The organism is Streptococcus sp. CF8_Ac1-9, from assembly GCF_024295565.1.
Classification (GTDB): Bacteria; Bacillota; Bacilli; order Lactobacillales; family Streptococcaceae; genus Streptococcus; species Streptococcus parasanguinis_X.
On sequence record NZ_JANCOY010000004.1, the window covers coordinates 1 to 57671 of the forward strand.

General features: G+C 43.3%; 40 protein-coding genes and 1 other RNA gene (1 of these 41 running past the window's edge). 5 read left to right on the forward strand and 36 right to left on the reverse strand.

Annotated features, from left to right (window positions below; translation table 11 throughout):
• From NML76_RS07240 to NML76_RS07265, 6 genes are all read right to left on the reverse strand, one after another.
• On the reverse strand, positions 1–7808 hold a 7808-nt coding region (locus tag NML76_RS07240; RefSeq protein WP_254733180.1), incomplete at its 3' end, for an FctA domain-containing protein.
• A gap of 250 nt (positions 7809–8058) precedes the next feature.
• Complete coding sequence (locus NML76_RS07245; RefSeq protein WP_070664844.1) at positions 8059–8553, reverse strand: carbonic anhydrase; 495 nt, start codon at positions 8551–8553, stop codon at positions 8059–8061.
• A gap of 288 nt (positions 8554–8841) precedes the next feature.
• Positions 8842–10203: a DNA repair protein RadA gene (radA, locus tag NML76_RS07250; protein ID WP_324252727.1), complete on the reverse strand. Its 1362-nt coding sequence runs from the start codon at positions 10201–10203 to the stop codon at positions 8842–8844.
• Positions 10204–10213: 10 nt separating this feature from the next.
• A complete protein-coding gene (locus NML76_RS07255; protein WP_195623598.1) occupies positions 10214–10753 on the reverse strand; it encodes a histidine phosphatase family protein in 540 nt (179 codons plus the stop codon).
• Between the two features lie 18 nt (positions 10754–10771).
• Positions 10772–11227, reverse strand: a complete 456-nt coding sequence (locus NML76_RS07260) for an isochorismatase family protein (protein ID WP_049491772.1) — start codon at positions 11225–11227, stop codon at positions 10772–10774.
• A 9-nt stretch (positions 11228–11236) separates the two neighbouring features.
• Positions 11237–11683: a dUTP diphosphatase gene (locus NML76_RS07265; RefSeq protein WP_023919767.1), complete on the reverse strand. Its 447-nt coding sequence runs from the start codon at positions 11681–11683 to the stop codon at positions 11237–11239.
• A gap of 427 nt (positions 11684–12110) precedes the next feature.
• On the opposite strand from NML76_RS07265, the gene NML76_RS07270 reads away from it, so the two are divergent.
• Positions 12111–13931 carry an LPXTG cell wall anchor domain-containing protein gene (locus NML76_RS07270; protein ID WP_023919769.1) on the forward strand — a complete coding sequence of 607 codons (1821 nt, stop codon included), beginning with the start codon at positions 12111–12113 and terminating at the stop codon, positions 13929–13931.
• 92 nt (positions 13932–14023) lie between these two features.
• Here NML76_RS07270 and NML76_RS07275 read toward each other — a convergent pair whose 3' ends face one another.
• From NML76_RS07275 to NML76_RS07295, 5 genes are all read right to left on the reverse strand, one after another.
• Positions 14024–16951, reverse strand: a complete 2928-nt coding sequence (locus NML76_RS07275) for a YfhO family protein (protein WP_254733182.1) — start codon at positions 16949–16951, stop codon at positions 14024–14026.
• A 17-nt stretch (positions 16952–16968) separates the two neighbouring features.
• On the reverse strand, positions 16969–17928 hold the full coding sequence (locus tag NML76_RS07280; RefSeq protein ID WP_023919773.1) for a glycosyltransferase family 2 protein: 960 nt from the start codon (positions 17926–17928) through the stop codon (positions 16969–16971).
• Positions 17929–17998: 70 nt separating this feature from the next.
• Entirely contained in the window at positions 17999–20068 is a 2070-nt protein-coding gene (locus tag NML76_RS07285; protein ID WP_254733184.1) for an Ig-like domain-containing protein, read from the reverse strand.
• Positions 20069–20229: 161 nt separating this feature from the next.
• On the reverse strand, positions 20230–22233 hold the full coding sequence (locus NML76_RS07290; protein WP_254733186.1) for a DUF2079 domain-containing protein: 2004 nt from the start codon (positions 22231–22233) through the stop codon (positions 20230–20232).
• Positions 22234–22347: 114 nt separating this feature from the next.
• Entirely contained in the window at positions 22348–23037 is a 690-nt protein-coding gene (locus tag NML76_RS07295; RefSeq protein WP_003012927.1) for a gamma-glutamyl-gamma-aminobutyrate hydrolase family protein, read from the reverse strand.
• Between the two features lie 274 nt (positions 23038–23311).
• Between NML76_RS07295 and NML76_RS07300 the strand changes: the two genes are divergently transcribed.
• Both NML76_RS07300 and galU read left to right on the forward strand, forming a co-directional pair.
• A complete protein-coding gene (locus NML76_RS07300; protein ID WP_254733188.1) occupies positions 23312–24328 on the forward strand; it encodes an NAD(P)H-dependent glycerol-3-phosphate dehydrogenase in 1017 nt (338 codons plus the stop codon).
• A 45-nt stretch (positions 24329–24373) separates the two neighbouring features.
• On the forward strand, positions 24374–25282 hold the full coding sequence (gene galU, locus NML76_RS07305) for a UTP--glucose-1-phosphate uridylyltransferase GalU (RefSeq protein WP_049491186.1): 909 nt from the start codon (positions 24374–24376) through the stop codon (positions 25280–25282).
• A gap of 161 nt (positions 25283–25443) precedes the next feature.
• Here the strand turns inward: galU and NML76_RS07310 are convergent, their stop codons facing one another.
• The 14 genes from NML76_RS07310 to NML76_RS07375 all read right to left on the reverse strand — a co-directional run bounded on the left by NML76_RS07310 (position 25444) and on the right by NML76_RS07375 (position 40209).
• A complete protein-coding gene (locus tag NML76_RS07310) occupies positions 25444–27444 on the reverse strand; it encodes a C69 family dipeptidase (RefSeq protein ID WP_254733190.1) in 2001 nt (666 codons plus the stop codon).
• A 449-nt stretch (positions 27445–27893) separates the two neighbouring features.
• Entirely contained in the window at positions 27894–28571 is a 678-nt protein-coding gene (locus NML76_RS07315; RefSeq protein WP_049514399.1) for a rhomboid family intramembrane serine protease, read from the reverse strand.
• Entirely contained in the window at positions 28555–29094 is a 540-nt protein-coding gene (locus tag NML76_RS07320) for a 5-formyltetrahydrofolate cyclo-ligase (RefSeq protein ID WP_118396338.1), read from the reverse strand. Before NML76_RS07320 ends, NML76_RS07315 begins: the two co-directional genes overlap by 17 nt.
• A 110-nt stretch (positions 29095–29204) precedes the next feature.
• A complete protein-coding gene (locus NML76_RS07325; protein ID WP_254733192.1) occupies positions 29205–30338 on the reverse strand; it encodes an N-acetyldiaminopimelate deacetylase in 1134 nt (377 codons plus the stop codon).
• A gap of 53 nt (positions 30339–30391) precedes the next feature.
• Complete coding sequence (gene dapD, locus NML76_RS07330) at positions 30392–31090, reverse strand: 2,3,4,5-tetrahydropyridine-2,6-dicarboxylate N-acetyltransferase (RefSeq protein ID WP_003016885.1); 699 nt, start codon at positions 31088–31090, stop codon at positions 30392–30394.
• A gap of 65 nt (positions 31091–31155) precedes the next feature.
• Positions 31156–32385, reverse strand: coding sequence for a hypothetical protein (locus tag NML76_RS07335; RefSeq protein WP_254733194.1), 1230 nt, complete (start codon positions 32383–32385; stop codon positions 31156–31158).
• 39 nt (positions 32386–32424) lie between these two features.
• On the reverse strand, positions 32425–33330 hold the full coding sequence (locus NML76_RS07340; protein ID WP_254733196.1) for a hypothetical protein: 906 nt from the start codon (positions 33328–33330) through the stop codon (positions 32425–32427).
• 14 nt (positions 33331–33344) lie between these two features.
• The gene (locus NML76_RS07345; RefSeq protein ID WP_254733198.1) at positions 33345–34034 is read right to left on the reverse strand and encodes a hypothetical protein; all 690 of its coding nucleotides are present in this window, start codon (positions 34032–34034) and stop codon (positions 33345–33347) included.
• Between the two features lie 5 nt (positions 34035–34039).
• A complete protein-coding gene (locus tag NML76_RS07350) occupies positions 34040–34747 on the reverse strand; it encodes a hypothetical protein (RefSeq protein WP_134974783.1) in 708 nt (235 codons plus the stop codon).
• 108 nt (positions 34748–34855) lie between these two features.
• Entirely contained in the window at positions 34856–35944 is a 1089-nt protein-coding gene (locus tag NML76_RS07355; RefSeq protein WP_254733201.1) for a hypothetical protein, read from the reverse strand.
• A 265-nt stretch (positions 35945–36209) separates the two neighbouring features.
• Entirely contained in the window at positions 36210–37559 is a 1350-nt protein-coding gene (locus NML76_RS07360) for a glucose-6-phosphate isomerase (protein WP_049491423.1), read from the reverse strand.
• Between the two features lie 491 nt (positions 37560–38050).
• Positions 38051–38145, reverse strand: an RNA gene (gene ffs, locus NML76_RS07365) — signal recognition particle sRNA small type.
• A gap of 39 nt (positions 38146–38184) precedes the next feature.
• Positions 38185–38697 (reverse strand): tRNA adenosine(34) deaminase TadA, encoded by a 513-nt coding sequence (gene tadA, locus NML76_RS07370; RefSeq protein ID WP_247923711.1) that lies wholly within the window; start codon positions 38695–38697, stop codon positions 38185–38187.
• A gap of 219 nt (positions 38698–38916) precedes the next feature.
• On the reverse strand, positions 38917–40209 hold the full coding sequence (locus tag NML76_RS07375) for an adenylosuccinate synthase (protein WP_247923661.1): 1293 nt from the start codon (positions 40207–40209) through the stop codon (positions 38917–38919).
• A gap of 319 nt (positions 40210–40528) precedes the next feature.
• Here NML76_RS07375 and hslO point away from each other — a divergent pair, with 319 nt between their 5' ends.
• Together hslO and dusB are read left to right on the forward strand one after the other, a co-directional pair.
• Positions 40529–41401, forward strand: a complete 873-nt coding sequence (gene hslO, locus NML76_RS07380; RefSeq protein ID WP_014714025.1) for an Hsp33 family molecular chaperone HslO — start codon at positions 40529–40531, stop codon at positions 41399–41401.
• The gene (gene dusB, locus NML76_RS07385) at positions 41388–42365 is read left to right on the forward strand and encodes a tRNA dihydrouridine synthase DusB (RefSeq protein ID WP_182280156.1); all 978 of its coding nucleotides are present in this window, start codon (positions 41388–41390) and stop codon (positions 42363–42365) included. Before hslO ends, dusB begins: the two co-directional genes overlap by 14 nt.
• A gap of 304 nt (positions 42366–42669) precedes the next feature.
• On the opposite strand, the gene NML76_RS07390 is transcribed toward dusB, so the two are convergent.
• The 11 genes from NML76_RS07390 to NML76_RS07440 form a co-directional block, all read right to left on the reverse strand.
• Positions 42670–43356 (reverse strand): YoaK family protein, encoded by a 687-nt coding sequence (locus NML76_RS07390; RefSeq protein WP_118227765.1) that lies wholly within the window; start codon positions 43354–43356, stop codon positions 42670–42672.
• A gap of 125 nt (positions 43357–43481) precedes the next feature.
• A complete protein-coding gene (locus NML76_RS07395; protein ID WP_254733203.1) occupies positions 43482–44258 on the reverse strand; it encodes an NUDIX hydrolase in 777 nt (258 codons plus the stop codon).
• A complete protein-coding gene (locus tag NML76_RS07400) occupies positions 44259–44474 on the reverse strand; it encodes a hypothetical protein (RefSeq protein WP_254733205.1) in 216 nt (71 codons plus the stop codon).
• 10 nt (positions 44475–44484) lie between these two features.
• Complete coding sequence (locus NML76_RS07405; protein ID WP_023919820.1) at positions 44485–45546, reverse strand: AAA family ATPase; 1062 nt, start codon at positions 45544–45546, stop codon at positions 44485–44487.
• A gap of 164 nt (positions 45547–45710) precedes the next feature.
• On the reverse strand, positions 45711–46436 hold the full coding sequence (locus tag NML76_RS07410) for a hypothetical protein (RefSeq protein WP_023919822.1): 726 nt from the start codon (positions 46434–46436) through the stop codon (positions 45711–45713).
• 162 nt (positions 46437–46598) lie between these two features.
• The gene (locus tag NML76_RS07415) at positions 46599–47006 is read right to left on the reverse strand and encodes a DUF4430 domain-containing protein (protein ID WP_254733207.1); all 408 of its coding nucleotides are present in this window, start codon (positions 47004–47006) and stop codon (positions 46599–46601) included.
• Positions 46984–47472, reverse strand: coding sequence for a hypothetical protein (locus NML76_RS07420; RefSeq protein WP_003009025.1), 489 nt, complete (start codon positions 47470–47472; stop codon positions 46984–46986). The genes NML76_RS07415 and NML76_RS07420 overlap by 23 nt, the downstream gene beginning before the upstream one ends.
• A 9-nt stretch (positions 47473–47481) precedes the next feature.
• The gene (locus NML76_RS07425; RefSeq protein WP_254733209.1) at positions 47482–49911 is read right to left on the reverse strand and encodes an ATP-dependent Clp protease ATP-binding subunit; all 2430 of its coding nucleotides are present in this window, start codon (positions 49909–49911) and stop codon (positions 47482–47484) included.
• The gene (locus NML76_RS07430) at positions 49912–50376 is read right to left on the reverse strand and encodes a CtsR family transcriptional regulator (RefSeq protein ID WP_247919766.1); all 465 of its coding nucleotides are present in this window, start codon (positions 50374–50376) and stop codon (positions 49912–49914) included.
• Positions 50377–50593: 217 nt separating this feature from the next.
• On the reverse strand, positions 50594–54304 hold the full coding sequence (locus tag NML76_RS07435) for an alpha-L-fucosidase (RefSeq protein ID WP_254733211.1): 3711 nt from the start codon (positions 54302–54304) through the stop codon (positions 50594–50596).
• Between the two features lie 104 nt (positions 54305–54408).
• Positions 54409–57671, reverse strand: partial view of an Ig-like domain-containing protein gene (locus tag NML76_RS07440; RefSeq protein ID WP_254733213.1) — the 3' end only. Its footprint extends 3607 nt past the window's final position; 3263 of the gene's 6870 nt are visible here — the last part of the coding sequence; its start codon lies beyond the right edge, outside the window; it ends in the stop codon at positions 54409–54411.

Consider the following 57671-nt stretch of genomic DNA (forward strand, 5'->3'; position numbering starts at 1 on the left):
TTCTTAGTTGTTGGGTTGTAGTAGTTTACAACTTGAGCCGCAGTATTTTCAATATCCACACCACCAGGTACATCAGTTTTCACTGTTGTTGGGATGTCAAACTTGTAGTAACGGCCGAATTCGAATTTAGTTGTGTCGATCACTTGTGTGTTTTCTGCGTCGCCAAGTGACTTAGTGAAGCCATCTTTAAGGGTTGCAGTAATCACACCGTTGTTCACAGCGATATCGAATTTATCTGTTACTTCTGCGCCTGTTACTGAATCGTAAGCTTTGATCTTAGTAGAATCAAGATCCAACTTAGTTTCATCGTAGTCATCTGAGATTCCTACTGATTGGATGTTGTCCTTGTTAGATGCGTCGAATTTAGTTGTATCCAACCATACTTGGTAAACCAACTTGTCGCCACGTTTCACAGTCTTGGTATTCAAGTTTTGTTTTTCGTTGTTTGATGCATCGTCCGCATATGGGTTCGCATTTGTATCTGCGTACTTGTCTGCCAACTCTTTATCGTCATCAACGAGCTTGTCACCTGTGATATCGAATTTCTCTTCAGAAACAACGTATTTCTCTGGTTGGAACTTAGGTTCTTCTGGAGGACGAACAGTATTGTTGAACTCTTTATCAGCAGGATCTGTCACGTTTGTGATCAAGGCTTTCGCTGTACCATCATGACGAACTTCAACTGTAACGACAGCTTTCATTGTATCGTATGTAACGGTTGCGTCTGAGCCTTTAACTTCTTCTACTGTGTACTTGTAGGTACCTTCTTGACCCTTCTGGTATTTAAGGGCAGTGACAGTTTTACCAGCTTTATTGGTGTACTCTACTGGAGCAAACTTGATCTTACCAGCTTTGTCGTTGGTTGCAGTTGCGATCACAACATTGTCGCTGTCTTTCAACTCGAATGTAAATTCGCCAGCTTTAAGGTCGCGACCTTCCAATTTCTTAGTGAAGTTGAATTCAACTGAGATTGGAACACTGTTTACACGTTTTTCAGTTGGTTTGTTTGGTTTTTCAACAGTCTTACTTACTGGATTGTAGTAGTTAACAACTTGAGCTGCTTTGTTTTCAATATCGGCACCAGCTACAACATCGTCTTTCACTGTTGCTGGGATATCAAATTTATAGTAGCGTCCAAATTCAAACTTAGTAGTGTCAATGATTTGAGTGTTTTCAGCGTCGCCAAGTGACTTAGTGAAGCCTGCTTTCAGGTTCGCTGTCAGAACACCGTTGTTATCAGAGATATCGAACTTAGTTGTTACGTCTGCGCCAGTAACTGAATCGTAAACCTTGATGTCTGATGCAGTAACCGTCAATTTATCCTTGTCATAGTTATCTGTGATACCTACTGTTTGGATGTTATCTTTGTTATTTGCGTCAAACTTAGTTGTATCCAACCATACTTGGTAGTAAAGTTTTTGACCACGTTCAACTGTCTTAGTATTCAAGTTTTCATCTTCGTTGTTGGCAGTTGTATCAACATATGGGTTTGTATTTGTTTCACCATATTTATCTGTCAATTCAGAATCGTCATCAACGAGCTTCGTACCTGTGATATCAAATTTTGCTTTAGAAACAACGTATTTCTCTGGTTGGAACTTAGGTTCTGTTGGTGGAGTGACACGGTTGTTGAATTCTTTATCCGCAGGTTCTGTCACGTTTGTGATCAAAGCTTTCGCAGTACCATCATGACTTACTTTAACAGTTACCACTGCAGCCATTGTATCGTAAGTGACAGTTGAATCTGTACCCTTAACCTCTGTTACAGTGTACGTGTACGTACCTTCTTGACCCTTCTGGTATTTAAGGGCAGTGACAGTTTTACCAGCTTTGTTTGTGTAATCCACTGGAGTAAACTTGAAGTTACCGCTTGCGTCGTTGGTTGCAGTCGCAATCACAACATTGTCGCTGTCTTTCAACTCGAATGTGAATTCGTTAGCTTTAAGCTCACGACCTTCCAATTTCTTAGTGAAGTTAAATTCAACTGAGATTGGAACATTGTTGACACGTTTTTCAGTTGGTTTTTCAGGTTTTTCAACTTTCTTAGTCGTTGGGTTGTAGTAGTTTACAACTTGAGCCGCAGTATTTTCGATATCCGCACCAGCTACCACATCGTCTTTCACTGTTGTTGGGATGTCGAACTTGTAGTAACGTCCAAATGCGAATTTAGTTGTATCGATCACTTGTGTGTTTTCTGCATCGCCAAGTGACTTCGTGAAGCCAGCTTTCAAGTTAGCAGTGATCACACCGTTGTTGACAGCGATATCGAATTTATCTGTTACTTCTGCGCCTGTTACAGAGTCATAGGCTTTGATGTCAGCTTTATTAAGATTTAATTTAGCTTCATCATAGTTATCTGAGATACCAACTGTTTGGATGTTGTCCTTGTTAGCTGCATCAAATTTAGTTGTATCCAACCATACTTGGTAAACCAATTTAGAACCACGTTCAACAGTCTTGGTATTCAAGTTTTCTGCTTCGTTGTTTGATGCATCGTCCGCATATGGGTTCGCATTGGTATCTGCGTACTTGTCTGCCAACTCTCTATCATCGTCAACGAGCTTGTCACCAGTGATATCGTATTTTTCTTTAGAAACAACGTATTTCTCTGGTTGGAACTTAGGTTCTTCTGGAGGTGTTACACGGTTGTTGAATTCTTTATCAGCAGCATCTGTTACGTTGGCAACGATCGCTTTAGCAGTACCATCATGTGATACCACAACTTTAACAGTCGCAACCATTGTGTCGTATTTGACAGTTGCATCTGTACCAGGAGTTTCTTCAACTGTGTAGTTGTATGTCTTACCAAGATCATCACGACCGAATTCAAGAGTCTTGAAGACGATCTTACCAGCAGCGTCATTCTTCACGCGTTCAACTTCAACGCCGTCTTTCTTCAATACGAATTCGAATTCGTTCTTTTGAAGTTCACGACCTTCCAAACGTTTCGTGAAGTTCATTTCCACTGGAACTGGAACACTGTTGACACGTTTTTGTGTTGGCTTTTCAGGTTTTTCAACTGTCTTGCTTACTGGGTTGTAAACGTGAACTGTTTGGTTGGCTGTATTTTCAATATCAGCACCAGCTTTAACAGATTCTTTCACAGTTGCTGGAATATCAAATTTATAGTAACGTCCAAATTCGAACTTAGTTGTATCGATAACAGGAGCGTTTACTTTATCTTTGATAAATTCATCTTTAGAAGTTGCAGTGATGGTGCCGTTTTCAACTTTGATGTCGAATTTATTGGTTACTTCTGCACCAGTTACTGAATCGTATGCTTTGATGTCAGCTGCATTGACGTCCAATTTATCAGCGTCGTATGTATCAGATACACCAACGTATTGGATGTTGTTCGCTTCAGTAAATTTCGTAGTATCAAGCCATACTTGGTAAACCAATTTAGAACCACGTTTAACTGTCTTAGTATTCAAGTTTTCTGGTTCGTTGTTGGTTGTCTTGTCTACATATGGATCTGCATTTGTTTCAGTGTATTCATTTGTCAACTCATCGTCGTCATCCATCAACTTGTTACCAGTGATGTCATATTTCTCTTTAGAAACGACAAATTTTTCTGGTTGGAATTTTGGAGTTTCTGGAGGAGTAACTTTGTTGTTGAATTCTTTATCTGGAGTACCATCAGTAGCGTTACCATTGGCATCTTTACCACCTGTTGATGTCACGTTTGTAACAGTTGTCAATGAATGACCGTTCTTGGCAACTTCAACAGTCACTGTAGCCTTCATTTGGTCGTAAGTCATTCCAAATTCTTTGTTTGCCGGAATCACTTCTTCTACAGTATATGTGTGGGTACCAACTTTCGTATTGTCGAATGACAATTCTGAGAAGGTTACGTTACCGTCAGCATCATTTTTCACTGTTTCAACTTTGTTACCAGCAGCATCTTTCAATACGAAGCTGAATTCGCCTGCAGCCAATTTACGGCCAGCCAATTTCTTAGTGAAGTCAAACTTGGTCACAACTGGTGAAACCACATAGTTGTTGAATTCCGTGTCTTCAGGCATTGTAACAGCTGCGCTCAAGAGACCTGTAGCTGCATTTTTGGTTACATTAACGGTTACGACTGCATTCATTGAATCGTAGTCGATGTTTGTATCTGTTCCAGCTTTTTCACGTACAGTGTAAGTGTGTTTACCTACAGCGTTGTATTCAATCGCATCAAATGTGATAGATCCATCTGCTGCATTTTTCTTGGTTTGGATCACATTGCCATTTTCAAGCAATTCGAATGTGAAGGCATCCTTTGTAAGCTCTTTCCCTTCAAGACGTTTAGTGAACTTGAATTGAGCTTGAGCTGCAGCAGGTGTGAAGGTATTGTTGAACTCTGTATCTGTTGGAAGTGTGTTTGTTGCTTTAAGAACATGACCTTCCTTAGTAACAGTGATTGTTACTTCAGCTTTCATTGGGTCGTAAGTCATGCCAGTTTCTTTATTTTCTGGGATAACTTCTTCTACAGTGTACTTGTGAGTACCAACTTGAGTATTATCAAAGGTCAAATCATCAAAGGCTACAACACCTTGTTTAGTATTGGTCTTGGTTTGAAGAGTCTTACCATTTGAATCTTTCAATACAAAGCTGAATTCGCCTTCTTTCAACTCACGGCCTGCAAGGGCTTTGCTGAAGTCGAAACGAGTCTTAACTGGAGCTACTGCAAAGTTGTTAAACTCTGTATCTTCAGGCATTGTCACCTTAGCAGTCAAGACACCAGATGCAGCATCTTTCGTAACGTTAACTTTTACGACTGCATTCATATCATCGTAGTCGATGTTTGTATCTGTTCCAGCTACTTCACGTACAGTATAAGTGTGAGAACCTTCTTTATCGTAAGAAATCGCGTCGAATTGGATGGTTCCATCAGCCGCATTTTTCTTCGTTTGGATGACATTACCATTTTCAACCAATTCAAATGTGAAGGCATCCTTCGTGAGCTCTTTCCCTTCCAATTTCTTAGTGAACTTGAATTGAGCTTGTGTAGCAACAGGTGTGAAGGTATTGTTGAACTCAGTATCTGATGGAAGAGTGTTCGTTGCTTTAAGAACATGACCTTGCTTCGTAACAGTGATGGTTACTTCAGCTTTCATTGTATCGTAAGTCATACCAGTTTCTTTATTTTCTGGGATAACTTCTTCTACAGTATATTTGTGTGTACCAACTTGTGTGTTATCAAAAGTCAAATCATCAAAGGCTACAACACCTGCCTTAGTATTTGTCTTGGTTTGAATGACCTTACCATCTGAATCTTTCAATACAAAGCTAAATTCACCGGCTTTCAACTCACGACCTGCGAGAGCCTTGCTAAAGTCAAACTTAGTCTTAACTGGAGCTACAACGTAGTTGTTGAAGACTTTATCATCTGCACTTGAAGCAAATCCACCAGTACCACTGTATTTAACAGAAGCTTGCAAATCACCTTTAGAATTTTCAGTTACAGTAACAGTCATCTTAACTGTCATACCATCGTAATCGACGTTTGTATCTGCCCCTTTAACCTCAGTGATTGTGTAAGTGTAAGTACCAACTTTATTGAAGCTTAATTTACTAAATGTAGCTTTACCGTTTTTGTTAGTAACAGTTTCTTCATGTGAAGGAAGTGATTTGTTTTCATTGACTTCTTTAATCTTGAAGCTGAATTCACCATCAACAAGTACACGTCCTTCCAATTGTTTTTCAACTTCTGGAGTAACTGTTACAGGTTCTTGCTTCACGTAGTAATAAACAGGTTGTTTATACGGTGTCAAAGAGTTAAGCAAGTCAACGTTTGTACCGATACCATTTACTCCACGAACCAATTGTTCATTTGGAGAAAGGTGACCAATATTGTCTCCTAAGAATGGTACGAATACAGTTTTATATGGTGTATATCCAGCAGCTTTTTGGAAGTCAAATGGAACTTCTTTACCATTTGCATAGGTTACACCCTTGCTATCTGTGAAAGCTATGGTATGAAGTGGTGATTTCTTAACAGCTAATTCTTGTTTGTTGTAATCACCTGGTTTAATTGGTTTGGTTTCTGCTAGCAACATGTAGCCATCGGTGCTCAAGGTACCGTCAGAACGTTTGCTTTGTTGTTTTGGATCTAGAAGATAAACGCGAACAACTACAGTTCCATCTTCACCTACGATTTCTTTAATCCGTTTAATCCCTGCACGCTCAGCGTCCATAAATTTCGTACCAACAGTGTAAGGACGGCTTACATAACCTGATTGATCATTTGCATCAGCTGCTTGATACAATTTATAGCCATCAAATTGACGCTCTCCAGATGCTGTGAAGTTTTGCCCTTCCATAGCTTTAAGAGTGTACGAAGCTAAGTCTACTTCATTACCATTTGCTACGTAGTCTTGAACAGTTTTATCTGTTTTATTTGCGTTAAATGTTGGATTATTTTTATCAACTACTTTATAGTAAGTTGTTTTATTAACTGATGCTGGAATTTTGGCATTAGTATCCGTAATCGTACGACCGTTATAAGCTGGTTCTACAACGTTGATAATATCTGTTGATGTACGAGCAGCATAAACATCATCGTATAATTTTTTCTCATCCGGAGTAAGTTTATGTCCTGGAGCTACTAAAGCTTGGATACTTGCCCCAACTTCATACCCTAATTGGATGAATGGTTGGTCCGTTTTACCAGGGCCAGCTCCTGTACCTGGATCGTAATCAACTTGCCAAGTTAATTCTCCTCTAGATGCAGTAGCAGTAGTAGTGAATTTTTGAATACCACTAGAGGCCGTAATCTTTCTGGTTTCTACTACATTGCCAGTGTTTTTATCGATCAATTCAACAGTCGTATCTGTTGAGGCATCAAATCTCTTATAGGCACGTGTGTAGTAGTTTGTATGATAACGTTCATTGAAACGAGTAAGATCTACAATGCTATAAGTGTAGACATCGCCTTCTTTAGCAGCATATCCTGATGGTACTGTTTGTGAACGAACACTTGCACCGTTAGGATCCGTCATATCAGGTGTAGCAACTTCACCGTCTTTTAGGAAAGTTGCTACAGCAACCGGCTCACTATTATGGTCTGCAGTAGCACGACGGTTACGACGACGGTTACTTACTGCTAAAGCCCCTGCATTTGTACGCTCTGCATTAGCATTTGCTACAGCCGCAGCAGCATCTGTACTTGCTGCTGTTTCTGCTTGCGCAGATGCTTCTGTACCAGTGATCGGACCTGCTGGGCTTACAGTAGCTGAAAAAGTAGTCGTTCCTGCTGGTGTAGCTACTTCTTCTCTTGCAGCTGCTCTTTCTGAGCTTTCACCTGCTGCAGCACGAGTTGCAGTAGGTTGTGCTGTAGTAGGAACTGTGGTAGAAGCTGGTTTAGAGCTGGTTTCTGCCATTTTCGCTGTTGGTAGAACGATTTCTGGCAATGAACCAACGTTTAGTGGTTTTGAAGCTTCTTCAGTTTTTTTAGTTTCAGCTGGTGCTACTTTGTTTTCTGTAGCAGCTAGTGTTGCAGTTGCCTCAGCTTTTTCAATCGCTGAAGCTGGTGTTTCTGAAGTTGCAGCAGCAGTCCCAGAAAGGTCAATTTTTGGAACTGATCCCCCTTCCCCGTATGCCTTAGAAGCAACTGGTGCTTCTGCTTGACTTGACTCTGTTGTAGCAGGTTGTGCTGCTTCTGAAGCTGCTGTTCCCGCAGATTCAGAGGCTGCTGTTGCTTCATCCGCTGACGCAGATTGAGCTCCTGCAGCAAAGAGCGCTGTTCCTAAGAGAACAGAACAAACCCCAATGCTATATTTTCGTAAAGAAAAGCGTTGGCGTCTATTGAAAATATCCTTCATTTATAGGATCTCCTTTTTCATATTTCATGATTCCATGATACAAATAAAATTGTAACATCCTTGACATCAAGAGTCAATCTGTCGAAATAAAAATGTAACATTCTTGTTAAAATGTCATATTATACCACATATTTTTTAATATTTTGTGCCAAATTGTCACATTTTTTCCTATCCGGTTCACTTTTTTTACACTAAAAAAAGAATACGGGAAAACAGTGATTATTCTGTCTTCCTATACTCTTCTCTATGTTTATTTCACTTCTGAAATCAAACCAGTATCCACATCATACACAGCTCCTGAAATCACCACATCCTCTGGAATCAAAGGGGAAGCTTTCAAAATCTCCATATCTTCACGGACACTCTCTTCAATGTCTTGAAAGGGGAGGAAGTCGCGTTCTCCCACATCTACTCCCAGTTCTTTCTTTAGATGCTGCCGGAAAGCTTCGTTTTCAAAGGTCTGTGCGCCACAGTCTGTATGGTGCAAGACCACAATTTCACGGGTTCCCATTTGCTGCTGCGAAATGACCAAGGAGCGAATCATATCATCGGTCACGCGCCCTCCAGCATTCCGCAAAATATGGGCATCTCCAAGAGCCAGACCTAGTGCAGGCGCCACGTGAAGACGGGAATCCATACAGGTCACAATGGCGACTTGTGTTTTGGGCTTAATCGGAAGACGGAGGTCTCCATGTAGCGCCACATAAGCTTGGTTAGCTGTTAAAAAATTATCAAAATAAGACATGGTCTCTCCTTTATTCCTTTGAAATTCAAATCATCTATTATTTTACCACATCTCACTATTTCTGTCAGAAAGGATCTCCCGTCATCTGTCACATCTGAAAAAAGAGAGTGGGACAGAAATCGGTAATTCGTTAGAATTCGATTTCGTCGTCCCACCTCCGCACAGTTGAGCAGGGCTGTAAAAGCTGATGAAATCAGCGTAGTAGAGCCCACTCAACCACTGCGTCTTGCTCGATAATCCAAAAACAATTGAGAGGCTAGGACTTTTGTCCCAGCCTCTTTTCTTCTATTAAAATACTTTCTTCAAGACTTCAGCTAGTGTACTCACACCGACCACTTGGATACCTGATGGTGTCGTGATCCCCGTCAGAGAATTTTTAGGCACATAAATCTTGGTGAAACCGAGCTTAGCAGCTTCATTGATCCGTTGTTCGATCCGATTGACTCTGCGGACTTCTCCGGTCAAGCCCAACTCTCCAACGAAACACTCTTGCGGGTTGGTTGGCTTGTCCTTGTAGCTGGAAGCAATGGCTACGGCTACGGCTAAGTCGATAGCTGGCTCATCCAACTTGACACCACCTGCAGACTTGAGGTAGGCATCCTGATTTTGAAGGAGCAAACCCGCTCGTTTTTCTAGCACTGCCATGATGAGACTAGCTCGATTAAAATCAAGCCCCGTTGTCGTCCGCTTGGCATTTCCAAACATAGTTGGCGTCACCAAGGCCTGCACTTCAGCTAGAATTGGACGCGTCCCTTCCATGGTGACCACGATGGACGAGCCAGTCGCGCCATCCAGGCGCTCTTCCAGAAAGACCTGACTAGGATTGAGAACCTCGACCAAGCCACCTGATTGCATTTCGAAGATACCGATCTCATTGGTCGAGCCAAAGCGGTTCTTGACCGCTCTCAGAATCCGGAAGGTATGGTGGCGCTCGCCCTCAAAGTAGAGCACCGTATCCACCATGTGTTCCAGCATCCGAGGTCCTGCCAAGGTTCCTTCCTTGGTCACATGGCCAACAATAAAGATGGCGATGTTATTGGTCTTGGCCAGCTGCATGAGCTCAGCCGTTACCTCACGTACCTGAGAGACCGACCCCTGCACCCCTGAAATCTCAGGAGACATAATGGTCTGGATGGAGTCAATGATCAGAAAATTAGGTTGGATGCGTTCCACCTCTGCTCGCACGCTCTGCATATTGGTCTCGGCATAGAGATAAAACTCACTGTCGATATCTCCCAAGCGCTCTGCACGGAGTTTGATCTGCTGGGCCGACTCCTCCCCACTGACATAGAGAACCGTTCCCACTTGAGACAACTGGGTTGATACTTGTAAGAGAAGGGTCGATTTCCCAATCCCTGGATCCCCACCGATGAGGACGAGACTCCCTGGGACCACTCCTCCACCGAGTACACGGTTGAATTCCTCCATCTCGGTCTTGGTCCGATGGACATTGATAGAGGTCACATCCGCCAGTTTCATGGGTTTGGTCTTTTCACCCGTCAAGGACACCCGTGCATTCTTGACCTCTGCAACCTCAACCTCCTCGACAAAAGAAGACCAAGACCCACAGTTTGGACAGCGCCCTAAATACTTGGGGGAATTGTAGGCACAATTTTGACAAATAAATGTCGTTTTTTTCTTAGCGATGATAAACCTCTTTCTAAATCTCTATGTCACACTCAATCACTTGGCAAAAATCAATCTTCTCATTTGGCACAAACTGGCGCATGAGCATTCCGTGAGTTACAATGATAATATTTTTATAATTTTTATATTTTTCCAAAGCTCTTAAAAAACGATGACGCATCTCTAGATCAGTTTCATAGCGATAAGGAGAATCTTCAGATAAAGCTCCTTGATATTTTAGATAATATTCATGAGCTACCAATACACTAGTTAAATCAGAGTTAGTGCCATCTAAGTCTGGACGCCACTCATGAAAAAACGGCTCCACAAACAAGTCCAATCCTGTTTCAACTGCTATATAATGTGCTGTTTCTAAGGCCCTCGTCACAGACGATGAAATAATAATCTCTGCCTTTCCAAAACATGCAGTTTTAGCAACTTCTTTTGCCAGACTGCGACCTTTTCCTGTCAATGGTGCTAAATCACGACCAAAACCACTATAGAGTTGCGGATTTTCAATTTTATCAAGCATACTATAATCTGGCTCCCCGTGACGGACAAAGATAATCTTCATATTAAGATCCCCATAAAACTATCCAATCTTGATTCCGCAATCTTGCCACTGCTTCAGTGTTTTAGAGAATTTCTTCTGGTTGGCAACTCCGACAGCAGACAAATCGACAGAAACCTGATAATTCTCCTTGACAGCTGCCAAAACGGAAGCCTTGACACAGCCATTGCCATCCACCCCTATAAACTCTATGCTTTTAGCACCGTTTCCCTCTAAAAAATCTTTTAAATCTGGATTAGTAAAGCAAGAAGCCCGACGCTTCTCAAAAATACGAGAAGATACAACCAGCAAGCCGGTCGTAAATTTCTTCTTTCTATCTTTTCTCTCCCAGAAAAAACGATTGAGAATATAGATAACTCGTTCGCTAGGATAGGTAGCAATTTTGTCATTTACAGCTGCAGTCAGTTCTTCATGATATGCTTTTCCTACAGCAACATAATCTGACTGCATGTCTACAACTAATAAATAGTCTGCCATTTTATTCCTCTATTTCCCTGTCGAACCAAATCCACCAGTACGCACGCCGTCTGCTTCATCTCCATCGGCAATCAAGAATGGTGCAAAGACAGCCTGAACCACACGTTCACCAACTTCAAGAACAACTTCCTGGTCGGTAATATTTTTCATCTGAGCAAAGATATGGCCTTCATTTCCTGGATTGCCATAGTAGTCTCCATCAATGACCCCCACAGAGTTGATCAAGACCAGGCCTTTTTTGCGAGGGTTGGACGAGCGATCGTAAAGATAAAGCACTTCACCCGCTTGCATATAGGCCTTGACCCCAGTTGGCACGAGGACGATTTCCCCTGGAGCAATCACCGTGCGCTCTGCCACCTTTAAGTCGTAACCAGCCGCGTGGGCCGTTTCCCGTTTTGGCAGTAAGTCCTGATTGGTATAGCTTGATACAAGCTCAAATCCGCGAATTTTTGTCATCATAATTCCTCTTTTATCTAAATAGTTTCCATCTCTTCTATTATACCATCACTTTGCCCTAGCGTCTCCCCTATACTACTATTCGTATTTTTTGAGTAAAAACCTCCTTTTTCACCTTCATTATTTGTAAATTATATGATACTTTCATGGTTGTTTTCTAAAAGAAAGTGAAAGTTAATGAAACAGCTTAAAAACACCTAATTTCACCGATTTTAGCTTGAAGCCAATTATTATTTTTGCTATAATTCCCTGTGTAGGGAATAATTTTAAAAGTAAAATATTTTACCCTATAAAATTATTTAATGGAGGTCGTGTCTCAGCACTCAATTCTAATTACCAACAGATAGGATTTGAAAGGTCCATATCGTTAAAAGTAATCAGGTATTGATGATTAGGCACTAATTTTTTTATGAAAAGGGAAGATAAGATGAAGAATAGGAATATCAAAATTTTCTCATTTGTCCTTTGTTTAGTGGCCATGCTTTTCGCTTTAGGTCTGAATCGCACTTCAGCAGAAACTCCTGGAGTGACAGTAAGCGGAAAATTGGTCGATACAATCAAAAATATCAAAGTTACCAATAATGAAGGTGGCAACCTTGATTGGGAATTAGGACAATGGGCAACATTTCGTATCAATGCTGATTTCGACTTAGCTGGTAAGAATGTCAAAAAAGGTGATACGACTGATCTCACCGTTCCAGATGCTTTGATCATTACGTCGCAAAGTTTTGAAATTCGTGATGTCAATACGAATGAGGTCATTGCCCACGCAACGGTTGACAAAGACAATAAGAAATTGTCATTGACTTACACTGACTATGTCGAAAAACACTCAGATACCCAGGGATCCTTCTTCTTCTATGCGCGGATCGACTTTAAGAAACACCCTCAACAAGGGGAAGTCCCTGTTGAAATTACCGTCAATGGAGAAACCAAGATCGGCGGGAAGGTTACCTTTAAAGGAGTCGGAGACGGTAACCCAACTCCATTATCAAAAACTAGTTGGGTGAATGACAACGACCATAAAACAGTCACCTATACTATTTCTGTTAATAAAAGTAAACAAAATATCAAAGAAGTCACTATTGAAGATCATTTGAGATTTACAAATGCTTCCTATGTAAAAGACAGCATCAAAGTCATCAAAGGGAAGTTCTCATTTGAAGCAGGTGAATGGGTCTTTTCAAATCGTGTTGATGTAACGGATCAACACCCTGTTACCATCAGTGAAGATGGTCAATCTTTTGTTGTCAATCTGGGGGACATTAGCGAAAACGATCAATATCGGATTGATTATGATGTTCGCTTAAATTACGAGCCTGTAGACGGGGAACTTCTTAAAAACGATGCTACCCTTAAAGGAAAGCAGTTTGAAACAAAAGATGTGACAAACACAGCCGCTGTCCAAGTCGCAGGAGGATCTGGTGTCGGTTATGTCTTTACAATTCATGTCCACAAGGTAAACGATGAAAGTCAGCCACTTGCTGGAGCTAAGTTTAAAATCGTTCGTCAAGCCAACAACCAAGTGATTGGGGAATACGTTACAGATGAGAACGGAGATATTACGGTTAATGCGCTCTTAAAAGATAAATACATCTTAACAGAAACCGAGGCCCCTGCGGGTTATACGATCAAGGAGGCTGACACCGTCGTAAATGCTGAAGATTTTGGTAAGGATCATAAGGTTACGAAGACGATCGTCAATCCAAAAGAACAGACAACGACTACGACAACCACTACAACTACTACTACGACAACAACCTCTACAACGACTCAAGAGCCGACAACAACTACTACGACGACTCAAGAGCCAACAACGACTACGACAACAACTGAGGAACCTACACCTACTACCACTACAACAACTCCAGAGTCAACAACAACTTCAACAACAACTGAAGAACCTACAACAACGACTACGACGACTCAAGAGCCAACAACTACAACAACGACGACAGAAGGTCCAAAACCTACGCCGACTACGACAACAACTACAACGACGACTACAACCACGTCTGAAAAACCAGTGCCGACTCCAACGACCACTACGACAACAACTCCAGAAGGGCCAACAACGAATACGACCAAACCTGGTAACCCAGATGATTCTGGCACCACAACTTCAAACGGAGGTCGCAAGACATTCCTGCCAAAAACAGGTGAAGCAGTCGCTACTGGTGTCATCTTGATCGGTGTTGCTATCCTATCAGGAGCCGTCATCTTGAAACGCAAGATTTCTAATAACTAATCGTTTGCATTGCGGATCATATAAAAAAAGATCGCATCCCATTGGATGCGATCCTTTTTTGTGTTGATCACAGTTTTTGATACTCTCACACCTTATTGTCCTTCATTACTTCTGCTTCGTCTCATTTGAATGACGAGGTAAGCAACAGAAACAATAGATAGCAAGGCACCCAGGATCACGCCTTTTTGTCTAAAGACGAATTCAACCTTATGATTTCCCTTTGAGATTGGGAAGGATAAGAATGCATTCCATGCTTTTTCGGTTTTGACAAACTTCCCATCCACTTTCACTTTCCAGCCATCGCTGTATGGAATGGAAGTCATCATATAGTTACTATCATCTGTGATAGACACATCGCCAACAATATGGGTATTTGAAAACTTGGTTACTTGTAAACCTTGTTTCTTCCGGTTTTCTAATACCTGTTGAATCTGATCAACGTCGGCGCGATAAACACCTGCATTGCTCATATCGATGTGATCTGTTCTAAATCTAAATTCAATAACGGTTTCTTGGTTTTCAGTTTGATCTGTCAACTGCCAAATTTGTCTTTGCGTGAAAATTTTAGCATTGAGCAACCATTTATTATTGAGTAAAACCGAGTAATCTTGGTTTTGGATCAAAGATACAGGAGTAAAGAAATAATAGGTGTAATTGGTACGTGGAGTGACCTTATAACGAATAATGGCATCTTTTGACGAATCCGCTCTCTTATAGATGGCTTCTCCCGTTTCCTTATTAACCTTTTCTTCGATCACATTTTCTGTCTCGATCGAGCTGAACGCCAAGGGTTTAAAGTACTCAACGGTATCATTATTGGCCTTTTGATGCCCCTCCATGGAGTTCAAAATGATATTCTGGTTAGCAAAGGCATTATTGGCACCAAATTGAATATTTCTTACCAGGCTGTTAGTCCCGTATGCAAGTGGGAAGGAATTTGGATTCTTATAGACGACATAACGCTTGTCCTCATAGACCTTGTCTGTGAAATAGCGATGCAGATCAAAGCGGTCTGTAAATCGATAAAAATACATCTTATCTGGATTGGCTTCAATCTCTTTGGGATCAAAATCCTTGGCACTCATAAAGTAACGAACACCATATAATGCATCTGTCAAAGGTGTCCCATTTGAATATTGAGTCGCCGCATTGACACCCAGATCTCCCATGAAAGCAAAGTGATCCATGGTGCTACGTTCCAAACTCGAGCTAAAGGTACTTAGACCCGGATAGGACACCAAAGAAGGAACTGTTCTGGAATAAGCAAAATCTGTGGCAATCCGATAGAATTTTTGATCTGCATTTTCTTGGATATTGTCTGTCACGCGCTTGACCGAAACGGTCGCATCTGCAAACTTGTGCACATCATCATACCCAAATGTTACTTGGGACAAATAGGCATTATAGCCAAACTCAAAGATTGTGAGCACAGATACGACAATCATGGATAAACGTGAGATCTTAAAGTTTAGGATAAAGAGAATGCTCAGGTAGAGCATCGCTGTAATCCCCACTTGCGACAAGAGATAGCCTGTCTTTAATAAGACAGCAGCTAGCACTAAGATGACCGCTGCTAGAGCCATTCGAATCATTTTTTCCAATTGGCTCTTCTGAGATTTTTCCCAATACGCATAGAAGATGAAGCAGGTCACCGCTGCTATTCCCAGAACACTTAGAATAGAGAACTTAGAGAGGAAACGGCTGATCGCTTGCGGTTGAGTCTTTGAGATAAAACTATACTGATGGAAATAGAGATAAACTACCGACAAGAGCAAGCCCAAACCGATGATGCAGTTGGTTCGTTTGGAAATAACGATCTTCTGCTTCATCGCTTGATAAGCTAGGACTAGCATAAAGAATGAAAACAGCCAAGAAAAACGGAAGAAGAAACCGGCTGGGTTTTGTCCCATATGCCATATCTTACTGACAAATTCATTGACAAAGGAAATCAGGAAAATAAGGGTAACAATCCCTGCAGCCCATTTTTTGGCTTTTCCAACTTTTTGCGATAGGAAATAAAAGATAAAACCAAGAAAGCCGAGCGCTCCAATATAAATATTGGGAAGGTTGGGACCCGCTGACCATCCTGAGGTTGTATCAAAGCCACCAACAACCAACTTAGAAAGAATATCTAAGGGGTTAATTTGGAAGGCAAATGAGAAGCTCATGCCTCCGCCAACTTGCCCCTTACTTTCAATCAGGTTGAAAAATACAGGTAAGAGCAAGACTGAGGCTGTCGCAATCCCAATAATCGAATAGATCACTGCTTGTAGTAAAGGGATACTAAAGTTTTTAATTTTTGTCTTCAGATCTCCCTCAATCAGCAGTCTTGGTGATACATAGTAGCAGGCATACAGAGCGATGAAAATGGAGATCATATAGCCCATGTAAAACTGAAGCAAGACCGTCAATCCCAGAGCAAAAGCATAGCGATAAGGAGATTTCCCATCTAATAATTCTTCCAAATACACAATCACAATTGGCAGCATGATCATGGCATCATAGAAGATGACGTTCATCTGATAGGAAACCAACATCCCTGACAAGGCATAGGCTGTCGAGAATAATGGAACCAACCATTTTCTAGATTCTAATCCTTTGTAGCGCTTGATTAAAAGGAAAGCAAAGGATAGACCGATTGCCCCGTAGCGGAGCCAAATAGTTAAAAATACTGCTGCCCCAAAATATTTGAGGGGAGCTAGAATGTAGATGATGTTGAAGGGGCTCATTAAATAGTAGCCGAGCACACCGATCATATCTCCACCAAGAGACTTGGTGAAAGAATAACTCAAACTAGATAGATCCCCCGTCAAGATGGCATTTTTTAGCAAGCCAAAGAAACTGATATATTGCTGTCCAAAGTCAACAGCCATCAGACTCTTACTCCCAAAAGGATACATCCCTATAAAAGCCCACACAATGAGCATGATGGTCATTGGGAGCAGGGCACTTGCAGCATAGAGAACTTTCTTTGGATGTTTTTTCCAAAACTCTTGCCAACGCATGAACCAGATTAACATGTTTTCTCCTATCTTCTTTAGCCGATATGATTTTTCTTCGCTTGTTCGATATTGGTCTCTTCAATGATGAAATGAGGACGACGCTTCACTTCGTAATAGATCTTGCCAATATACTCTCCAAGAATTCCGATGAAGATGAGTTGCACTCCGCTAAATAATATAATAGCCGCAATCGTTGTGAAATAACCACTCACATAATTCCCAGCAGCGAAGATATATTTCATCAACTCAAAAACTAGATATAAAAGAGCCAGCCCTAAACAGATGAAACCGAATTGAATACAAACACGGAGAGGACGGTCATTAAAAGAAATAATTCCTTGAATCGCATAATTCAAAGATTTCTTAAAACCAAACTTGCTCTTTCCAGCCTTACGGGTTTCATTCTTATAAGGAATTACTTTCTCTTTAAAACCAATCCATTCATACAAACCTTTATTAAAGCGATTGTACTCTGGCATTGACACAAAGGCTTCCATGGCTTTTCGGCTAAGCAGTCTTAATTCAGATTTTCCATCTGTTAGATGCACATCCATGGAACGATTTGACAAGAAGTAAAACAAACGTGCAAAGGAACTTCCTACAAAAGATTCTCCTTCACGAGTTCGTTGGCCACTAACAATATCATAGCCCTCATTATAAGCTTCTAAGAATAAGGGAATCAAGTATGGTGGATGCTGGAGATCCCCGTCCATGACCATAACCGCATCCCCACTGGCATATTTAAAACCAGCCAAGATACCGCTCTCTCGTCCAAAATTTCGACTGAAACGGATATATTTGATGCGGTCGTTTTCTCTTGCAAATTCTTCAATTAACTCAAAGGTCTTGTCACTACTTCCATCATCGATGTAGAGAATTTCATAATCAGAGAGCTCTTTCCCTAGCATTTGCTCAAGCTGATTAGAAATTTCACGATGGGTTTGAGGAAGTACCAGCTCCTCATTCAAGAGGGTTATTAAGATTGATAATTTCATCCCTTTTCTCCATAATACATTCCCAAAAAAGAGAGAGCTCATGCTCTCCCCTTATGTAGAAACTCATTGTTTATTTAATAGACAATTTTCGTTTCAATACGACTGCACCTGCTAACACAAAGGCTCCTGAGAATACAAATCCAGTTGCTGCAACTTCACCTGTATTAGGAAGAAGCGCTTTACGCCCTCCTCCATTGTTTCCACCTTTTGGTCCTGGTTTTCCAGTTGTGGTCGTCGTGGTTGATTCTTCACTTCCTGGAGTCACCGGTTTCTCTGGTGTTGTCGTGGTGGTTGTTGTCGGCTCTTCTGTTGTTGTGGTTGTAGTTGTTGTTGGCTCTACAGTAGTCGTCGTAGTCGTTGACTCTCCTGTTGTTGTGGTTGAAGTAGTCGTTGACTCTCCTGTTGTTGTGGTTGTAGTAGTCGTCGGCTCTTCTGTTGTTGTAGTTGAAGTAGTCGTCGGCTCTTCTGTTGTCGTGGTTGAAGTAGTCGTTGGCTCTTCTGTTGTCGTAGTTGTAGTAGTCGTCGGCTCTTCTGTTGTCGTGGTTGTAGTAGTCGTCGGCTCTTCTGTTGTCGTAGTTGTAGTAGTCGTCGGCTCTGCAGTAGTCGTTGTGGTTGTCGTTGGCTCTGCAGTAGTCGTTGTGGTTGTCGTTGGCTCTGCAGTAGTCGTTGTAGTGGTTGTTGGCTCTGCAGTTGTTGTTGTCGTTGTTGTTGGCTCTGCAGTAGTCGTTGTTGTTGTTGTTGTCGTTGGCTCTTCTGTTGTTGTTGAAGTAGTTGTTGTTGGCTCTTCTGTTGTTGTTGAAGTAGTCGTTGTTGGCTCTTCTGTTGTTGTTGTTGAAGTAGTCGTTGTTGTTGTTGTTGTTGTAGTTGTTGTTGTAGTTGTTGTAGTCTTTTGGTCTACAATAGTTTTAGCAACTGGAGCTTTTGGTGTTGTGAATTCACCAGCTTCAACTACAGTATCAGCTGCCAACTCATAACCTTCTGGAGCTTTGATTTCTTTGATGATGTATTTGTCACGCAAGATGTTCTTAACAGTGAACTCACCATTAGCATCTGTATCAAACTCACCGATGATATCTTGGTTAGTTGCACGGATAACTTGGAATTTCGCACCTTTAAGTGGAGCACCGTTTTCGTCTACTTTTTTCACTTGAATGCTAAATTCGTAACCGACACCTTCACCACCAGCGATTTGGATGTTTACTTTACTATTTGAAGGGTACTCCTCTTTGTTATCACCTTTGATTGTCGCTGTATTCTTAATTTGTTCGCCGTCAACAGTTTCATAGTTAGCAACTGCTTCATATTCTACTGCAAAGTGATCGTTAGCAGAAATATTACCAAAGTCAATAGAGAATGACTTATCTGTTGCATTTACTGTATAGTTAGCAGTAACGTCTTGTTTATTTGTAAGCGTCCATTTACCACCACTGTATACCCAAGTACCTTTGAAGATTTTGAAACTGCCAGCTTTGTAGGTAACCCCTGCTGATGCTATTGAATCTGAAAGGACTGCATTGTTGATTGCTTCGTTAGTTCTGTTTACAGAGATACGGAATCCAAGGTTTTTGTGATCTCCATTATCCCAACCAGATTTGATGATTGTGTAACGTTTACCTTCACCAACTGTTGTACTTGTTACTTTACCGTTGAATTTTACATTACCGTTAACAGAAACCTTAACAGGAACTTCACCATCATTTGGGAATTTATCTTTGTTAACACCAGCGTAGAAGAAGAATGAACCTGAAACGTCATTTTTCGTTTGAGCGAAATCTGTGAATGTCAAGACAATCTTACCAGTTTTTGCATCAACTTTTGCATCGGCAATCTTTTTACCAGTGATTGTATCGTTGATTTCAAAATCCTGAGACTTGATATCGATTGGTCCATCGATAGTGACTTCAGTTGTATCCCCTGCTTTAACATTTTTTCCTTCTAAAGCAAATTTTGCATTCAGACGGAAAGTGTCATAACGACCTAGACCGGTTGCTAATTCTTCACCTTTGCTATTTTGGATCTTGATCTCCGTGATGACATCGACTTTTTTAGACGTTTCCGCCTGTACAGTTTTAGAAAAAAGTGTCAATGACACAATCAATAGCGAACAAACTATTGACAAATAAACTGCTAACTTTTTCATTTTTTCTCCCTTTCTAGGCTGATTTTTTATAAATCAACGCATATAATATAGCAAAACATAGTGAGAAAGTCAAGATTATTGAACAAAAAATCCATCTTTTGTATATTTAAGGGCTATTTGGCTTCTGAATTTTTCTAAGTAACTCTTCCTCTTTCAAACAGTTATTTTTCCAAAATCAACACATCTTTTGTAGATAAGTTGCTTTCTTTATACCCTGATTCTTTATAGAGATTTAGAGTGGCTGTTTCAGAATAGCCATTTTTTTCCTCTTGAATTTCCCTTGGAACTACCACTATGTCAATCTTAGAATCAAGCTTTTTGTCATTATGGTAGAAAATATCATACAATTTTTCATGGCTGCGAAGACTCGGCGTATAGCCACCTGCTGCTAAGACTGCTTTATCTTTAGGGATAGCCTGCAGGGTCTTTTCGAGCCCATCAAAATAGTCTTTGCGTGTTTGATAGTATTGGATTTCAAAATTCCAATTATGCGTGAAACTATATAGAATGGCGCTTGAAAAAATGATGGAAGAAGCTAGTAGAGCCACCAATACATTATCTGATGCCAACTGATTCTTGCTTAATTGATCGATAGACAATAAAGCCATCAAAAACAGAAGCGTGACCGAACCATAGCTATACTGAAAACCAATATCATATTGGTAAGGCCAATCCATCAATAAATTAATGAGAAAAAGGGGCAACATCAGAAAATAGGTAGACCAACGTCGCTGAATCAGTGGTAAAAAGCTAAAAGGAAATAGGACCAAAAAGAGGTAACCAAGTCGTTTCGCTGTAAATAGACTTCCCAAAACATAAAGCGGATTTAGGACTACATTTTTCACAACCATCAGGAGGCCGTTTTCGCCACTTAATAATAGATTATTGTATCGAGAAACCATAGCTCCCTCGCCATATCTTGCTAAGAGGAACATGGCAAGTGCAAAATAAAGTATTGGCAAGGCAAACAGGCTGAGATACAACCACTTTTTAAACTTGGCCTCGAAGGTAAAACGATGTTGAAAAGCAAAATAAAGTCCTAAGGACAGCACGTAGACAAAGGCATCCTCTTTCACAAAGAGAAGCAATAAGGTGAACAAGATAGTTCTTCCACGCCACTGAGAAATCAGGCTGTAGAACAACCAAAGTATCAATGGAGGCAAAAAACAATTTTCATGCAAATGGAATCCACCACTCGTTGTCATGACCGGAGTCACAAAAAAGAGGGCAAGCACGAGCGGCGTCATGACTTTTGGCAATTGTATTTTCTTTAGGATCAAACAAAGCGGGATAACTGCAGAAAAGACAATCACTGTTTGAGCGATATCCAATGTTTCCACATAAGGAAATAGCATATAAAAGGGCAAGATCAAATAATAAATCGGAGAAATATGGACTCCGAAATGCGATAAGGCCCTATCTCTTTCGAGGGTGGTAACTTGTGAAAAATCATGTCTCATTCTCTCAAACATCTGTGAAAAGATTCCAATATCAAAGGAAGAGACCGCATTGGCTTTAATCTTATAATAGGCAACAATCGATAGATAGAGCACATAGAAAATACCACCGATTATTGTCACCACTGTGAGTCTTCGAACCCAGGTTTCATTAACTTTAGCCAAAGAAACCTTGGAGAGAAGAAAACCGATCAGGACGGCAACGAGGACAGCTACTAATACTGGCCAAATCAAAGTGGGTAACTTCGATTCAGAAATCGTAAACGTAAAGATTCCCAGTTCCTTATCTTGAAGATTGGCACTGGTTTGTAGCAACAATTTCGGAAAAGACAAGACATCTACCGCTAAGAAGATATAAGCGATTGTTTCTTTTCCTAAATAAAAATATAGAAACAAGACCAGTGAAAGCAAAACTAAGCCCAATGACATAAAGAGGCTCGGACTTTTCAGAATAGAAATAAATAGAATACCTGCCACGAACCAGAGATTCAATTTTTGTATGCAGATATACTTCTTGCTCTCCGTCAAAAACCAGAGAATAGGATAACTAATGAGCAAAGCAAGGACTGTATGGCCCCATCCCACTTTACCCAGTTCTAGAAACAATTCCTTTGTTGAAAAACTCAATAGATTGACCATCATGGCCACAAAATAAGAACCTAGAAGCAACCATAAATAGTTAAGGTTCATTGTCTTAGCAAGTTTCATTTCTATCAATACCTCCCAATAGTAGTTCCTATTCTAGCACAAAACCCTTACTATTTCTAGATAGTAATAACCATACCAAAAGAAAGGTTGATACCAATTCAACCTCTCTTTTTCTTATAATTCCTGTAATAAATAACGGAAGAGTTCTAAATTCCCTTTTTCTTCATTGACCAAGTATTCTGGATGCCACTGCAAGCCCATAATACGATGGCCATCTACTGCTTCAATCGCTTCGATGGTGTGATCACGCGGATCAAAGGCAGTCGCACGGAAATTTGGTGCAAGATCCTTGATACTTTGACGGTGAACGGAATTGATTCGACTGGCCTGACCAAAGAGTTGCTCTACCACACTACCTTTTTTAGTCTGGATAGAATGGGAAGTCCCAAACGGAAGTCCTTGCCAATGTCCTTCAATCTCTTGGTTGAGTGTTCCTCCAAAAGCCACATTGATCAACTGAACCCCACGGCAGATTCCTAGAACCGGTTTGTTTTGGCGAACTGCTTCCTTCAGTAGGGCAAGCTCAAATTGATCGCGTTCGATATTGTAATCATCGCTTTCGATGGTTTTTTCTTCGCCATAGAGACTAGGATCGACATTTTGACCTCCACTTAGGATCAACTTGTCAATCGTTTCAACATAATCCTTAACTAAGGAAGGATCTCCCATCGGGATGACCATTGGAAGTCCACCTGCTTGACGGATTCCTTCCGCAAACTGACTAGACACGGAGGAATGAAGGTTTTTTCCTTCCGGGTCCACCGGACAGAGATTAGCGGATACTCCAACAATTGTTCTGCACATATTCATTCCTCCTTCATTTTAACTACTACTTATCTTACCACCCATTAGTGATAGTGTCTAATATGTATTTTTTAAAACCGTGATAGATTTTATTTATCACCCTCACCTTCCTCACAAAACAATTGATGATCATACAAGTTTTTTTACCTATATTATGTTAAAATAGAGAGGAAAATAGAATCGTCCTTCAAGGCACACATTAAGCCGTTTCGAAGGCGCAAGCGCTAGATTTCCTAGCCTTGTTGAAAAAATAGACATAGAAATGGAAGATACAATGGAAAAACAAACCGTTGCAGTATTGGGTCCTGGTTCATGGGGAACAGCCCTTTCACAAGTCCTCAATGATAACGGCCATGAAGTCCGTCTCTGGGGAAATATCCAAGGACAAATCGATGAAATCAATACCGCTCATACCAATCAACGCTATTTCAAAGATATCGTTATTAGCGATCAAATTACCGCTACGACCGATCTGAAAGCTGCTTTAGACGGTGTGGATGCTATCCTTTTTGTCGTTCCTACAAAGGTGACCCGCCTGGTCGCTAAACAAGTCGCTGAAACACTGGATCACCCTGTTACAGTCATGCACGCTTCTAAAGGGCTAGAACCTGGTACACACGATCGGATTTCTCAAATCCTTGAAGAAGAAATTCCTGCTTCTCTTCGCAGCGAGGTAGTGGTCGTTTCTGGACCGAGTCATGCAGAGGAGACCATCGTACGGGACATCACCCTTATTACAGCAGCCTCAAAAGATTTAGAAGCTGCACGCTATGTTCAAGAACTCTTTAGTAATCACTACTTCCGCCTCTATACCAATACAGATGTTATCGGAGTGGAAACTGCGGGAGCCTTGAAGAATATCATCGCGGTCGGAGCTGGAGCCCTGCACGGTCTTGGTTATGGTGACAATGCCAAAGCAGCCATCATCACGCGCGGTCTCGCTGAAATCACGCGCCTTGGCGTTAAGCTCGGAGCTAGCCCATTGACCTATAGCGGTTTGTCTGGGGTCGGTGACTTGATCGTTACCGGAACTTCTGTCCACTCTCGCAACTGGCGAGCTGGGGACGCTCTCGGACGCGGCGAAAAATTGGAAGATATCGAAGCCAACATGGGTATGATCATTGAAGGGATCTCTACGACCAAAGTCGCCCACGAGCTGGCCCAAGAATTGGATGTCTACATGCCGATTACACAAGCCATTTACCAAGTCATTTATGAAGGAAAAGATATCCGCGAAGCCATCCACCACATGATGAGCAATGAATTTAAAGAAGAAAACGAGTGGAAATAAGTCAACCACTCTAACATCAATCCTACCTTTTAGAAAGGAAACTATATGACTAAAGTTAGAAAAGCAGTCATTCCTGCGGCTGGTTTGGGGACACGCTTCCTCCCAGCTACCAAAGCTTTGGCAAAGGAAATGTTGCCAATCGTTGACAAACCTACGATCCAATTTATCGTAGAAGAGGCTCTGAAATCTGGGATTGAAGAAATCCTTGTCGTAACAGGGAAGGCCAAACGTTCGATCGAAGACCATTTCGATTCTAACTTCGAATTGGAATACAACCTCGAGCAAAAAGGCAAGACTGACTTACTCAAGTTGGTCAATGATACAACAGCGATCAATCTTCATTTCATCCGCCAAAGTCACCCTCGAGGTTTAGGGGACGCTGTTCTTCAAGCCAAGGCCTTTGTTGGAAACGAGCCTTTTGTCGTTATGTTGGGAGATGATCTCATGGACATCACTAATGATGATGCCTTGCCATTGACCAAACAATTGATGAACGACTACGATGAAACCCATGCGTCAACCATCGCTGTGATGGAAGTCCCTCACGAAGAGGTTTCTTCTTACGGTGTGATTGCACCTCAAGGCGAAGGCATTAACGGTCTTTATAGCGTTGAAACTTTTGTCGAAAAACCAAACCCAGAGGACGCTCCAAGTGATCTCGCTATTATCGGACGCTACCTCTTGACTCCTGAAATCTTTGATATTCTTGCAAATCAAGAACCAGGTGCTGGCAATGAAATTCAATTGACAGATGCAATCGACACCCTCAATAAGACCCAACGAGTCTTTGCCCGTGAATTTAAAGGCCAACGCTACGACGTCGGTGACAAATTCGGCTTCATGAAAACTTCGATCGACTATGCCTTGAAACACCCTCAAGTCAAAGATGATCTTAAACAATATATTATCGACCTTGGAAAAAAATTAGAAGCAACTGAACAAACTGCAGACTAATCATTTTCAAATCTACAGAATACAAAAGAGACTGGCCATATCATGTAAGAGCTTTGCTACCTTACAATGGTCAGTCTTTTTTTATAAAAAAGAGGCTGGATAAAAATCCGGCCTCTTTCGTTTCATTGGACTTGGTCCAATTTACTTTTTATTCTTATTGTTTAAGGATGAACATTGTAAGAATAATTTGTATTTGGGAAAGTTTCAACAGTTGCTTTCGCAAAAGATGAACCAAAACGATTGTTCTCATTGCCACCATTACCAGCTGAAACTGCTTCGGATGGATCTTGAGCTTTTGCTTCTGGTTTCACAAATGTTTCAACTTTAGTAGAAACATAAGATTCCTTATCTTTTGTAGCTGCATAACCGAAGCGGTTATTTGGATTGCCTTCTTCATTGACTTTGGTTTGAATTGGCTGAGTTTTTTCTGGCTGTACTGGTTTTTCAGGTTGAACTGGTTTCTCAGGTTCTACTGGTTTGTCAGGTTGAACCGGTTTTTCTGGTTCTACTGGTTTTTCAGGTTGAACTGGTTTTTCAGGTTCTACTGGTTTCTCCGGTTGAACTGGTTTTTCAGGTTCTGGATCTTTGTAATCATCCGGCTTAGAGGCACGATATGGATCATCTTTACGACCTAACTCAATCAAATGCGCATGCATATCTGCTTCATAAGATTTGAAGTGTTCAAATAGTTTTTTAGAAAGTGCAAGAGCATTTGCTGTAACTTCGTCTTCTACTGCTTTAGCAGCTTCCGGATTATCTTTCAAAGCTTTATATTTCGCATCACTAGCTTCTTGTTCAATAATCAATTGTTTTTCAAGAGCTTTCCAGTGATCTTGAACTGATTTTCCAAAGACATCTTGGTTATTGATCGCCATGTTGTCAATGTGCCATACTGTCCAATACCATGAATTTGGATCATAAGTTGCTGTTTGAGGTTTGAAGGCTTTGTAAGTATCTTTTAGATTACCATAGAATGGAACATAAGGAGTGTTCCGAGATGGTCCCATACCAAGCCATAACGTACCACCAAATGATTTTGGAAGGTTTGGATTGATTTGGTAAACATGGGCATCGATGACGTTTTCGTTTCCTAAAGCATACTTGTATTGGTCTTTACGAACCGCATCGTTGCTACCATTATCCCCTTGTTTCTTGACACCAATTTGATCGTCTGGAACAAACCGACCATTCAAATGTTCAAAACGGTTGCGTTGGAGAGCAAAGGCATCTTCCAAAGTAAATTTCTTGTTTGGATCTGTTGGTGAGCGGAAGAGTTCGTATTCATCATCTTCATAAGTCACTTTTGATTTTGGATCCAAAAGAGTGATTCCTGCGTAAGTACGTGAACGGTCTCCTTCAGCATATTTTTCTGGTCCATAAGATTTAGCGATATGGAAATTGCCATCTTTATCAGTCTTGTAACTACCTGATTCTTTAGCTACTTTTTCAACATCTTTTGAAGCAATAACATTTTCAGTGTCATTCAAGTTTACATGGCCAAGGTAGTAGGTATTGGCAAAAACTGCATATTTATCTTCTGGAACTTTAACAGCTACATATTGGTGTCCAGAAAGAATTTCCATGTACCAAGTTTCTTTCTGGTCGGCAATAACAACTGTATTCCCCTCAGCTGAACCTTTTTCTTCAATGACTTTCGCAAGTAGTTCGATTCCTTCACGAGCAGACTTAACGCGTGGTAAAACCACGTCCAACATAGCAGCTTCTGGAATTCCCTTTTCTGTCAATGGGTCAGTCTTCAAGACTTTTTTATTTGGAATTGCTGTAACAGTTGAGGTCATAGAGACACCGGCTTCGTTAAATCCATGTTCACCAAAGGCACCGTTACTACCATCTCCACGAGCAGAGTCATAAGTCGCTGTGTATTTCATTTCACTGGCAGCATGTGGATAGGTAAAACCATTAGATTCGTCTTCCAGTTGATCCCCTTCCTTATAGTTCTTCGCATCAACAACTACAAAGTTTTTGTTGTGCTTTCCACCATTTGGATAGTAAGGGTAGTCTTCTGTCCGACCAAAGAGAGTGGTCCCATCCTTGGTCAATTGGCGACCAATGATAAAACCGCAACAGGCTTGAACAGCTTGAATCGGTAGGAGTAAGAGTGTCATCGCTACCAATGAGAGTTTTAACAACCATTTTTTCATGGCAAATCTCCTTTATTTTTGCACTACTTCTGACAAAATAGCACTATTTTTGATTTTTATATCTCCAGTTTACACCTTTCTCAACCTTTTTGCAAACGCTTTCTATTTTGCATTTTTATACCTCTTTACCCATAATTGCCTTCTCTATGGACCTAGCAATAGAGGGCTCTCTTGACTCCTGCAAACATATTATAATAAATATATACAATTCTTTGCATTTCAAACAATTTTCTGTTAGTTTACGATTGCGCTACATTTTTTAGGAAAAAAAGAGAGTGGGACAGAAATCGGTAATTCGTTAGAATTCGATTTCGTCGTCCCACCTCCGCACAGTTGAGTAGGGCTGTAAAAGCTGATGAAATCAGCGTAGTAGAGCCCACTCAACCACTGCGTCTTGCTCGACAATCCAAAAACAATTAAGAGGCTAGGACTTTTGTCCTGGCCTCTTCTTAAAATAGAGTCAAGATTTTACCTAAGAAATAAAGCAAAAGCAAGAGATAAGATAGAGCTGCACTCATCTGATAGGTTCGGTTCATAAAGCGAGCTTCCCCTCTTACTGGAAAGACATAAGCCAACATCACCCCAGCTACTAAGCCACCGATGTGCCCCGCCATACTGATTCCTGGCATGAAGCTAAAGATCAAATTGACCACAATCAAGCTGGTATAGGACTGACTCAAGTGCCGAATATAGGGGCTTTGGACAATAAAGCGCAAAGCACCAATGGTCCCAAACAGTCCAAACAGGGCTGTAGAAGCTCCTGCCGCAATCACATCTGGCGTAAAAATAGCTACAAAGACATTACCCATCATGCCTGATAAGAGATAAAGAGCTAAGAAAGCCTTCGATCCAAAGAGATCTTCTGCCAAACGTCCTAAGTAATAGAGGGTGATCATATTGAGCACAAAATGTTCTAGGCCGATATGAACAAATGTAGCTGTCACGATTCGCCATAACTGGCTAGGATCGACTTTCACAACCTCTCCAATAATACCACCGCTATAGTAAATAGCAGCACCTGTTTGGTAGTCGCCTCCAAATCGGATAAACATGGAAAGAAAGACTGCCGTTGTCACTAACAACAAGAGGCTAGTCACAGGATAACGACGATCAAAGAGTAACTTCATAGACTAGCACCTCCTGAACTGCCTGATCAAACGTATCTGGCTGGAAATCCTTCTGCTGGATGGAATAAATCGTACTAACCGTTTTTCCAGTAAAATCTGCTAAATAACGATCATAATAGCCACCACCATAGCCAATTCGGTAGCCTGTTGACTGGAAGACCACGCCTGGTACATGGATCAGATCAATCTCTGACTGATCCACAAGCTTTCCTTTTTCATTGGGCTCCAGCAAACCAAAGCGTGTCTTTTCCAAAATATTAGGATCGTATTCCACAAATTCCATTCGCCCTTGTGGATAGGTACGGGGAACACAGACGCGTTTCCCAAGTTGAAGAGCTGCTTGGATCAAGCCAGCTGTGGAAACTTCATGGTCAAAAGACAGATAGGTCGCAAGGGTCTTTGCCTCCTGAAAAGCTGGTAGCTCCAAGAGGCGCTGAGTCAGCCCTTCATCTGCTTGAGTTTTCACAGTTTGAGGCAGTGCTTTCATGGCTGCTATAGTTTCTTTTCGTAGTGTTTTCTTCATTCCCTACTCCTTTTGTCTAGCTTTTATTGTAACATTTTTTAGGAAAGATCCGAACAGTTTTTATACGACAAAGAAAAAAATCCAACTCCAGACGGAGTTGAATCATTCCTTTATTGGTTGGCCTTCATTTTCAAAAATTTACCAATGTTTTCCACAGCAAAGGGAAGGGCTGCTTCATTTGGGCTCATCTTCGGATGGTGTAAGGCATAAGGGGTATCAATCCCCAACCAGAACATGACACCAGGGACTTTGCTCAAGAGAAAGCCGAAGTCTTCTCCTGTCATCGCAGGCAGAATATCAATCAGGTTCACGTCTTCCTCAGCTGTGAAAAAGTCCATGAGTTCTTTGGCCAATTCTGGTTGGTTTTCCACAGGTAGGTAGCCTCCTTGCTTGAGTTCCAGGTCCAATTTCACATCAAAGGCTGCTGCAACTCCTTCTGCAATGGCTTTGACCCGTTTTTGAGTCAAAAGATTCATCTCCATGGTCAAGGTCCGAATGGTCCCATGAAGGAAGGCTGTCTCAGCAATCACATTATTGGTTGTCCCTGCATGCATGGAACCAAAGGTCACCACAGCCCCTTCAATCGGATCGACATTTCGACTCACGACCGATTGGACTTGGGTAATGAAGTAAGAGGCTGCTACAAGAGCGTCATTGGCCTCATGTGGAAAGGCGGCATGCCCTCCCTTTCCTGTAAAGGTGATCTTGACTTCACAGGTCCCCGCAAAAAGGGTACCCGTATTGGTCGCAATGTCCCCCACCTTCAAATCAGGACGCACATGCAGACCATAAAATTCATCAGGGAGCCAGTCGCCAAAAGCATTGTCCTTATACATGAGCATCCCACCAGCTTCGTTTTCTTCAGCTGGTTGGAAGAGAAAGAGCAGGTTATTTTTTGGTTGCACTTGAACCAGTTGATCCAAAAGCCCAAGAGCTGTCGTCATGTGCAAATCATGACCACAAGCATGCATCCGTCCTTCGTGCTTGGAGGAAAAAACAAGGCCCGTTTGTTCCACAATCGGTAAGCCATCGATATCTGTCCGCCAGCCGATCGTTTTTTCAGGAGCAGACCCATGGAGATAAACCAGGATCCCGGTCCGCCAAGTCCGTTGCTCAACAAAGTCCTTGCCCGCTGTGATCTCTGCGATTCGCTCTAAGAGGTAGGCTTGGGTTTCAAATTCTTCCAAGCCAATTTCAGGGATTTGGTGCAAATCCCGTCTGATTTTGATTAAATCCAATGTCATCGTCGTCTTCTTTCTATTAGAATAGAGGCCTTGCGGCCTCTACTATCAATATGTTACAAATTACGCAAAGCGTCTTCGAGTGCTGTTTTTTGTTGTGTTTTTTCATCGATTTCCTTGATGATACGAGCTGGGACACCAGCTACGACCACATTTTCAGGGACATCTTGAGTAACGATAGCTCCAGCGGCAACGACTGAACCGTTCCCTACTTGAACCCCTTCAATCACAACTGCATTGGCACCGACCAAGACATTATCACCGATCCGAACAGGCTCAGCAGAAGCTGGCTCAATGACACCTGCAAGAACGGCACCTGCACCGATGTGGCTGTTTTTACCAACTGTAGCACGACCACCAAGGATAGCCCCCATATCAATCATGGTTCCTGCACCGATTTCAGCACCGATATTGATCACAGCCCCCATCATCACGACAGCATTGTCTTCGATGGTCACTTGGTCACGGATAATAGCACCTGGTTCAATACGTGCATTTAGATAGCGCTTATCCAGCAAGGGAACAGCTGAATTACGGCCATCTTGTTCGACCACATAATCCTTGTTCTCTGTCAAGTTGGCAAGAAGGGGCTCGATATCTTTCCAGTCACCGAACAAAACATTGCCAAGCTTGGTAACAGAAGCAGGAACAGCTGTTGCCAATTCCCCTTCAAAGGTTACTTTCACATTTGTTTTCTTTTCTGCATTTCCAATAAAAGCGATAATTTCTTGAGCAGACATTTTTTGTGCAGTCATGAGATTCTCCATTCATTTCAATTAAAGGTATCCATATTATACCACAAACCCAAAGAGATGAACACCTAAGGCGACGTGGTTGTAGCCTGATCCTCCAGGCCTGTCATTTCACTGATGGTGCGATTGCTTCCAAAGTGAATAATGACTGAGTGCGAATCAGAAAGTTTATAGTAAAAGATTAAGAAGGACTCTGAACTCATCATACTCGACCAAGAAACACGGCTAGGAATTCCGACTGTATTCACAAGATCTGCATAGCTGGTTCCTATTTTAATATTGGCAAAATTCTCTCTATTCAAACTGCCATTTTTATTGGCTAATCGCTCACTGTTTAAGTTCTCAAAATTAAGAGAAGATAGACGGCTACTAATCATATTTGAAAGCAAAACAGATACAGAAGAAGGGGATCCTTCAACCTCATAATCCAAGCTTGTCATGAAAGGACTGACACCACCTTCTTGGTAGGTTTCTTCTCCACTGCTAGCCTTCCCCAGTACAGCTACCACATCCTGTGGAGACAGAGAAGTTGAAGAGGTACGTCCTTGATCTCCCTCACTTAAACCAGGAATCAGGGAAATGGCCTTCTCATAGGTCACTTGAAACTGAAATTCCCTCTCCGGAGCAATCAAGCTACTCGTACCACCTCTCAAGGTTTCCTTTCTAGTTCCATAAGACAAGCTAGTGCTTCCATATTCACTAGTAGTAGAAGAACTATGAATACCTCCTGAAGCCAGATAGGCAAATAATCCCAGCATGGCCAATAATCCAAAAAAGGCTGCCAGCGAAGACCCTCCACTATTAGAGGAAGGAGAGTAGGTTTTCGCCCTATCCGATTGGGAGTCTAGTACAGGTTGTCTTGGTTCTGAATGCCTGCTTCCGCCTATTGAAGCCAGATCGGCTTCTGAAATCAAGCGACTCCCACCCTGGTGCTCTACTTTTTTCTCAGCTGAAGGAGACTGACCTATTGTATCTTGTGCTGGTGTTTCTGACCTTGCTTCTTTTGTTAGTGGTGTAGCAAGAACGACCTGAGCTGATTCTTCTTCAGGTGTAGCAAATGACGCTTCCTTTGAATCGTACGAATCCTCCTTCACACCAATCGCTGGTTCGTCTTTTCGTTCCTCTTCTTGTTTCACCTCTTCCTGAAAAGCAGGGACTTCTACCACTTCTGGCTCTTTTGCGAGCGTATCTTCTAGCTTCTCAGGACTTCCTTTTTCTAAGGGTGTTTCTTTCGGCTGGCCTTTCGAAAACCGACTCTGGTGCTCATTTCGTAGATGCGACCAGTCTTTATTTCCCATTGTCCTCTCCTTTTATTTAAAATGCTTCGGCTGATTTTTTTACTGTGCTGTAGATGTAGAGGAAGCTGGTGTGGTCGCTACCTCTTTCGATTTGATATCCTTGATGGTTTGCTGGCTATCAAAATGGATTTGAACCGTTTGAGAATCCGATAATTGATAAGTAAAGGAAGGTGCTTCCCCGTAACCTAAAAGTCCAGACACATCTATTTCATCTGGAATCCCTACCGTATTGAGTAGGTCTAAATAAGGCATTCCGACCTTGATAGCGGCAAAATCGTCCTTCGTCAAGCTCCCGTTCTTATTCGCAAATCGGTCACTTTTTAAGTGTTTCAAACTTAAAAAAGAGATCCTGTAAAAGGCACCTGTTTTTTCAAGAAGAACCTTCCCATCTGCATCCTTTGATTGGTAATCTAAGGTCAGCAAAAAGGGACTGGAACTGCTATCACTATACGTTGCTTCCCCACTCCTTGCTTTACCTAATGCTGCAACGACATCTTGTGGGTCTACCGTCCCAAAAGAGGTCTTTTTTTCTTCCACTGCAAAATTAGGAATAAGAGACATTGCCTTTTCATAGGTTGGCTGAAATTGAAATTCATTAGCTGAGGCGATATAAGAACTATTTTCACTGGTCAGATATTCCGTTCTGATACCATCACGTGATAAACCATTGATCCCCTCACTCGAAGAAGATGAAGAAGAGCTTTTATTAACTTCGTTTTGAAGCACAAACACAAAAGCCATTAACAAGGCGAACCACCCAAAAAATCGCAAAAGCGAACCAATCCCCTCTTTTGAGGAAGAAGGGGAAGACTCCATCGTATCTGAATGGCTTCTAGTATCCTGATGATTGTCCGTCCCTATTGAAGCCAGATCGGCTTCTGAAATCAAGCGGCTCCCACCCTGGTGAGAGGAAGCTGCCTTGATGTCTGTCCGTTGATCGTCCAATGATGTCTCCTTTCTTATACCAACACTAATTTCTTGGCTTTTTTCTTGAATTCCATCACCACTTCTGGCTGCCCTGGTAGCTGGTAAGTCGCGCGATAGCCCATTCCGCCATCTGGCATTTCCCCCCAGACCAAGCGTTGAGGATTTCCTAGTTGCTTAATGAGCTGGGCGAATTCTGTACCTTTTTTCTCTTTTTCAGTAGTGATTTCTTTCTCACTGCTTGTCTTCTCTTTTGCGTCCAACAAATTCGTCGCATCCACTGTCGTCAAGCGATACCCCTGGTCTTTTTCCTGTTCAAACCACAAGGTTACACTTTTCTTGCCCTGATCGGTTTGCTTAGCTGCATAAGTCAAGACAAGAACGGTTTTTTCTCCTTGAGCTGTCTTTGTATACTTAACTTTTTGGGCTTTTCCCCATTCCGTCACAACTGTTTCCAAGCGGGTTCCTGGTTGCTGACTCTGCTTAAGACGAACTTTCAAATTCGCCACAGCTTCGATGGTCCATTTAAACTGCTTGATTTCTTGTTCCTTGCTGACCAAATTCTTGTAATCCTTTGGCTGGAAACGAGTCAGTGTTTGGTCCTCCTTGGTATCGGTTCCCTGCTCCTGCACCTGAATGCTTGCAATCGCAAGTAAAACTCCTAAAACAAAACACAAAAACGGCAGCAAGAGTTCTTTTCGATTCTTTTTCATCCACTCGATCATCTGCTTCACCCCTTCTTCGTCAAACGATACTGACCAGTCTGGTCACGTTCAAAGGTTAAAGAGACCAGTCCATCTGTCACCTGATAAGACAGGGCTAGGACTTGCTTGTCCTTTTCAGAGGTCAAACTAAGAGAATTGGGAAGACCTGATTTTTTCAAGACATCTTCTACTGCTGTCCCCTTTTCCTTTTTTCCATCTAGTGTCTGATAGCCTCTAAAATCTGCCAGTTTTAAGTTCTTTTTGCTCTGATAGTGAGCCGACTTGGGCGCAAAGCCTTGAATCGAGCTCAAATAAAAGGTATCATCCTGCTTTTGAAATTCTATGGTATAAGGATGAATCCCCTGCACAGGAGCCCCATAGCCTAGCTGGACTTGCGCTCCAAAAGTCGTATCTTCTTGTGTAAAACTCGCTGCTTTTCCAATTTTTTTGACGAATGCAGATAAAGTCACCCAATTTTTTTGTGTCTTTCCTTCTCCCCTTGCAAGGTCCAATGACAACAAGTCTTCTAAAGCCGGCTCTTTGGAAGAAGACGCAACAAATTGCTGGCTGTCTTCTTGCATGCGAGACAAACTCAACAAGCGATCTTTGGGCAAGGTTTTCACTGGATGAATCATAAACACCAAGCAAACACCAACCATAAAAGCCAGCAAAGCACTTGCAGCTTTTTGGAGGATCCGCTTATGATGTTCTATCCACTGTTTCATTTCTTCCATCCTTCATGCTCTTTCTATTCAAACTCTTTCTATTGTATAGAAAATTCGCGTATTTGTCTCGTCTTATCCCAAAAAAGAGGCGCTTGCCTCTTTCTTTTATTCAGTGATTTAGTAGCTGTCTTTACTACTCAAGAGGAAATCTCCATTTTCTTGACGAATAAAGGTCAAATCTACATAGTCCCCGTTTTTCTTTTGGAAGTCCATGACCAATTCTATCTCGTCTGAATCATCAGATGAACTCACCGTCAGATTGACTGCATCACCGTATTTTTCTAAAAGCTCTTTGTAAGAGGTCCCGCCAGCACCGGTCTCACTATTTCCAACTTTGAATCCATCTGCAAAGTTGTCCTCAACCGTAAGATTTTTCCCAAATTGATTAAATTCAAATTTGACAAGCTGGAATTCTTTCCCTTTCTTAGAGTAAGTCGCTTTGACCTCTTTATTATAAGAGTTATCATCCCAAAATAATTTCAATTCTCCACTTTCAAATTGAACGGAGCTAGCTTTCCCATAAGCTTCAATCATTTCCTCAGGAGTCTCCCCAGCATCACTTCCTGTTAAAAACTGAAGTTGCTCGATATCAGACTGTTTCCAGCTAAAATCAACTTCCGCGTCTTCTGCGGTCAATTGATCCAAATCGATATTGGAAGACGAACCAGACTGGTTGCCTGACCAAGAAGTCTGCTTTCTAGATGATGACGTACTAGGGTTAACATGACCAATCAAATAGCCACTGACACCACCGATAAGGAGACCCACTAAAATCCCAAGGGCAAAACGAATCGCCTTCTTGTCAGCAGTATCCATCGGTCTTCCAACAGGAGAAAGAGGAGCTTGTGGAATAGGTATGCCAGGAATAGGTGCTGTTTGCGGACTAACTGGTTGAGCTGCTATGTTTTGAGGAGCTTGAGGCGCAGGCTGGAATGGAGGAGTCGGTTGGGGAGCAACAACTACATCTGGATGTTCTCCAACAGTTGCTTCATCCACCTTTGGAAGCTCCACTGCTTCTGAAATAGCTGGCTTGTCTGCCTCTTCTTTCATTGCTTCCGTCTCCGTCACTGAAAGGCCACTAGCTTCTGGAACGACCAAGTCTTCGGCTTCTTCTTTTGGGACAAAGGCTGGCGCAGCCACATCAAATTGAGGCGCACCCTCTACGGGAGTATCTTTCATAAATTGTTCTTGATCTTTCTCGGACATTTCGAATTCTCCTTTTTATTCTTCTCTTCTACTATAACATAAAACCAAGCAAGGACCAACTCCTGTCTGTTTAGACTGAAAAAGATCGGACCTTTTAGAAACTTCTATTAAAATTTCTTTCGAAGGGTGACAATCGCAATCAGATTACCATATGATCGAGAAACATAACTAGATCGTGTTTTTATAATTAATTCCAGGGGACAAAAATATGAGTTTGTTTAGCAAATAAAAAAACGATCTTTTTCAAGATCGTTTTGTCTATTGATTAAAGACGAGCGTTGAGTTCTGCTCCAAGTTCTTCAAATCCTGGTTTACCAAGAAGGGCAAACATATTTTTCTTGTAGGCTTCAACACCTGGTTGGTCAAATGGGTTGATCGCATTCAAGTAACCTGAAAGGGCGATAGCCAATTCGAAGAAGTAGATGGCATAACCAAGAGTGAAGGCATCTTGCTCAGGAAGAGTCACGTACATGTTTGGCACGTCACCGTCAGTGTGGGCAAGAAGAACACCGTCAGTTGCTTTTTTGTTTACGAAGTCAACGTCTTTTCCTTGAAGGTAACCAAGTCCATCAAGGTCTTCTTCCAATGTAGGGATGATCACGTTCTTACGTGGTTTGTCCACACGGACAACTGTTTCAAACATGATACGAGTTCCTTCTTGGATAAACTGACCCAATGAGTGCAAGTCTGTTGAGAAGTTAGCTGAAGTTGGGTAAATACCTTTTTGGTCTTTTCCTTCTGACTCACCAGCCAATTGTTTCCACCATTCTGAGAAGTATTGAAGTGATGGCTCGTAGTTTACCAAGATTTCAGTTGCATATCCTTTACGGTAAAGGATGTTACGAACTGCTGCGTATTGGTAAGCTTCGTTTTCAGAAAGTTTGTCTGATGTATAATCTTTACGAGCAGCATTCGCACCTTCCATAAGGGCTTTGATATCTGCGCCTGATGCAGCGATTGGAAGCAATCCAACTGCTGTCAAGACTGAGAAACGTCCACCGATGTCATCTGGAACAACAAATGTTTCCCAACCGTTAGCATCTGCTTCAACCTTAACAGCACCTTTTTGGCGGTCAGTTGTAGCATAGATCCGTTTGTTAGCTTCTTCTTGACCATATTTCTTCACCAAGAGTTCTTTGAAGACACGGAAAGCGATGGCTGGTTCAGTTGTTGTACCTGATTTAGAAATCACGTTTACTGAGAAATCTTTATCTGCTACGTACTCTACCAAGTCAGCAAGGTAAGTTGATGAGATTGAGTTTCCAGCATAAAGGATTTGTGGTGCTTTGCGTTCTTCTTTTGTTTGCAAGTTTGCAAAGTGGTGGTTCAAGAAGTCAATCGCTGCTTTCGCACCAAGGTATGATCCACCGATACCGATAACGACCAAAACATCGCTGTCTGATTTGATTTGTTCAGCAGCTTTCAAGATGCGGTCAAATTCTTCGCGGTCGTAATTTTCAGGAAGGTCCAACCAACCTAGGAAGTCACTACCAGCACCTGTTCCTTTACGGATCAATTCATCAGCTGCAGTCACTTGTGGTTGCATGTATTCCACTTCATGTGGGGCAACAAATTTACCCAAAACTTTTGAGTAGTCAAATTTAATATGAGACATGTTATTCCTCCAAATTTTGTTCTTCTCTATGATATCGCTTTACACGGATTTAATCAAGGGAAACCAATCTATAAAACGTTTTCATTTGCTAAATTTTTTATTTTCACAAATCAAGCAATGACGCAATGGCAATCGTTTGCATATTTGCACTATTTTTGGCTAGAAAATCAAAAAAAAGAAGCTTCTCACGAAACTCTATTTTTTCTCTTTTATTCTATGAATAAGAAAGTCATTTCTACATGACTCTGGTGAGTGATAGCCCTCACGTCGCTTCGCTCCTCAGGGTCAATATCTCTAAGCTCGGTTGCGCCTTACAGGATAATTTCATTTTACGCTATAGCCCTCACGTCGCTTTGCTCCTCAGGGTCAATATCTCTAAGCTCATCTGCGACTTTCAGGATAATTTCATTTTACGCTATAGCCCTCACGTCGCTTCGCTCCTCAGGATCAATATCTCTAAGCTCGGTCGCGCCTTACAGGCTTACCTCACTAAGAGCTATAGAAAAAGAGCACACAGTTCACTTCGCTTAGGGCTGCTGGATTCCTCCCCTGACCCGCTTCACGCAGAACTGTTGCTCCGATAGGTATTATATCATAATTTGTTCGATTTGCAAAGGTCCAGTTTTTATTCTTGTGTTTCGGCCTTGGCTGCGAGCTTAGCTTGTTTTTTTCGTTCTCGGCCTTGGCGGAAGAAGGTCTGCATGATGGTTGCACATTCTGCTTCCAAGATTCCTGTTTCCACTTCTACCCGGTGATTGAGGCGCTCATCTGTCAAAATATCATAGAGGCTCCCTGCTCCGCCAAACTTTTGATTGGTCGCTCCGTAAATCACCTGGGGAATCCGGGCTAGTCCAATGGCACCGCTACACATGACGCAAGGTTCAATGGTCACAAAAAGAGTCGTATCCAGCAAACGCCAGCTCTCTTCATGCTGATTGGCTTCTTCGATCGCCATCACCTCCGCATGCATGACCGCTCGCTGCAATTCCTCTCTCGCGTTGTGGCCACGTCCAATGATTTCACCGTCTTTGACAATGACACAGCCAATGGGTATTTCCTCATGGGCCAAGGCGATCTCTGCCTCTTTTAAAGCCTCTCGCATAAAAGCTTCTTTCTCTTCTAGGGTATAGTCTCTCACTTGTACACTCACTTACTTTTTATGTTCTTGTTCTATTATATGATGAAGCCACAAAAAAAGCCACCAATGGGTGACTTCTTATAGGGAGATATTATGAAAAAAGTTAAGAGTGCTAAACAAAGTTGGGAGGTCTTTGTTTATTGTCTTAGTATATCCAAGAGGTCTTAAAGTAATCTTAAGACTCAAAAAAGTTGAGAGAGACTCCCAACTTTTATTGAATTATTTACTTGACCAGACACTTTCAAGGATATTGGTTTGGTCACGATCTGGTCCGACTGAGAAGGTTGAAATGCGCACACCAACCAATTCACCGATCCGGCGGACATAGTTACGGGCATTTTCTGGAAGCTCATCCAAGTGACGCACACCTGTGATGTCTTCTGACCAACCTGGTAATTCTTCATAGATTGGTTTGCAACGTTTGAGTTGCTCCAAGCTTGCTGGGTAGTAGTCGATGCGTTCTCCATCCAAGTCGTAAGCCACACAGATTTTCACTGTATCCAAGCCTGACAAAACGTCGATCGAGTTCAAGCTAAGGTTGGTAATTCCTGAGACACGACGGCTATGGCGCATGACAACTGAGTCAAACCAACCGACACGACGAGGACGACCGGTTGTTGTTCCATACTCATGGCCGACTTCACGGATCCGATCACCCACTTCATCAAAGAGCTCCGTAGGGAATGGGCCATCTCCGACACGGCTGGTATAGGCTTTACATACACCGACAACCTTGTCGATCTTACTTGGGCCGACACCTGATCCGATGGTCACCCCACCTGCAACAGGATTTGAGGAAGTTACAAATGGATACGTTCCTTGGTCGATATCCAACATAACCCCTTGAGCTCCTTCAAAGAGCACGCGCTTGCCGTTATCCAAAGCATCGTTCAAGATGACAGAAGTATCGGTTACATATTGCTTGATTTGTTGACCATATTCATAGTATTCTTCGAAGATATCGTCAAATGAAAGAGCCTCTGCATCATAGAGTTTGGTAAATTGACGGTTCTTTTCTTCCAAGTTGATACGAAGGCGTTCTGCAAAGACGTCGCGGTCCAAAAGATCCGCAATCCGGATTCCCACACGCGCAGCCTTGTCCATGTAAGCTGGGCCAATCCCTTTAATCGTCGTTCCGATCTTGTTGTCTCCTTTAGATTCTTCTTGGAGACGGTCCAATTCGATATGGTAAGGGAGGATGACATGGGCACGGTCTGAAATGCGCAAACTGTCTGTTGTCACACCTTCTTCATGAAGATAAGCCAACTCTTTGACCAATGATTTAGGATTGATCACAACCCCATTCCCAATGACAGAAATCTTTTCAGGGAAGAAGATACCTGAAGGAATCAAGTGCAACTTGAACTTTTTGCCGTCGATCACGATGGTGTGACCGGCATTGTCCCCACCTTGGTAGCGAGCAATGACTTCTGCATTGGCTGATAGGAAGTCAGTAATCTTCCCTTTTCCTTCATCACCCCATTGGGTTCCTACTACAACTACTGATGTCATAATTCTTTTTCATATACCATAGATAGGATGCTATCTATGCCTTTCTTCAAACTAAGGGCAGGAGTCTCACCTGCAAGTTTGTCTTACACTCTATTATAAGCAATTTTTGATGTTTTTTCAAGATCCACTCAGCTATCGTTTATTTTTCTCCTTCCTTTTTAAACTAACTTCTCTATGAAACTCGTCTTTTACTTGGAAATTGCTTCTTTCTAGAAATAACGTTCGGAATTTTCTTTTCTTCTTGCCCTTCTTCTGAAACGACTGATTTTCGGAATTCTCCTTGTCCCCACTTTGCTTGATTTGTGCTAAAATAGTAGGTATGGACAAAATTATTAAAACTATCTCAGAAAGCGGCGCTTTTCGTGCCTATGTACTAGACAGTACAGAAACCGTACGAACAGCCCAAGAAAAACATCATACACAAGCTAGCTCCACGGTCGCACTTGGCCGTACCCTCATTGCCAGTCAAATCTTAGCAGCAAACGAGAAAGGAGATACTAAAATTACGGTCAAGGTCCTTGGGACTAGCTCACTCGGAGCCATCATCACCGTGGCAGATACCAAGGGAAATGTTAAGGGCTACGTGCAAAATCCTGGAGTGGATATCAAGAAGACGGCAACTGGTGAAGTCCTGGTGGGACCATTTGTCGGAAACGGAGAATTCCTGGTCATCACTGACTATGGTACGGGAAATCCTTATAACTCCATGACCCCTCTTGTCACCGGTGAAATCGGAGAAGACCTGGCCTTTTATCTGACGGAAAGCCAACAAACACCTTCTGCAGTTGGACTCAATGTCCTGTTGGATGACGAAGACAAGGTCAAGGTGGCTGGTGGTTTCTTGCTCCAGGTTTTGCCAAATGCCAAGGAAGAAGAAATCGCGCGCTTTGAAAAACGCATCCAAGAAATGCCTGCCATCTCCACACTTTTGGAATCTGAAGACCATATTGAAGCTCTTCTTGCCGCTATCTATGGGGATGAACCTTTCAAACGTCTCTCTGAAGAAGAACTTCGCTTCCAGTGCGACTGTAGCCGTGAGCGTTTCTTGAACGCTTTAGCAAGTCTGCCAGCTAGTGATCTAAAAGAGATGAAAGATGAAGATCACGGTGCAGAGATTACCTGCCAATTCTGCCAAACACACTACCACTTTGACGAAAATGACTTGGAGGAACTCATTCGTGACAAATCTTAATACGCCATTTATGATCGGGGATGTCGAAATCCCTAACCGTACCGTCCTAGCCCCAATGGCCGGAGTGACCAACTCAGCTTTCCGGACCATTGCCAAAGAACTGGGGGCAGGGCTCGTTGTGATGGAAATGGTCTCTGACAAGGGAATCCAGTACAACAATGAAAAGACGCTTCACATGCTCCATATCGATGAAGGAGAAAATCCTGTATCGATCCAACTCTTTGGAAGTGACGAAGATAGCCTCGCACGCGCAGCTGAATTTATCCAAGAAAAAACCAAGACCGATATCGTTGATATCAACATGGGTTGCCCGGTGAATAAAATCGTCAAGAACGAGGCTGGTGCGATGTGGCTCAAGGATCCAGACAAGATCTACTCCATCATCAATAAGGTTCAATCTGTCCTTGATATCCCCCTCACTGTTAAAATGCGGACGGGTTGGTCGGATCCTTCCCTAGCAGTTGAGAATGCGCTCGCTGCTGAAGCTGCAGGTGTCTCTGCCCTTGCCATGCATGGACGGACTCGGGAGCAAATGTATACGGGTCATGCGGACCTTGAGACCCTTCACAAGGTTGCACAGGCCCTGACCAAGATTCCTTTCATCGCAAATGGAGATATCCGTACGGTTCAAGACGCCAAACAACGGATCGAAGAAGTCGGTGCTGATGCGGTCATGATTGGTCGCGCTGCTATGGGGAATCCTTATCTCTTCAACCAAATCAACCACTACTTTGAAACAGGAGAAATCCTGCCTGATTTGACTTTTGAAGACAAGATGAAGATCGCTTACGAACACTTGAAACGCTTGATCGATCTCAAAGGTGAGCACATTGCCGTTCGTGAATTCCGTGGCCTCGCCCCTCACTACCTCCGTGGTACCTCAGGCGCAGCCAAACTCCGTGGCGCCATCTCGCAAGCTAGCACTCTGGCTGAGATTGAAGAACTCTTACAATTAAAAGCATAGAAACAAAAAAAGCAGGACCTCATGTGAGGTCCTGTACTATTTTTTAATAAGTTAAGCAATTCGGCAAAGAAATATAAATATGTTTTAATTTTTTGAGCGAATCAAAAAATTACCGAAACTTTCCGCTGTGAGAAAAGTGCCTGAAACACGATTTTTTCAGGCACTCGGGAGTTTTGAGACCTTAGGCTCAAAACTAAGTCATGGAACTTCTTCGAAGTTCGCTGACGTCCGTACTCACCTAAGGAAAGTTTCTAAGATGGCTTTGTCATTAATCTAAAACAGGACCTCACACGGGGTCCTGTTTCTATAGATTGTCTGTTTGCAGGCCGAGTTGTTTGACTCTGGCGGTGTAGTAGGTCATGATCAAAAAGAGGTTGGCTGTGATCAGCCAGATGGCCCATTGGTGAATGAAATGCATGAGGATGGCTACGCTAATAGCTCCTGCAACAAAGCTCCCAACGACAATCCCGTAATTCATGGCCTGACGCCGATACTCGTCCAAATCTCCCTTTCCTCGAGTGATTCGGTACAAGGCCGTCAGCATCTTGCGGTAATTGCCGGAAGTCATAAAGATCACATAAGGGTGATTTTCGATGAGGCTCCCTGTAAAGGTCAACATCATCATCCCTGTCCCAAAAGCAATAAAGGGAACTTCTACAGGTGGTATGACAGACACCAAGGGAATCAGGAGTGTCACCACAAACAAAGGAATTAACATCTTGGTCCGCCAAAAGGCTGTCTTGCGATACTCTTTGATATGGAGGGCAACCACAAAGCCGAGCGAGAAAAATAAAATAGATGAAAAACGCATGATGGTATTTTCGACACGGGGATCGTGCCAATCAGCGATGAGAAGCAGTAGGTTCCCCGTTTGGGTCGCGACCAAACTCCGGTAGTGCATGTGGCAAAAGACATCGAGGCCCCCTCCGATAAAACCAAGTAGAGCCCCCATCAGTCGTGTATTTTGTGGTAAAATTATTTTTTCTTCCATAGTCTTGTCTCTTTTGATCTCAATTATGTTTATTATACCACTTTGCACACAAGTGGAGCAGGAAAAATCAGAAAAAGCCCTTCCGTTACTAAAAGGGAGGGCTGGTAGAATGAACCTCGCTCGATCTACTGTTTTAGGCGATAGGTCTTGCGTGGTTTTTTCTTAGGTACCCGCTTGACACCCACTTCTTCCACGAATTCTCCGAATTTTACGAGGAAGTTATTGCTAACGATGGGACGTCCAGGATTGATCAGATTGACCAACTCAGTTGCTTCATAAACGGTGAAAGGCTCCTCTAACAGATAGAGGAAGGTTGGATTCCAGTCCAGACGCCCCTGAATCCGCTTGATCGATTCTTGAATAATCTGGTAGTGGTCAAAGGCAAAATCAGAAGCAGCTAAGGGTTCTCCATCAAGCAAACACTGGGACTGTTTGAAATCGACATCGAGAAAAACGACTTCCTTGGCATCGTCACCTGCATGGGCTAAGTCTACTGCTTCTGCTGGCAGATAGACCAGATGGGCAATGGTAATGACCCAGCCTCTGGGGTCCCGCCCAGGGGTGGAAACGGTCAGGAGCTGCTCCACCTTATTCACTGGCAGATCGAGCCCAACTTCTTCTTTGACTTCTCGGATACAGGCATGAGTCGCATCTTCATCCTTGTTCACAAAGCCCCCCACCAAGGCGAGGCGGTGTTGATAAGGGTGGGCCTTGCGGCGAATAGCTAAGAGCTTGAGCTTGCCTTCAACAAAACAGTAAGATACCATGTCCGCTGTGACACTTGGAGTTTCATAAGTCGGCAGGTCTTGCTCCTTGTACCACTTGAGAAAGTCTGCTTCACTAGCGGCCGTCTCAAAATACTCTTTCTCCGTCATTCCTGCTGGAATTGAGAGACTTGCCATCTAAGCCACCTCCTTCTTGAGGGCTTTGGTCCATTCTAAGAAGAAGGGAACACTGGAAAGAAGCAGGAGATAGACCCATTGAAAGGCTGTGCGTCCTACAAAAAGATCCTTCCATAGAAGTTTCATAATATTGACAAAGCCTTGCTTTTTCGCTTCTCGGTGAACATTTCTAAAGTCTTGGCTAAAAGTTGCGAATTTTTCAGATAGGTTTTTCATAAGCTGCTCCTCAGTCGGCTTGGTAGATGGCATCGATCACCTTCTTGGCTTCTTCGTAGTTGCCGAGGTAGTCTGATGCGAGGAAAGTGGTCGGAATGTTTCCTAGGTATTGCTGGCGCAATTGGTCCAGGTAATTTGAAAAGCTGGTACGGATCTCTTCGTCAGCCATGGTCATGTCTCGGAAACCATCATTGACATAAGAGCCGATCGGCTGTACAAAGAGGATCAAATCCCATTTTTCTTTGGAGAGAATACTGACAAAGAGGTTATCGAAGGTATCGGTCATGCTGGTATCCTGACCTTCGACCTCCATGTAGTAGTCGTAATAACCCTTGGTTACCAGGGAATTGGTATCGGCGATGACAAGGCCTCGATTGGCACTACTATCGATGAGCTTAGAGGTTTGATCATACTGTCCTAAGAGTAGGTAATAGTAATCTTTTGGCGTGAGCTCATCATCTCGAACATTGTTCTTGATCTGGTATTCACGGGCATACTCTAGACTAACAGGTGCATCGTAAAAGCGGGCTAAGTCCTTTGCAAGGGTCGTTTTCCCGTTGCTGGCGCTCCCCATGATCAAGACTTTTTTCGTGAACTGGCGACGGAAGGGCTGAGCGATGTATTTCCAGTATTTGCTTGGATTTTCCCGGATCATGGTAGCAGAGATCCCGAAGCGGCGCTCTTCTAAGTGAACTTCAAACCCTCTAGCTTCCAACTCTTCCTTGTAGGCTTTCTCCCCTACATAAAAGATCAACTCTTCTGTCTCTGTTTGATACTGGATGGTGTCAAGGGCTGTTTGTAACCAAGGCTCCCAGCCCAAGGGATAACGAGGAAGTTCTGTTTCATCTAGCTTATAGACTTGGGTCAACTCATCATTAGAGAAGGCTTCCCGGATATAACGGAAGCGTTTTTGTAAGGTCAATCCCACTTCTTCGCCACGGTCCCCTTCATAACCAGATACGATGACACGAACGCGATCACACTGACGCTTGGCCCGCTGGATCAGGTCAATATGCCCTTGATGAAGAGGCGCAAAGGTTCCAAAAACCAGGGCAATTCTTTCTTTTTTCATATAAACTCCTTTTTATAATTTTTTATAAATAGATTTTCTTTATGTTTTTATTATAAACTATATTTTCTATCTGTCAATAGTTTTTTATAAAAAAATATATTTTTCTTCAAGTCAACAAAAAAAGATCTGAAAAGAGAAGTTTCTCCTTTCAGATCTTTCGAATTTTATTCACGAGTGAGGGAGTGGCTGACACCATCTTTCAGAACCGTCACACTAGATACAGAGCCATCTTTTCCAACTACGATATCTAGAGTCGCTGCAGACCCATCGCCTGCTGAGAGATTAGCATGGTAATGACCATCATCCAAGGTATAGTTATAAGCACTGATACCATAGGCTACGGGTTGGCCACCAGGAAGTTGGATGGTCACTTGACCACCTTGGCCAATAGTGACTCCAGTGTCGCGTTTGTCAGACCAATTTCCAGCTGCAGCAGAGAAATCCCCTGCTGCTACAGAATAGACTCCCTTGTATTGGGCATTCTCCGTAGCAGAAGCTTGCTTCTTAGCATGGGCATGACCGTCTTCTAGACTTGGCAATTTTGCTTTCGCTGGTGTTGCTGGAGTGGCTACTTCTTTTGTTTCTTTTGTTACGGGTGCTGCTGGTGTCGCTTCTTTAGCTGGAGCAGGTGTTTGACTAGCTGCAGCTTGGTTATTTTTGCTACCAACAGTATGACTTTCTTCTGATTTGCTATCAGAGGATGAAGAGGCAATTGGATCTTTACTAGTGATCACTTTTTTCTTAGAAGAAGAACTTGTTTGTTTAACCTGACTGGTCTTTGAACTGCTTGCTTCTGAAGTTTTTTCTTCTTTATTCCCGCCACAAGCTCCTAGGAAAAGACTAGCTGTAAGAGCTAGCGCTGCTAGGGAAATGATTTTTTTGTTTTTCATAACAGAACCTCTTTTGTAACATTTGTAATATTTTGTAACATTATTGTAACACTGTTATATGAGGCTGTCAATAGTTTCTCAAATATTTTTCTAATTTGAAAGAAGTTTTAGGTAAGTTCCTAAACTTTGCAAAAAAAAGCCGGACATACTGTCCAGCTTTTCTTATTTATACACTTCTTGATAGAATTCGATCTTGTCTCCTTTTTTAACGGTGGTTTCAGCAGCACCTTTTGGAGCCATCTCGCCATTGATCTTGTACATCCAGTAAAGACCTTTGGATTCGTCTTGGCTGTGACCGTCAATCGAGGTGATCATGCCATTTTTTTCTTCAATCTTGTAGTTGGCTTTGAGCACTTTCATGAGGTTGCTCTCTTCTGCTACTTTCAAGGTTTTCGATTGCGCTTTTTGACCTTCTGGCGTCACGCTAATCGTAATCGAAATTTCGTTTTTCTTGGCAACTTCTGTGCTAGAAGCTGTTGGTTGATGGTTTGTGCTATGAGACGAAGCGCAACTCGCTAAAAGAAGAGCTGCAAGTAAGGTCATTAAGCTAGAAATGGTTTTTTTCAACATAAAATCTCCTAAAGATTTGATAAATAATGGGATAGAAAATGATCGTCGACAGAGCATGGGCAAGGTTAAAACTAAAACCATTGACCAAAGCATAGGTCCACCAAGGAATATGGTATATCAAGGCATAAACACTATCGATCAAGACCCCATAAGCAAAGGACAGTAGGCCCACAAAAAGGATCTGAAGGACAAAGGGCAACCACTTGTAACTGATGCGCCAAATGAGCATCAAACAGCCAAAGGCGACAATCTGAAAGAACACAATCAAGCTCATCCCCAGGAAAAAGGCAGAGACAAACATGGTGATCATCATCACAAGAAAAGCAAAGCTATACCCTTCAAATATCACCAAGAGAAAAAAGACAGCAGAAATAGGTTGGACATTTGGGAAAGGGGCAAAAGCCTGACGTAGAGCGACACAAAGGGCCGCCAAAAGCGAAATACGGGTTAATCGCTGAAGCGTCATGACGTCCTCCTAGACAATCTCGAACTTGATCGTTCCAGCTGTCGTTCCAACCTTGATCGTTTGCCCTTCTTGGGCTTGACCTTTCAGCAATAGCTCTGCTAGTTGATCTTCCACTTCGGTCTGCAAGACACGACGCAGTGGGCGAGCTCCCATTTCTGGATCGTAGCCTTTGGTTGCTAGCAACTTGAGCGCTGAAGGCTGGAATTTGAGGGTCATGCCTTGTTCGGCCAAGGTCGCGATGAGCGGTTTGACCATGACTTTCACCACCTGCTGCATGTCCTCGCTGGATAGGCTATGGAAGACCACCTTTTCATCAATCCGGTTGATAAACTCTGGACGATAGGTCTTCTTCAACTCTTCAAACATGCGTTTTTCCATATTGGCTTGGTCAAAGCGGATATCTTTGGCACCAAAGCCAACTGTCTTATCATCCCGAAGGGCTGTTGCTCCCAGGTTTGAGGTCATGATGATAATGGTATTGGAGAAGTCGATCTTCCGGCCTTTGCTATCGGTTAAGACTCCGTCATCCAAGACTTGCAAAAGGACATTGAAAATATCTGGGTGGGCTTTTTCCACCTCATCAAATAAGAGAACTGAATACGGTTTGTTGCGGATTTTTTCTGTCAACTCGCCTCCTTCTTCGTAGCCCACATAGCCTGGAGGGGCTCCGTTGAGGCGGCTGGCCGCGAATTTTTCCATGTACTCACTCATATCAAAACGGATGAGGGCCGATTCATCATCAAACAGAACTTCTGCCAAAGCTTTGGCTAACTCTGTTTTTCCGACACCGGTAGGTCCTAGGAACATGAAAGAACCGATCGGACGTTTATTGCTACGGATACCTGATTGATTGCGTCGAATAGCCCGACTGATACTCAAAACCGCTTGGTCTTGACCAATCACGCGCTTGTGCAATTCTGCTTCTAAGTTGAGGTACTTCTTGGCATCGGTTTGGGTCAGTTTTTGAGTTGGAATACCAGATAATTGGCTCAAGGTCACCAAGACATCTTGGTCAGTGACTTCTTTTTTGTAGACAATGGGAGTGGCCTCTACTTCTAAGAGTTGGGCTGCTTTCTTCCACTTGCCATCCATCAAGGCCTGATCCAAGGCGGTCAACTCTTCTTTTACGTGACCGTTGGAATCGCGGTTTTGTACAGTAGCTGCCGCTTCATCCAAGAGATCAATGGCTGAATCTGGCAATTGACGGCTGGTCAAATAGCGGTGGGCATATTTGACAGCTGTTTCGATCGCTTCATCGGTAATGGTCACATGATGATGGTCCTGATAGGTCTTTTTCAAGCCTTGGAGAATTTGGATGCTATCTGCAACACTTGGCTCTTCAATGGTGACTTTTGCAAAACGCCGAGAGAGGGCTGCGTCTTTTTCGATATGCTTTTGGTACTCATCTTGAGTCGTTGCCCCAACTGTACGCAAGGTTCCCCGTGCCAGTGCTGGTTTTAGAATATTGGCTGCGTCTAAGGTCGAATCAATACCGGATCCTGACCCCATAATAGTATGCAGTTCATCGATAAAGAGAATCACGTGACCGTCTTCTTCGATGTCCTGGATGATATTGTTCATCCGTTCTTCGAAGTCCCCACGGAAGCGCGTCCCAGCAACGACATTCATGAGATCCAATTCCAGAACACGCATCTGCGCGATTTCAGCTGGTACATTGCCACTAGCGACACGCTGGGCCAGACCTAATGCAAGGGCTGTTTTTCCGACCCCTGCTTCTCCCACCAATACAGGATTGTTCTTCGTCTTGCGGCTGAGGATTTGGATCATGCGTGAAATCTCTGCATCCCGGCCGATCACAGGTTCAAGCTGGCCTGCACGCGCCATTTCTGTCAAATCACGGGTATAATCTTCAAGACCTCCACTGGTGCTTGGTGGCATGCCCATCATATTTCCCATGGTTTGTCGGTTAGGGTTTTGAGCCCGATAAAGACTCCGAATGGCTTTGATATCGTTCTTGTCCCAGCCTGCCTTGTCTTCTAAATTCTTGCGAAGGGAGGCAATAGGAACTCCCTTGTCTTGCTCTGTAAAGGCAAAGCCAGCAAACTCCATGACTTGGCTAGCCAAGGTCCCACGGTCTGCTAGAAGAGAGAGGAGCACATGCTCTGTTCCCAAGGTCTTGGCATGAAGGACCTGGGCAATCTCTCTTGCGTGTTTCATAATGGCTTCCATCCGATAAGAAAATGGGAAGATTTCATACCGATTGTCGCTTTGAAAAGCTTGGCCTGTGATATGCTCCGCTGCATCCTGAAACTCATCGATCTGCATAGGATAATCGTTCAGTACAGAACCTGCCACGCTATAGGGATTATTGGCCATAGCCGTCAGGAGATGCCAAGTATCTAAGGTATGCCCCTGATAGTGGCCTGCTAGTATTTGGGCCGCTTCTATACTTTCTAACAGTGCTGTTGAATAGTTCATCTAGTCGGTATTTCCTTTTCTATCTACTTGTTGAATGATTTTTTTCAGCATCGTTGCTCGTAGGATAAGAGCATCTCGACCTAGGACCTCATCGGAGGTTGTCGCAAGCAAGAGCTGAGTCTCACGTTTTGTCAATAATTTTTCTTCATAGAGCATCTGGAGGATATCATTGAAGACCTGCTGGCTGATGGTCTCTCCAATATTGGCTGCCAATTCTTGGAGCATCTGATGATGATCTGAAAACTGGACCTTGCCAATGCGGATATAGCCACCACCACCACGCTTGCTCTCTACAATATAGCCTCGGCTCTCGGTAAAGCGGGTCTTGATAACATAGTTAATCTGACTGGGTACGACCTGAAAGACATCGGCCAACTCACTTCTTTTGAGCTCTGCCATGCCAGCTTGAGCCAGCAAGGCCTTGATATAAGCTTCAATGCTATCAGATGTGTTCTTATTTGCCATGATGCTCCTTTCTGGCTTGTTTTTTTCTAGATGGATGCTCTGCTCTTTGGCCCATAAAAAATAGCCTTGGAGTGTTCCTTCTCATCATTGACCTTATTTGACTATTATACAATTTTTACGGCTGTAAATAAAGCAAAGACTCCATGGAAATAGGAATCTCTTAAGAATACAAAGCAAAAGAGGCTAGTGAGAACTAACCTCCTATGCGAAGAATGAACTACTCTTTGCGACGAGCGAATTTGGCGCCTCCGCCCAAGAATCCTAGACCAAGAAGGCCTAACCAAGCAAACAATCCACTTTCTTTTGTACCGGTTTGAGGTAGTTTTCCTTCCGATTGTAGAGAAGGACTTTCAACACCTTCTTTTTCCGGATGGTCTGAAGTCAAAACAGAAACTGCTTCTGGGATTTTCGGTTGAAAGAGAACTGGTCTTTCTTTTTCTTTTTTGTCTTCAGCTTGAGAAAGAGTCGCAACTTCTGGTTGCACCTTACTTGGAGTGACAGGAGTGGTTGGAGTCGGCATATCAGCTATCAACGGACTTTCTTCCGCTTCCTTCGTTCCGACTTCTGTGATCTGGTCCTGGGCCTCCACTTCGACAAAGGCATCGACTTCTGTCCGAATTTCTTTGCCTTCTTCTTGTCGGACCTCAATCAATTTCAATCGGCGTCCGACCTTCCCTGCTTGAAGGATCCGGCTCTCGCCCTTGGCCAAGTCCTTGTTCTCACGCGTTTGACTCTCAAATGGAATCTCCTCTGTTTCGATGAGAAGTTCTGGCTTTTCAAGAATCAAATCCCGAACACCTTCTTCTGGCCGTGTCTGCGTCAGCGGTTCATAATTGCGAGCATCTTCCAAGATGGTTTCAAGGGCTTCGACTTGATTAGCTGCAGCAACCAAATCTGGTTGCTCTTGATCCAACAACTGAGTCAAGTCCGTCAATTGACCTTGAACCGTTGGTTTAAGGTCTGCTTTCAAGCGATCCAGAGAAGTAGCCTTGATCTTTTCTACTCCTTCTCTGATGATCTGTTGCAGCTCCTCTTGACTGAGCAACTGGCTATCTTTCCCTGATAGGATAAATCGGTCTACTTGGATAGCTCTAGATGACTGAGGATCATTGAGGGCTGGATCCAGATGCAAGCGTAGCTGGTGGTAGCCTTTTGCTAGGCCTTGCAGATTGACCAAACTCTGGTCGAGCTTGCGTTGATCTCCGTAGCCACTGAAATAATGATCGCCGTCGATCTCATAATCATGGCCACGCCCTTCTTCGAAGGCCATTTCTTTCCCATCCAAAGTGACGCTGTAGAGACCATGGCTTGGGTCGACCACTCCTCGGCCCTCCACGCCGGTGCCCTTAAAGGTAATGGTCACTTCAATGTGTTTCTTGCCTTCCTCATCGGTCACTTGGTTAAAGCTGGACCAAGATTCTGTGCCATTTGAAAAGTCTTTGTTGTCCGTCTCATGGTGCCAACCCTCACTGTAGTGCAGTTTTGGATCTTGGTCATCTACTTCTTTGCGATTTTCTGGAAGCAGGTCCTCGTTCATCACTTGGACTGTCAGTTCTGGAATAAAGCCGACCAGACTTCCTTGATCCGGATGCAACAATTTGACCTTAAAGTCATAGACATCGGTCGCTTTTCCTGCAAAATCAAGGGTTGGAACTTGGACTGTTTTTTCTGTCTCGCCATCTGCGAACTCAAGGGTGACGTTGGTATCTTTGTAGACCTTACCATGAACCCCTGTTCCCGGCTCTGTGATCAATTTCAGACTGGCACTTCCTTTAGAGCCACCTTTTCTCTTGACGACGACTTGCGCTGGGTCGCCTTTTTTAACAGCTAGGGTTGGCTGAGCAAACTCAAAGAGACCCTTTTCTTGGTTATTGAGAGCATAAATCCCTTCCGTTGCGATCGCATCTCCCTTGCTATTGACCAAGGTCAAGGTATGAGATCCTGCTGCCAAGTCCGGTGTTTCATAGACCTTTTGGCTGCGTTTACGGCTTGGGCTTTGGGTATTGACGGTCGCTAGTTTTTGACCATCGACATAGATATCCATTTCCCCATGACCAGGGTCGACAGTTGCGACCACATAGGCTTTGGTGCCTTCAAATTGATAGGTCACCGAAGCTCCCTTTTCCTTGGTCCACATAGAGGTACCTCGAACACCTTCTCCCTCTTCATTCCACTGACCATTGGCCCGCTCAGCAGTCCGGTCAGAATGATAAGTCAAACCAAGCGGATAGCCATCGGTTTCTTCAATGCTGGCTGGCGTCTTATAGACAGAGACTCCGTTCAAGATTGGAGTAGCTTGGGCATCGGTGATGGACACCCGGATATAGCGACTATCAACAGGTTGCCCTTTGATCAAACGGCGGTATCCTACGGTTGAACCAGCTCCAAAAGGAACCCATTGCCCATTCACCGCCACATCAATGGTGAAGCCAGAAATCCGTTGGCCTTTCTCGATGGTTTCTTTGAGCTCTACCACATCAAAATGCTGTTCTTTTCCAAGATCGAGGACAAAAGATCCGGTCTTGGCATCATCTGCAGGGGCCCAACTGGTCTTTTCATCGCCATCTGTCAAATGGCTAGCCTTGTAGAGCGGATTGCGTCGTGTTGAGTCAGCTTCTACCAAAGCTCCTGCCACATAGTTCACACTGTAGAGTTGGTCCAAGGTCTGACGGAATTCTTTCAAACGGGCTACATCAGCATCCGCAAATTTCCCATCTTGATTGGGTGGAATATTAAGCAAAAGCGGGGTTCCACGGCCGACTGATTTGAAGTAAATGTCCATCAATTCGCGCAAGGACTTAGGCTCTTGGTTGTCATGGTAGAACCAGCCGGAGCGAATGGAAACATCCGCTTCTCCCACTGAGTATTGCTTCCCTTCTGGATCCCCGTGATTGAGGTAACTATTGGATGGATTGTTGCGGATCTTATCCGGATTGACCTTATGCCAAACTGGATCTCCAGCGATTCCCTTTTCATTTCCGATCCAACGAACATTGGTGGGCTCAGCTGAGAAAATGGCAATGTCCCCTTGGGCCTTACGAATGGCATCAAACCACTTATCGAAGGTATAAGTGACTTTTTGAGCCCCATCGCCACGCGCTCCATCCATCCAGACTTCTACGAACTTGCCCTTGTTTCCATATTTTGGATCTTCAAGGATTTCTTTGAGCTGGTTGAGATAGTATTCGTTGTATTGGTCCTCTGTATCCACATGGTATAGTGGGCTGTGAGCATCCCAAGGCGAGAGGTAGACCCCCATGTCCATGTCATACTTGCTGGCAGAAGCAGAAACCTCGGCTAGGATATCGCCTTTTCCTTCCTTCCAACCACTTTTAGCAATGGTATGGTCGGTGTATTTAGAAGGGTACAAGAGGAAGCCATCGTGGTGCTTGACGACCATGATCGTCCGTTTAAAGCCCGCGTCTTTCAGGGTTTTGATCCACTGATCGGTATCCAGATGCTCTGGATAGAAATAATAAGGGTCTTCTTGCCCATCTCCCCACTCACGATCATAGTAAGTATTCATCCCAAAGTGGATGAAAGCTGCTAGCTCTTCGCGGTGGTATTGCATCTGAGCCTTGCTTGGAAGTGGTCCGTAATCCGCAATCTCAGTCTCCTCATCTAGAGAAGTGGCTGGTTGAGTGGCTTCCGTCCCTTGGCTGGCTGTGCGATTTTCTTTCTCGCTAGTAGCTACTGAGGCATGCTCTAATTCTTCTTGGTGCTCGTTCACAGTTTTCTCCTCCTTTCCTTGATCTCCTGCATTGCTTGTTTCAACCCGTTCTTCACGTGGTTCACTATTCTCAGCTTGTTCCTCTGCGTAACTGGTAGTAGCTCCTAAAAAACAAGTCGTTACGACTACCGAGCAGACGCCTACTGAGAGCTTGCGAATGCCAAATCGATTTTTCTGATCAACTAATCTTTTTCCCATATTCTATTCCTTTATGTCACCAGGTAAAGAGGGTGGGGCTTCCCCATCCTCCTTCTTTTTACCTGTGAACTTTTCACCGTTTTTTGCTAGTTTCTCTAGCTGTTTTATTTGGCCTTTTTGGCTCTTTTTTTCTGATCGTCCAGCACAGCACTAGCAAGGCCTGCTGCTAGGATTCCAGCAACGAGGCTTGCGACGCTTTCTTCCGTTCCTGTATTTGGTAATCTGCCTTCGGAAACTGGAGCAGCTGAAACTGCTGGTGTTTGAGCTGTTTTCTCGACTTCCTTCCCTGCTGCATCTGTCCCTTCCTGACGTACCGCTTTGACCTCAAGAGATGCTTGAGGAGTTGCAGTAGCTACTGGTCCTTCTGAACCTTGAGGACGTTCTGGATTCGGAAGCGGTTGTGGTTGTGGTTGCGGCTCTGGTTGTGGCTCTGGCCGCGGTTGCGGCTCTGGCTGTGGTTGCGGTTGTGGCTCTGGTTGTGGCTGAGGTTCTGGCTGTGGCTCTGGTTGTGGAGTGTCTGGAAGTACTTCTTTAGTGCCCACCTCTGTAATTTCTGCCACTGGATCTAGCTCTACAAAGGCATCCAGTTCCTTCCGGCTTTCCACACCATTTTCTTGAGAAACTTCCACCAAGCGCAATTTGCGGCCTTTTTGACCTTCTTGAACCACACGTTTCTCACCTTTTGGAAGATCCGCATTTGGACGTTCTAGGCGTTCAAAATCCATCTCTTCTGGCTCAATCACCAACTCTGGTTTGGTGTGGACCAGATTCTTAACCCCTTCTTCGGGAATGGCTGAGCCTGTAGGTGCTTTTGCGGATAGAGAAAGTTGATATACTTTTTCGAGCTTGCCATCTTCTGAGACAACCTTGACAAGAACCGGAGCATTGGCACTTTTAGCATCGATGACCGTAACGGCTGTTCCATTCTTGCCTTGTGCTGAAACGATTGGACGTTCTCCCTCATACTCTAGATGATAATCTGTCACATCTGGTTTAAAACCTTCTAGGTCTTTGCCATTCACTTGGATCGTAACGTCAGTTGTTGCCTGAGCCTCTTCTGTTGGGGCATAGGCGCTCAATTCAATGATTCCAATTCCTTTAAGATTTTCATCACGGACCATTCTTAAACGGATGGCTTTCGTTCTGGTTTCGTTGAAGCTGAGGTTAGAGATATAACCAGGCTCAAAGGCATAATCCAAGCTATACGGGATTTCTTCCCAGTTTGAGGCTTGGTTAAATGGATGATCTGGAAGATTTTTCAAATTGCCGTAATCATCTGGGACATCAAAGTCTGGACCAATGTAGCGTTCAAGAACAGTTTTCGTTGGCAGACCTGTTTCCTGATCTGCAAAGAAGTCGACCGCTACTTTATTGACCAATCGCTCTGTTACCTGGCCATTTTTCTTGAAGATGAGACCAGCAAATACTTCAGTTTGATCCGGTTCTCTCTTCCAGTTAGTCCAGCGATAGTATTCGTTGTAGCCTCCATCGTTGATGTAATCGATATAGTCGATTTGATTTGGATCGAGATCATTGGTTTCACTAGCAAATGCCCTGGTATCTTCTGCATTGTAGTCACGGTTCACAGAGAGGTTTTCTCCTGTCTTTTCTGACACCCGGACGGTCAGCTGAGCTGTCAGATCATAGCCGAGGACTTTTCCTTCGAGCGTGAAGCTACCTTCGTGAGAAAGCGCATCAGCTGGTACAGCCTGCCAGTCCACCGTAAGCTCCTTGCGTTCATAGCCTGTATCCCCTTGGAAATAAACGCCTACGGTAGATGGTAGAACCAGATCTTGACCGACTTTCACAAATCGGCTACCTGCTTCCACTGCTACTGGGGCAGCTTGTTTCAGTTTTTCTGCATCACTTGTGAGATGGAGGCGGTATTCTTGTAAGATAGTACCATCTTCCGCTTTATGGATGACACGGATTGGCTCCCCTTCATGAACGCTTGGCACAACCGTTGCAAGACCGTGATGGCTAGCTGTCGCTTCCACTTGTGGATAAGCCCGATCACGCGCATCGATGTAGTAATCGGTCACACTTGGGTTGACACCTGGCAATACATCGCCATTGACGCGAATGGTCAACTGGCTCTTTTCTTCTGCCGCAACCTTATTGGCAAAGATCTGAATCTCTGAAATAGAGCTTCCACGCTTGCCTTCTGGCGTCTTCATACGGATACGAACAGCATAGGTGTCGACTTTATCAAAACTGAAATGATTCATCTTACCAGCTGCTACCGGTTCTTCAACGGTTAGGTTGCTGACTTCTTTCCAGTTAGCGGGATTGTTAAATGGATGGTCTGTTTCGTCTTTAACACGATTTGGATTGCTTGGAACTGTTGGGATTTGTTCCCCTGTATAGTACTCAATCACATATTCACTTGGAGCGCCAACGCCGTGGTCTTCATGGAAACCAACATGGAGGTTGTCCACTGCTCGCTTGGTCAAGATACCAGAATCCCCAAACAAGATACCAACAGAATCTTCCGCATTGTCACGGCCCCAGTTGGTCCAACGGTTAGCTGGAGCATCGGTAAAGGAGATGACCTTATCATTGACCTTAGCAACTGGATCCGCATCGTTAGAGTCACTTGCAAAAGCGAGTGGCAAGACTGATCCTGTCCATTGCTCTGCTACATTGGCCCCCTTGACTGTGTTTGCGGAAACACGAATATGAAGACGTGTTGGAAGATCCGTTCCTTCTACACGACCGGCTAGGACAACTTCTCCTTCTTTGGCCAAGAGTTGCGGATCGATCGCATCCCAGGCCACCTTAGCTGTATAGGTCTTACCATTAGAGTGATAGGTCCGCACGCTTTCTGGAAGAGCTGGTTTTTCGCCGACTGGAGTGGTGGTACTGACTTCTTCTACAGCGATAATGCCTTCAACCGTCACTTGAGCTTGTGCTTCTTTTTCCACACCTTCTACATGACCGGTGACTGTAAAGCTATGATAATACTTGACTTGATCTGCTGTCACGGCATCCCAGGTCACACGTTTTTCTTTCGGGAATCCCTTGTCATACTCGACCAAGACTGTCTCTGGAAGAGCTGGCAAAACGTTTCGATCGGTGCTGATCCGTACAGGACGCACCTTGACAACTGTCTTTTCTTCTGGATTTGGCGTGATGGTAAAGCTGACTTCCCCTGTTTGTCCTTGGAAGTTAGCTTCTAAATGAACCAATCCTGCTTCTCGCAATTCCAAACCTTTATTGGTTGCGACGGCTTTTCCTTGGCTACCAGCTCTTGTTTTCACATCGATTTGATCTGCTTTGAGACTTGCCTGGCTATCATCTTGGTAATGGGCAATGACTTCAAGTGGTACCGTTTGGTCTTCCTTGAGTTCCTGTCCTTCTGGCAGAC

What these genes read in the sequence shown, in the direction of transcription:
- NML76_RS07320 (WP_118396338.1), bottom strand. Translation starts at nt 29,094, where the DNA reads ATGAAGAAAACACTACGAAAAGAAACTATAGCAGCCATGAAAGCACTG.
- NML76_RS07295 (WP_003012927.1), bottom strand. Translation starts at nt 23,037, where the DNA reads ATGTGCAGAACAATTGTTGGAGTATCCGCTAATCTCTGTCCGGTGGAC.
- NML76_RS07390 (WP_118227765.1), bottom strand. Translation starts at nt 43,356, where the DNA reads ATGGAAGAAAAAATAATTTTACCACAAAATACACGACTGATGGGGGCT.
- NML76_RS07400 (WP_254733205.1), bottom strand. Translation starts at nt 44,474, where the DNA reads ATGAAAAACCTATCTGAAAAATTCGCAACTTTTAGCCAAGACTTTAGA.
- NML76_RS07415 (WP_254733207.1), bottom strand. Translation starts at nt 47,006, where the DNA reads ATGTTGAAAAAAACCATTTCTAGCTTAATGACCTTACTTGCAGCTCTT.
- NML76_RS07410 (WP_023919822.1), bottom strand. Translation starts at nt 46,436, where the DNA reads ATGAAAAACAAAAAAATCATTTCCCTAGCAGCGCTAGCTCTTACAGCT.
- NML76_RS07345 (WP_254733198.1), bottom strand. Translation starts at nt 34,034, where the DNA reads ATGATCGAGTGGATGAAAAAGAATCGAAAAGAACTCTTGCTGCCGTTT.
- NML76_RS07285 (WP_254733184.1), bottom strand. Translation starts at nt 20,068, where the DNA reads ATGAAAAAGTTAGCAGTTTATTTGTCAATAGTTTGTTCGCTATTGATT.
- NML76_RS07395 (WP_254733203.1), bottom strand. Translation starts at nt 44,258, where the DNA reads ATGGCAAGTCTCTCAATTCCAGCAGGAATGACGGAGAAAGAGTATTTT.
- NML76_RS07280 (WP_023919773.1), bottom strand. Translation starts at nt 17,928, where the DNA reads ATGAAATTATCAATCTTAATAACCCTCTTGAATGAGGAGCTGGTACTT.
- dapD (WP_003016885.1), bottom strand. Translation starts at nt 31,090, where the DNA reads ATGACTGCACAAAAAATGTCTGCTCAAGAAATTATCGCTTTTATTGGA.
- NML76_RS07425 (WP_254733209.1), bottom strand. Translation starts at nt 49,911, where the DNA reads ATGAACTATTCAACAGCACTGTTAGAAAGTATAGAAGCGGCCCAAATA.
- galU (WP_049491186.1), top strand. Translation starts at nt 24,374, where the DNA reads ATGACTAAAGTTAGAAAAGCAGTCATTCCTGCGGCTGGTTTGGGGACA.
- NML76_RS07325 (WP_254733192.1), bottom strand. Translation starts at nt 30,338, where the DNA reads ATGACATTGGATTTAATCAAAATCAGACGGGATTTGCACCAAATCCCT.
- NML76_RS07300 (WP_254733188.1), top strand. Translation starts at nt 23,312, where the DNA reads ATGGAAAAACAAACCGTTGCAGTATTGGGTCCTGGTTCATGGGGAACA.
- NML76_RS07265 (WP_023919767.1), bottom strand. Translation starts at nt 11,683, where the DNA reads ATGACAAAAATTCGCGGATTTGAGCTTGTATCAAGCTATACCAATCAG.
- NML76_RS07290 (WP_254733186.1), bottom strand. Translation starts at nt 22,233, where the DNA reads ATGAAACTTGCTAAGACAATGAACCTTAACTATTTATGGTTGCTTCTA.
- hslO (WP_014714025.1), top strand. Translation starts at nt 40,529, where the DNA reads ATGGACAAAATTATTAAAACTATCTCAGAAAGCGGCGCTTTTCGTGCC.
- NML76_RS07355 (WP_254733201.1), bottom strand. Translation starts at nt 35,944, where the DNA reads ATGTCCGAGAAAGATCAAGAACAATTTATGAAAGATACTCCCGTAGAG.
- NML76_RS07360 (WP_049491423.1), bottom strand. Translation starts at nt 37,559, where the DNA reads ATGTCTCATATTAAATTTGACTACTCAAAAGTTTTGGGTAAATTTGTT.
- NML76_RS07255 (WP_195623598.1), bottom strand. Translation starts at nt 10,753, where the DNA reads ATGAAGATTATCTTTGTCCGTCACGGGGAGCCAGATTATAGTATGCTT.
- NML76_RS07420 (WP_003009025.1), bottom strand. Translation starts at nt 47,472, where the DNA reads ATGACGCTTCAGCGATTAACCCGTATTTCGCTTTTGGCGGCCCTTTGT.
- NML76_RS07430 (WP_247919766.1), bottom strand. Translation starts at nt 50,376, where the DNA reads ATGGCAAATAAGAACACATCTGATAGCATTGAAGCTTATATCAAGGCC.
- NML76_RS07350 (WP_134974783.1), bottom strand. Translation starts at nt 34,747, where the DNA reads ATGGAAGAAATGAAACAGTGGATAGAACATCATAAGCGGATCCTCCAA.
- NML76_RS07270 (WP_023919769.1), top strand. Translation starts at nt 12,111, where the DNA reads ATGAAGAATAGGAATATCAAAATTTTCTCATTTGTCCTTTGTTTAGTG.
- NML76_RS07435 (WP_254733211.1), bottom strand. Translation starts at nt 54,304, where the DNA reads ATGGGAAAAAGATTAGTTGATCAGAAAAATCGATTTGGCATTCGCAAG.
- NML76_RS07245 (WP_070664844.1), bottom strand. Translation starts at nt 8,553, where the DNA reads ATGTCTTATTTTGATAATTTTTTAACAGCTAACCAAGCTTATGTGGCG.
- NML76_RS07315 (WP_049514399.1), bottom strand. Translation starts at nt 28,571, where the DNA reads ATGAAGTTACTCTTTGATCGTCGTTATCCTGTGACTAGCCTCTTGTTG.
- NML76_RS07375 (WP_247923661.1), bottom strand. Translation starts at nt 40,209, where the DNA reads ATGACATCAGTAGTTGTAGTAGGAACCCAATGGGGTGATGAAGGAAAA.
- NML76_RS07310 (WP_254733190.1), bottom strand. Translation starts at nt 27,444, where the DNA reads ATGAAAAAATGGTTGTTAAAACTCTCATTGGTAGCGATGACACTCTTA.
- NML76_RS07275 (WP_254733182.1), bottom strand. Translation starts at nt 16,951, where the DNA reads ATGTTAATCTGGTTCATGCGTTGGCAAGAGTTTTGGAAAAAACATCCA.
- NML76_RS07335 (WP_254733194.1), bottom strand. Translation starts at nt 32,385, where the DNA reads ATGGGAAATAAAGACTGGTCGCATCTACGAAATGAGCACCAGAGTCGG.
- NML76_RS07260 (WP_049491772.1), bottom strand. Translation starts at nt 11,227, where the DNA reads ATGGCAGACTATTTATTAGTTGTAGACATGCAGTCAGATTATGTTGCT.
- NML76_RS07405 (WP_023919820.1), bottom strand. Translation starts at nt 45,546, where the DNA reads ATGAAAAAAGAAAGAATTGCCCTGGTTTTTGGAACCTTTGCGCCTCTT.